General features: G+C 74.0%; 51 protein-coding genes (1 of these 51 cut by a window edge). 31 read left to right on the top strand and 20 right to left on the bottom strand.

Features of this window, described 5'->3' with window-relative positions; all coding sequences use genetic code 11:
* The first annotated feature begins 73 nt into the window (after positions 1 to 73).
* A complete protein-coding gene (locus E1287_RS00530; protein ID WP_131962353.1) occupies positions 74 to 565 on the top strand; it encodes a metallophosphoesterase family protein in 492 nt (163 codons plus the stop codon).
* Between the two features lie 65 nt (positions 566 to 630).
* Here the strand turns inward: E1287_RS00530 and E1287_RS00525 are convergent, their stop codons facing one another.
* The 3 genes from E1287_RS00525 to E1287_RS43435 all read right to left on the bottom strand — a co-directional run bounded on the left by E1287_RS00525 (position 631) and on the right by E1287_RS43435 (position 2835).
* Positions 631 to 1116, bottom strand: a complete 486-nt coding sequence (locus tag E1287_RS00525) for a DUF2752 domain-containing protein (RefSeq protein ID WP_243718432.1) — start codon at positions 1114 to 1116, stop codon at positions 631 to 633.
* A 3-nt stretch (positions 1117 to 1119) separates the two neighbouring features.
* A complete protein-coding gene (locus E1287_RS00520; protein ID WP_131962351.1) occupies positions 1120 to 1404 on the bottom strand; it encodes a CD225/dispanin family protein in 285 nt (94 codons plus the stop codon).
* Positions 1405 to 2022: 618 nt separating this feature from the next.
* The gene (locus tag E1287_RS43435) at positions 2023 to 2835 is read right to left on the bottom strand and encodes a hypothetical protein (RefSeq protein ID WP_165968826.1); all 813 of its coding nucleotides are present in this window, start codon (positions 2833 to 2835) and stop codon (positions 2023 to 2025) included.
* Between the two features lie 6 nt (positions 2836 to 2841).
* Between E1287_RS43435 and E1287_RS00515 the strand changes: the two genes are divergently transcribed.
* A complete protein-coding gene (locus E1287_RS00515) occupies positions 2842 to 3636 on the top strand; it encodes a hypothetical protein (protein WP_243718469.1) in 795 nt (264 codons plus the stop codon).
* Between the two features lie 7 nt (positions 3637 to 3643).
* Here E1287_RS00515 and E1287_RS00510 read toward each other — a convergent pair whose 3' ends face one another.
* On the bottom strand, positions 3644 to 4582 hold the full coding sequence (locus E1287_RS00510; RefSeq protein ID WP_131962349.1) for an MBL fold metallo-hydrolase: 939 nt from the start codon (positions 4580 to 4582) through the stop codon (positions 3644 to 3646).
* Between the two features lie 44 nt (positions 4583 to 4626).
* Positions 4627 to 5964 carry a DUF1015 domain-containing protein gene (locus E1287_RS00505; RefSeq protein WP_347813940.1) on the bottom strand — a complete coding sequence of 446 codons (1338 nt, stop codon included), beginning with the start codon at positions 5962 to 5964 and terminating at the stop codon, positions 4627 to 4629.
* Between the two features lie 72 nt (positions 5965 to 6036).
* On the opposite strand from E1287_RS00505, the gene E1287_RS00500 reads away from it, so the two are divergent.
* Positions 6037 to 6480 (top strand): tetratricopeptide repeat protein, encoded by a 444-nt coding sequence (locus E1287_RS00500; protein ID WP_131962345.1) that lies wholly within the window; start codon positions 6037 to 6039, stop codon positions 6478 to 6480.
* 21 nt (positions 6481 to 6501) lie between these two features.
* On the top strand, positions 6502 to 7503 hold the full coding sequence (locus tag E1287_RS00495; protein ID WP_131962343.1) for an HAD-IIA family hydrolase: 1002 nt from the start codon (positions 6502 to 6504) through the stop codon (positions 7501 to 7503).
* Between the two features lie 40 nt (positions 7504 to 7543).
* On the opposite strand, the gene E1287_RS00490 is transcribed toward E1287_RS00495, so the two are convergent.
* The gene (locus E1287_RS00490) at positions 7544 to 7885 is read right to left on the bottom strand and encodes an SCP2 sterol-binding domain-containing protein (RefSeq protein ID WP_131962341.1); all 342 of its coding nucleotides are present in this window, start codon (positions 7883 to 7885) and stop codon (positions 7544 to 7546) included.
* A 115-nt stretch (positions 7886 to 8000) separates the two neighbouring features.
* Here E1287_RS00490 and E1287_RS00485 point away from each other — a divergent pair, with 115 nt between their 5' ends.
* The 11 genes from E1287_RS00485 (at position 8001) to E1287_RS00435 (ending at position 21736) form a co-directional block, all read left to right on the top strand.
* Entirely contained in the window at positions 8001 to 8375 is a 375-nt protein-coding gene (locus E1287_RS00485) for a hypothetical protein (protein WP_207933938.1), read from the top strand.
* 9 nt (positions 8376 to 8384) lie between these two features.
* Positions 8385 to 9188 carry a TlyA family RNA methyltransferase gene (locus E1287_RS00480; protein WP_131962339.1) on the top strand — a complete coding sequence of 268 codons (804 nt, stop codon included), beginning with the start codon at positions 8385 to 8387 and terminating at the stop codon, positions 9186 to 9188.
* 130 nt (positions 9189 to 9318) lie between these two features.
* Positions 9319 to 10299 (top strand): NAD kinase, encoded by a 981-nt coding sequence (locus tag E1287_RS00475; protein ID WP_131962337.1) that lies wholly within the window; start codon positions 9319 to 9321, stop codon positions 10297 to 10299.
* A gap of 109 nt (positions 10300 to 10408) precedes the next feature.
* The gene (gene recN, locus E1287_RS00470; protein WP_131962335.1) at positions 10409 to 12115 is read left to right on the top strand and encodes a DNA repair protein RecN; all 1707 of its coding nucleotides are present in this window, start codon (positions 10409 to 10411) and stop codon (positions 12113 to 12115) included.
* Between the two features lie 103 nt (positions 12116 to 12218).
* Positions 12219 to 13469 (top strand): putative cytokinetic ring protein SteA, encoded by a 1251-nt coding sequence (steA, locus tag E1287_RS00465; RefSeq protein WP_131962333.1) that lies wholly within the window; start codon positions 12219 to 12221, stop codon positions 13467 to 13469.
* On the top strand, positions 13466 to 14422 hold the full coding sequence (locus tag E1287_RS00460) for a copper transporter (protein ID WP_131962331.1): 957 nt from the start codon (positions 13466 to 13468) through the stop codon (positions 14420 to 14422). The genes steA and E1287_RS00460 overlap by 4 nt, the downstream gene beginning before the upstream one ends.
* 4 nt (positions 14423 to 14426) lie before the next feature.
* Positions 14427 to 15392, top strand: coding sequence for a hypothetical protein (locus E1287_RS00455; RefSeq protein WP_131962329.1), 966 nt, complete (start codon positions 14427 to 14429; stop codon positions 15390 to 15392).
* A 42-nt stretch (positions 15393 to 15434) separates the two neighbouring features.
* Complete coding sequence (locus E1287_RS00450) at positions 15435 to 17063, top strand: lipid II flippase MurJ (protein WP_131962327.1); 1629 nt, start codon at positions 15435 to 15437, stop codon at positions 17061 to 17063.
* Complete coding sequence (locus E1287_RS00445; RefSeq protein ID WP_207933937.1) at positions 17056 to 18267, top strand: glycosyltransferase; 1212 nt, start codon at positions 17056 to 17058, stop codon at positions 18265 to 18267. The genes E1287_RS00450 and E1287_RS00445 overlap by 8 nt, the downstream gene beginning before the upstream one ends.
* A 201-nt stretch (positions 18268 to 18468) precedes the next feature.
* The gene (locus tag E1287_RS00440) at positions 18469 to 19473 is read left to right on the top strand and encodes a TerC family protein (RefSeq protein WP_131962325.1); all 1005 of its coding nucleotides are present in this window, start codon (positions 18469 to 18471) and stop codon (positions 19471 to 19473) included.
* Between the two features lie 76 nt (positions 19474 to 19549).
* Positions 19550 to 21736, top strand: a complete 2187-nt coding sequence (locus E1287_RS00435) for an acyl-CoA dehydrogenase (RefSeq protein WP_131962323.1) — start codon at positions 19550 to 19552, stop codon at positions 21734 to 21736.
* A gap of 4 nt (positions 21737 to 21740) precedes the next feature.
* Here the strand turns inward: E1287_RS00435 and E1287_RS00430 are convergent, their stop codons facing one another.
* Positions 21741 to 22088, bottom strand: coding sequence for a hypothetical protein (locus tag E1287_RS00430; protein ID WP_131962321.1), 348 nt, complete (start codon positions 22086 to 22088; stop codon positions 21741 to 21743).
* 89 nt (positions 22089 to 22177) lie between these two features.
* Between E1287_RS00430 and E1287_RS00425 the strand changes: the two genes are divergently transcribed.
* Complete coding sequence (locus E1287_RS00425; protein WP_131962319.1) at positions 22178 to 23044, top strand: MoxR family ATPase; 867 nt, start codon at positions 22178 to 22180, stop codon at positions 23042 to 23044.
* Entirely contained in the window at positions 23044 to 24441 is a 1398-nt protein-coding gene (locus E1287_RS00420; protein ID WP_131962317.1) for a VWA domain-containing protein, read from the top strand. Before E1287_RS00425 ends, E1287_RS00420 begins: the two co-directional genes overlap by 1 nt.
* On the opposite strand, the gene E1287_RS00415 is transcribed toward E1287_RS00420, so the two are convergent.
* Entirely contained in the window at positions 24438 to 25814 is a 1377-nt protein-coding gene (locus tag E1287_RS00415; protein ID WP_131962315.1) for an MFS transporter, read from the bottom strand. The genes E1287_RS00420 and E1287_RS00415 overlap by 4 nt on opposite strands.
* Before the next feature lie 93 nt (positions 25815 to 25907).
* On the opposite strand from E1287_RS00415, the gene E1287_RS00410 reads away from it, so the two are divergent.
* Positions 25908 to 26402 (top strand): helix-turn-helix domain-containing protein, encoded by a 495-nt coding sequence (locus E1287_RS00410; protein WP_131962313.1) that lies wholly within the window; start codon positions 25908 to 25910, stop codon positions 26400 to 26402.
* Positions 26403 to 26424: 22 nt separating this feature from the next.
* Here the strand turns inward: E1287_RS00410 and E1287_RS00405 are convergent, their stop codons facing one another.
* Positions 26425 to 27003 (bottom strand): TetR/AcrR family transcriptional regulator, encoded by a 579-nt coding sequence (locus tag E1287_RS00405; RefSeq protein WP_131962311.1) that lies wholly within the window; start codon positions 27001 to 27003, stop codon positions 26425 to 26427.
* Between the two features lie 70 nt (positions 27004 to 27073).
* Positions 27074 to 27409: an SPW repeat protein gene (locus E1287_RS00400; RefSeq protein ID WP_131962309.1), complete on the bottom strand. Its 336-nt coding sequence runs from the start codon at positions 27407 to 27409 to the stop codon at positions 27074 to 27076.
* Positions 27410 to 27563: 154 nt separating this feature from the next.
* Here E1287_RS00400 and E1287_RS00395 point away from each other — a divergent pair, with 154 nt between their 5' ends.
* Positions 27564 to 29174, top strand: coding sequence for an adenylate/guanylate cyclase domain-containing protein (locus tag E1287_RS00395; protein WP_131962307.1), 1611 nt, complete (start codon positions 27564 to 27566; stop codon positions 29172 to 29174).
* A gap of 1 nt (position 29175) precedes the next feature.
* On the opposite strand, the gene E1287_RS00390 is transcribed toward E1287_RS00395, so the two are convergent.
* From E1287_RS00390 to E1287_RS00375, 4 genes are all read right to left on the bottom strand, one after another.
* Positions 29176 to 29808: an MBL fold metallo-hydrolase gene (locus E1287_RS00390; RefSeq protein ID WP_243718468.1), complete on the bottom strand. Its 633-nt coding sequence runs from the start codon at positions 29806 to 29808 to the stop codon at positions 29176 to 29178.
* Positions 29805 to 30890 (bottom strand): S-(hydroxymethyl)mycothiol dehydrogenase, encoded by a 1086-nt coding sequence (locus tag E1287_RS00385; RefSeq protein WP_131962303.1) that lies wholly within the window; start codon positions 30888 to 30890, stop codon positions 29805 to 29807. Before E1287_RS00385 ends, E1287_RS00390 begins: the two co-directional genes overlap by 4 nt.
* A 91-nt stretch (positions 30891 to 30981) precedes the next feature.
* Entirely contained in the window at positions 30982 to 31557 is a 576-nt protein-coding gene (locus E1287_RS00380) for an AAA family ATPase (protein WP_165968827.1), read from the bottom strand.
* 146 nt (positions 31558 to 31703) lie between these two features.
* A complete protein-coding gene (locus tag E1287_RS00375; protein ID WP_131962301.1) occupies positions 31704 to 32369 on the bottom strand; it encodes an MBL fold metallo-hydrolase in 666 nt (221 codons plus the stop codon).
* A 202-nt stretch (positions 32370 to 32571) separates the two neighbouring features.
* Here E1287_RS00375 and E1287_RS00370 point away from each other — a divergent pair, with 202 nt between their 5' ends.
* The 3 genes from E1287_RS00370 to E1287_RS00360 all read left to right on the top strand — a co-directional run bounded on the left by E1287_RS00370 (position 32572) and on the right by E1287_RS00360 (position 37755).
* Positions 32572 to 33066, top strand: coding sequence for a hypothetical protein (locus E1287_RS00370; protein WP_131962299.1), 495 nt, complete (start codon positions 32572 to 32574; stop codon positions 33064 to 33066).
* A 4-nt stretch (positions 33067 to 33070) separates the two neighbouring features.
* Positions 33071 to 36934 carry a tetratricopeptide repeat protein gene (locus E1287_RS00365; RefSeq protein ID WP_131962297.1) on the top strand — a complete coding sequence of 1288 codons (3864 nt, stop codon included), beginning with the start codon at positions 33071 to 33073 and terminating at the stop codon, positions 36932 to 36934.
* Between the two features lie 80 nt (positions 36935 to 37014).
* Entirely contained in the window at positions 37015 to 37755 is a 741-nt protein-coding gene (locus tag E1287_RS00360; RefSeq protein ID WP_131962295.1) for a Crp/Fnr family transcriptional regulator, read from the top strand.
* Positions 37756 to 37767: 12 nt separating this feature from the next.
* On the opposite strand, the gene E1287_RS00355 is transcribed toward E1287_RS00360, so the two are convergent.
* Complete coding sequence (locus E1287_RS00355) at positions 37768 to 38514, bottom strand: maleylpyruvate isomerase family mycothiol-dependent enzyme (protein WP_131962293.1); 747 nt, start codon at positions 38512 to 38514, stop codon at positions 37768 to 37770.
* Between the two features lie 74 nt (positions 38515 to 38588).
* Between E1287_RS00355 and E1287_RS00350 the strand changes: the two genes are divergently transcribed.
* From E1287_RS00350 to E1287_RS00335, 4 genes are all read left to right on the top strand, one after another.
* On the top strand, positions 38589 to 39380 hold the full coding sequence (locus tag E1287_RS00350; protein WP_243718430.1) for an MBL fold metallo-hydrolase: 792 nt from the start codon (positions 38589 to 38591) through the stop codon (positions 39378 to 39380).
* 231 nt (positions 39381 to 39611) lie between these two features.
* Positions 39612 to 42449: an excinuclease ABC subunit UvrA gene (gene uvrA / locus E1287_RS00345; protein WP_131962289.1), complete on the top strand. Its 2838-nt coding sequence runs from the start codon at positions 39612 to 39614 to the stop codon at positions 42447 to 42449.
* 387 nt (positions 42450 to 42836) lie between these two features.
* Positions 42837 to 43241, top strand: a complete 405-nt coding sequence (locus E1287_RS00340; RefSeq protein WP_207933935.1) for a Rieske (2Fe-2S) protein — start codon at positions 42837 to 42839, stop codon at positions 43239 to 43241.
* Between the two features lie 147 nt (positions 43242 to 43388).
* Entirely contained in the window at positions 43389 to 43904 is a 516-nt protein-coding gene (locus E1287_RS00335; RefSeq protein ID WP_131962285.1) for a Rieske (2Fe-2S) protein, read from the top strand.
* Here the strand turns inward: E1287_RS00335 and E1287_RS00330 are convergent.
* The gene (locus E1287_RS00330) at positions 43891 to 45168 is read right to left on the bottom strand and encodes a mechanosensitive ion channel domain-containing protein (protein ID WP_243718427.1); all 1278 of its coding nucleotides are present in this window, start codon (positions 45166 to 45168) and stop codon (positions 43891 to 43893) included. The genes E1287_RS00335 and E1287_RS00330 overlap by 14 nt on opposite strands.
* Positions 45169 to 45339: 171 nt before the next feature.
* Here E1287_RS00330 and uvrC point away from each other — a divergent pair, with 171 nt between their 5' ends.
* The 4 genes from uvrC (at position 45340) to whiA (ending at position 50398) form a co-directional block, all read left to right on the top strand.
* Positions 45340 to 47415 (top strand): excinuclease ABC subunit UvrC, encoded by a 2076-nt coding sequence (uvrC, locus tag E1287_RS00325; protein WP_131962283.1) that lies wholly within the window; start codon positions 45340 to 45342, stop codon positions 47413 to 47415.
* Positions 47412 to 48290: an RNase adapter RapZ gene (rapZ, locus tag E1287_RS00320; protein WP_131962281.1), complete on the top strand. Its 879-nt coding sequence runs from the start codon at positions 47412 to 47414 to the stop codon at positions 48288 to 48290. Before uvrC ends, rapZ begins: the two co-directional genes overlap by 4 nt.
* A gap of 99 nt (positions 48291 to 48389) precedes the next feature.
* Positions 48390 to 49355: a uridine diphosphate-N-acetylglucosamine-binding protein YvcK gene (gene yvcK, locus E1287_RS00315; protein ID WP_131962279.1), complete on the top strand. Its 966-nt coding sequence runs from the start codon at positions 48390 to 48392 to the stop codon at positions 49353 to 49355.
* A gap of 62 nt (positions 49356 to 49417) precedes the next feature.
* Complete coding sequence (gene whiA, locus E1287_RS00310) at positions 49418 to 50398, top strand: DNA-binding protein WhiA (RefSeq protein WP_131962277.1); 981 nt, start codon at positions 49418 to 49420, stop codon at positions 50396 to 50398.
* A 2-nt stretch (positions 50399 to 50400) separates the two neighbouring features.
* Here the strand turns inward: whiA and E1287_RS00305 are convergent, their stop codons facing one another.
* The 4 genes from E1287_RS00305 to E1287_RS00290 form a co-directional block, all read right to left on the bottom strand.
* The gene (locus E1287_RS00305) at positions 50401 to 52260 is read right to left on the bottom strand and encodes a heparinase II/III family protein (protein WP_131962275.1); all 1860 of its coding nucleotides are present in this window, start codon (positions 52258 to 52260) and stop codon (positions 50401 to 50403) included.
* Between the two features lie 111 nt (positions 52261 to 52371).
* Complete coding sequence (locus tag E1287_RS00300; RefSeq protein WP_131962273.1) at positions 52372 to 53598, bottom strand: hypothetical protein; 1227 nt, start codon at positions 53596 to 53598, stop codon at positions 52372 to 52374.
* 4 nt (positions 53599 to 53602) lie between these two features.
* Positions 53603 to 54859: a hypothetical protein gene (locus E1287_RS00295; protein ID WP_131962271.1), complete on the bottom strand. Its 1257-nt coding sequence runs from the start codon at positions 54857 to 54859 to the stop codon at positions 53603 to 53605.
* Positions 54856 to 55590, bottom strand: coding sequence for a hypothetical protein (locus E1287_RS00290; protein ID WP_131962269.1), 735 nt, complete (start codon positions 55588 to 55590; stop codon positions 54856 to 54858). Before E1287_RS00290 ends, E1287_RS00295 begins: the two co-directional genes overlap by 4 nt.
* Before the next feature lie 199 nt (positions 55591 to 55789).
* Here E1287_RS00290 and gap point away from each other — a divergent pair, with 199 nt between their 5' ends.
* Positions 55790 to 56038, top strand: partial view of a type I glyceraldehyde-3-phosphate dehydrogenase gene (gene gap / locus E1287_RS00285; RefSeq protein WP_131962267.1) — the beginning only. It continues 756 nt past the right edge of the window; the window shows 249 of its 1005 coding nt (coding positions 1-249); the start codon lies at positions 55790 to 55792; the stop codon falls past the right edge of the window.

Genomic DNA, 56038 nt, shown 5'->3' with positions numbered 1-56038 from the left:
CCGTGGCAAAATCACCCGCCGGGAATCGACTCCGATGACCGCGGCTACCGGAGCCCGGACCACAATGGGACACATGAGAGCGGTGGCCGTCTCCGACACACACGCGCCCCGGCGCTGGAAGTCGTGCCCGCCGCGGGTGGCCGAGCACCTGCGCGGCGCCGACGTGATCCTGCACGCGGGCGACGTGTGCACGGCGTCCGTCCTGGACGAGCTCGCGGAGTACGCGCCCGTCCACGCCGTCCTCGGCAACAACGACGGGCCGGACGTCGCCGCGTGGGGCGCGCCCGAGCGCCTCGAACTCGACCTGGACGGCCTCGCGGTCGCGATGGTCCACGACAGCGGCCAGGCCCGCGGCAGGACCGCCCGGATGCGCCGCTGGTTCCCCGGCGCCGACCTCGTCGTCTTCGGGCACTCGCACATCCCGCTGGACGAGACCGGCGACGGCGTCCGCATCTTCAACCCCGGATCGCCCACCGACCGCCGCCGCCAGCCCCACGGCACCATCGGCCTCCTCGACATCCACGCGGGCCGTCTCATCAGCGCGAAGATCGTCCCCGTCACCTGACGGCGGCCACCGCCGCCCGGCGTGCCTAGTCTCCGCGCGTTGCAGGGGGCTGGGGAGGCGTCGGGCTAGGCGGCGAGGAACGAGCCGAACGGCAGGTTGCGCACCAGCCAGAAGAGCATGATCGTCCCGAAGAGCGCCCAGATCAGCGCGGGATGGGACGCCTTCGTCCGGACCGGACGGTCCAGGGCGCGTGCTCGCGCCCACCGGAGCCAGAAGAACGCCATCAGGGGGATCGCCGCCACGGCGAGGACGTTCAGCCCGACGGCGTCGTCGATCCGGCCGTGGGCGAGGGCGTGGACGGTCCGCATCGAGCCGCAGCCCGGGCACTGCAGCCCGGTCACCGAGAGGAACGGGCAGGTCGGGTAGTGGCCGTCCTCGTTCGGGTCGACCGCGGCGACATAGGACACGGCCGCGACGGCGGCGGCCAGGACGGCGCCCGGCCGGAGCAGGCGGAGCGCCCCCGCGACCGCGGCGCGGTCGCGGGGCTCCCCCTGGTGTCCGGATGGCCGCCCGCCCGGCCCGGGCGGGGCGGCCCGGCGGCCGGGCGCCATCGATCAGCTGCCGCTCGACAGGGTGTAGATGAAGGACAGGACGCCGACGATCAGGCCCACGACCGCGGACACGATCGCCCACGTCTTGGCGTTGTTGGACGCCTTGTACGCGCCCGCCTGGTCTCCGGCCGCCCACTTGGAGTTGACCTGCGCGGCGAAGACGATCGACACGACCCCGGCGGGAAGGCAGCACAGGATCGTCGTCAGGATCGACCAGATCAGGTAGTTCGGGGGCGGGCTGCCGGCGCCGTACTGGGGGCCGGCGGGCGGCGGCGGTGGGTAGGACATCGGGGTACCTCCGTGCGTGGGCTGGTTGAGATCCAAGTAGGTAGATGGTCGCCGCGCACGTCAAGTTCCCTTCGAGCCGCAGGAATCCGTCCGGGCGGGCCGGGCCGGACATCGATTTGACGTGGCCGCCGGGAGAGCGTAGCTTGACCGGCCGCGTCCGATCACGTCGCCGTGGCAGGGAAATCCCCGGTTTTGACAATCGGGCCGGATCTGATGGTATGGCCGGTCGGCTGCATTCGGCGGGAATGGCCGCTGAAAGCATCGCGGCGGAAGCCTTCCGCGCATGATTTTTCTCACCCTTTTGCAAATCGCTGGAACGACGGGTCGCGCCGTTTTTCGGTCGGCCGTCGACGCATGTCGTGGGGCCGCGAAGTAGGCTGCAGGGGTTGCAGGGTCCACGAACCATCTTCGAGAACAGTGACGGACGTGATGAGCGCGGAAGACGACGCCCGCGGCGGTGAAGACCGTGAGCGGCGGGGCGATAACGGGGGGCGGAAACCGCCTTACCGTCGTGGGGGCGACGCCCGTGGCGGGCCCGGCGGCTCCGGCTCAGGCAAAGGCGGCGGTCCTCGGGGAGGCGCACCCCGCTCAGGCGGGCCACGCTCGGGCGCACCCCGCTCAGGCGGGCCCCGTGCCGGTGGACCGAAGGGCGGCGGCCCTAGGGCGGGCGCCCCGAAATCGGGTGGGCCGAAGGCGGGCGGCTTCCGTGCCGGCGGGCCGAAGGGCGATCGCGGACGTCCGGCCGCCGGCGGCTGGAAGGACCGGAAGGACCGGGAGGCGCGCGGCAATCGCGACGACCGCGCGCCCGGCCGTCCGTTCAAACGCTCCGACGACCGGCGCGGCGATTCGCGTGGAGGACGCTCCGACGACCGTCGTGAGAGCCGTCCCGGCGGTCCGCGCGGTGAACGGCGCGAAGGACGTCCTGCCGGGCCCCGAGGCCCTCGCACCGGCCAGGGCCAAGGACAGGGCCAGGGCCGGTGGACGGCCGGAGGCGGTCAGCGTGCGGGCGGCGGTCAGCGTCCCGGCGGCGGCCCGCGTCGCGAAGGGCGTCCGAGCGGGCCCAGGACGGGCGGCGGCCAGGGCGAGCGCCGGTACGAGGGACGCCCCCAGGGACGCCGCTTCCAAGACCGTGACGAGCGCGGAGGCCGGGACGAACGGCGTCCCGGCAGCGGCGGCGGCGGACGCCGGTTCGACGGCAAGCGCGACGGGCGTCCCGGAGACCGCGACCACCGCGGCGGCGGACGCCCCTCCGGCCCGCCCCGCGACCGGCGCGACGACCGGCGGACGCGCTCCGACGAGCGTGAACGTCCCGCGCCGAAGCACGACGACCCGCTCCTGCCGGACGACGTCACCGGCGAGGAACTGGACGCCGACGCCCGCACCGAGCTGCGCACCCTGCCGAAGGACCTGGCCACGAAGGTCGCCCGCCACCTGGTGATGGCCGGAAGGCTCGCCGAGGACGAGCCCGAGCGCGCCTACAAGCACGCGCGGGCCGCGCGGCGGCTCGCCTCGCGGGTCGGGGTCGTCCGGGAGGCGGCGGGCATCGCGGCCTACCACGCGGGCGAATGGGCGGAGGCGCTCGCGGAGCTGCGGGCCGCGCGGCGGCTGAGCACGGGCGACGACGCGTACCTGCCGCTGATGGCCGACTGCGAGCGCGGCCTCGGCCGTCCCGAACGCGCCCTGGACCTGATCAAGTCGCCGGAGGCGAAGAAGCTCGACCCGATGGGACGCATCGAGCTGCGCATCGTGGAGTCGGGCGTCCGCCGCGACCTCGGGCAGCACGACGCGGCCGTCGTGACGCTGCAGATCCCCGAACTCCGCGACCGCCGGCTCCGGCCGTGGTCCGTCCGGCTGTTCTACGCCTACGCGGACGCGCTGGCGGAGGCCGGACGCGAAGGCGAGGCGGCCGACTGGTTCGCGCGCGCCGCCGCGGCCGACCGGGACGGCGAGACCGACGCCGCCGAGCGCTACGCCGAACTCGACGGCCTTCACATCGTCGACACCGACGAGCCCGAATCCGCCGAGCCCGACGCCGAAGGAGCCGTAACCGAAGAGGCCGTTGCCGACGAGGCCGTGACCGAAGAGGCCGAGGACGTGTCGCCGGTCGACTTCGTGTTCAGGCCGCCCGAGCCCGAGACCGTCGAGACCCCGGACGAGGAGGCCCCGGAGGCGCCCGCGCTGTTCCTGGAGCCGAGACCGGACGGCGAGGAGCCCCCTCCGCGGCAGGAGTGACGCGCCGTCAGGCGTGCCTGTTCAGGGCGTGCATGATGCCCGCGACGTTGCTCTCGGCGCTGTTGAGCACCTCGTACTTGGCGGCCAGTTCCGGGTCGGCGTCGTCGGCCGTGATGGCGTAGCGGTCCTTCGTGCGGTCGACGACCATCGCGACCGCGTGGTCGAGGTCGAGGCCCCGGTCCCTGGCGTCCCGGACGGTGTCGACCCAGATCCGCAGCTCCTCCGCCGACCGCTCCAGCGTCCCGCCGACGTCCGTCACCGGCCCGTAGTGCGCGAACAGCAGCCGCTGCGGGCCCAGCGACTGGAACCGGCCGAGCGACTTCAGCGCGGTGTCGAGGTCGAAGTCCGGCGGCGGCGTCGCGGGCCGCACGTCCGCGGTCTCGGGGATGTAGATGCCGGCGGCGTCGCCGACGTACAGGTCGCCGGTCTGCGAGTCCATCAGGCCGACGTGGTGCTTGGCGTGGCCGGGGGAGTAGTGCGACTCCAGCCGCCGCCCGCCGCCGAGGTCGACGGCGCCGGTGTCCTCGACGGCCCGGATCCGCGCCGCGTCCGTCGGCTTCAGCTCGCCGAACAGCGTGTCGAGGCTGTCGCCGTACACCATCCGGGCGCTGCGCATGAGCCGCTCCGGGTCCACCAGGTGCCGGGCGCCCTTCTCGTGGACGACGACCTCCGCCCGCGGGTACATGCGCGCGATGTCCCCGACGCCGCCCGCGTGGTCGAGGTGGATGTGCGTCACCACGACGGACGCCAGATCGTCAGGCCCGACGCCCAATTCCCGAAGCGCCTGCCGCACGACGGGCGCGGAACCGGACGTGCCGGGCTCCACCAGGCACGGCCGGTCGGACAGGATCAGGTAGCCGGCGGTGATCCCGGTGTAGCCGGCCATCCTCGTGTCGATCTCGTAGACGTCCCCGCCGAGCGGCGTGATCGTGGTCGTGGTGTCCATCGTCCGATGATCGCCTCCGTCCGGCCCGGCGGGCCACCTGCCGGTCACGGTTCGAGGAGGCGCAGGACGAGGCCGGTGCGCGGCTTGGGGCCGAACGAGGTGGACTTGCGCGGCACCCGCTCGCCCTCGCCCGCGACGGCCAGGACGTCCTCGACCTTGAGCGGGTTCAGGATGACGGCAGTCCCGCCGGTGCGCCGCGCGCGGGCGATGGCGGCGGGCGCGTCGTGGTGCACGATGTCGATGGCGTCCTCGTTCTCCGGGACGTTCCACACGTTCCCGATGAGGAGATGGTCGAGAACGGCCGTGTCGAGCCCGCGCCAGCGCGGCGAGTGCTGGGACGGCATGGAGCGCCTCAGCGCGTCGGGGTCGGGCTCGGTGAGCAGGTGCACGCCGTCGCCGCCGCCGAGCAGGAACGCGGGACGCGGCGCCGCGGCCAGCGCCTCCAGAGCGGCGGTCTCGTCCTGGAAGCCGGTGACGCGGAAGACCTTGCGTGCGCGTTCCACGGCCCGGTCGGGACGGAGGCCCGGCAGGACGCGGTGGATCGCGTCCAGATTCGGCGGATAGCGCGTGGAGTCGACGAGCATGGCCAGGCCCGCGTCCCAGGGGCCGTGTCCGTCGCCCGCGGAGTGGCGGCGGGCCTGCAGGGCGCGGTAGGTGGCGTACCTGTGGTGGCCGTCGGCGATGAGCGCCCGCTTGCCGCGCAGATCGGCGGCGACGCGCTCGTGCTGGGCGGGGTCGTCGATGCGCCACAGCCGATGGGTGAGCCCGTCGTCCGCGACGAACTCCATCAGCGGCGTCCCGGCGGTCGCGCCGTCCACGATCCGCGCCGCGTCGCCGCCGCCCTCGTACACCAGGAAGATCGGCTCCAGGTTGGCGTTCGCGGCGGTCATCAGCGCGAGCCGGTCGCGGACGGGCCCCGGGAACACGTTCTCGTGCGGCAGGACGACCCCGTCCGACTCCGCGCGCAGCCCGAGCGCGCCGATCAGGCCGCGCTGCAGGACCGTCCCGCCGTCGGCCGCCTCGTAGACGTACAGGGCCGGGTCGGCGTCGATGGTGAGCGCGCCCTCGTCCAGCCACCGGCGCAGCCGCCGTCCCGCCGCGTCGTAGCTCTCCCCGGCCGTGTGCGGCAGGTTCAGCCGGACGATGTTGTGCCCGCCGCCCGCCAGCAGCCGCGTCGCCGCCGCCTGGTCGATCAGGTCGTACGGCGGCATGGTCACCGACGCCAGGTCGCCGGCGACCTCGGGGACGAAGCGGACGCCGCGGAACGGCGCCAGCTCCAGGCCGCCGCCCGTCCGCGGCCCGGACGTCCCGAAGACGCGGGCGCTGAACTCCTCCGGGGAGAGCCCGTCGAGGTCGAATCCGGAGGAGAGGTCGTCGTCCATCCTGGGCATGCTAATGGTCGGAGGGCGCCCGGAGGCTTGGCGGGTACGGTCGAATTCCGAGGGGAGGTCCACATGAATCATCAAGGGCGGGAAAGGCCGGAGGATTCCCCGCGGGACGACCTCGGCGAGCATGCCGACCCGCCCGCCGGCGGGGTCTACGAGTGGTACACGCGGGGGCTGGAACTGCTCCGGTCGGGCAGCGCGGGAGCGGCGCTGCAGCTGCTGACCAGGGCCGCGGACGCCGAGCCCCGCTCGCACAGCATCCGGGAGGCGCTCGCCCGCGCCCAGTTCGGGGTGCGGCAGTTCGACGCGGCGGCGGAGAGCTTCCGGGGGATCGTCGAGGAGGAGCCCGCCGAGGACTACGCCCGGTTCGGGCTCGGGCTGTCCCTCAGCCGGATCGGCGACTTCGAGGGCGCGGTGGAGCATCTCGCGCTCGCCGCCGCGATGCGCCCCGACAACCCCGATTACGCGAAGGCGCTCCGCCACGCCAGGGCCACCCTCAAATTCCGGCGCTGACCGGCGCGGAAAAGGAGCTTCATGAAAGGCAGCGACCGGCCCTTGTGCGAGGCCTACGACGTCGCCCTGCTCGACCTCGACGGCGTCGTCTACATCGGCCGCAGGGCCGTCCCGGCGGCGGCCGAGTCGCTCGCCAAGGCCCGCGCGGCGGGGCAGCGGCTGGCGTTCGTGACCAACAACGCCTCGCGGACCCCGTCCGCCGTCGCCGAACTCCTCACCCACGTCGGCGTCCCCGCGGCCGCGGAGGACGTGGTGACCTCGGCCCAGGCCGCCGCCCGCCTCCTCGCCGAGCGGCTGCCCGCCGGGTCCGAGGTGCTCGTGGTCGGCGGCATGGGCCTGCGGCACGCCCTCTACGCACACGGCCTGCGCCCCGTGTCGACCGCGGCCGGACGTCCCGCCGCCGTCGTCCAGGGCTTCCACCCGGACGTCGGGTACGGGCTGCTTTCCGAAGGCGCGCAGGCGGTCAGCAGGGGCGCGCTGTTCGTCGGCTCCAACGGCGACCTGACCATCCCCGGCGGCGACGGGCCCCCGCATCCCGGCAACGGCTCCCTGCTCCGCGTGATCAGCTCCGCGACCGGCGTCGAGCCGATCGTCACCGGCAAGCCCGAGCGCCCGCTGCACCAGGAGTCGGTCCTGCGCACCGGCGCCCGCCGCCCGCTCGTGGTCGGCGACCGCCTCGACACCGACATCGAGGGCGCCCGCAACGGCGGCGCCGACAGCCTCCTCGTGCTCACCGGCGTCACCGACCCGGTGCAGGCCCTCACCGCCCCGCCGAACCGGCGCCCCACGTACCTGGCCCCCGACCTGACGGGCCTGCTCGTCCCGCACCCGGAGATCGCCCGTGACGGAGGCGGCCACCACTGCCGCACCTGGACGGCTCGCCGCGACGGCGAAGCGTTCACGATCGACGGCTCAGGCGACCCCTACGACGGCCTCCGCGCCCTCGCCTCCGCCGCCTGGGAAACCGAAACGCCCCCACCCGCCGAGGCCCTCACAGACGCCTTGGAGCGTCTGAGCGTGTGACGACCTGAGCCACGCTTGATCGCGTAGGAGGAGAAAGCAATCAGAGCAGCTTGCGGAGGCGGAGCAGGTCGAAGATGCTCGCCTCGATCTTGAGCCTGCCCTCGGCCCACGCCTTGGTGGGGTTCAGCTCCTCGGCGGCCAGGGCGACGAGGTCGTCGCTGTCCACCGTGAGGCGGACCTCGGCGTCCTTCGGGTCGCCGTCGAGCTTGAACGGGTCGAGGCCGCCAGCGTGGAGCCGGGTGCGGTAGGCCAGCCCGAGGTCCGGGACGCGGCAGCTGATCGTCCGCTCGACCACGTGCTCGGCGAGCCGGTCGGCGTCCACCTCCGCCAGGCGGGCCGCGATGCGGCCGAGCGCCGCGCGGCACTCCTCCTCGTTCGCCATGGTCAGGCCGTTCCCCGTTCCCTCGACAACGATGTCGTTCAGGGACGGTAGCGTTCAGGATGACGCGGAAGCGACTCGCACGCGGGCGCGGAGGGTCTACTGGGAGGTAAACGTGATGTCCGACGAGGCCGCTGAGGAGCCGGTGTCCCCGGCCGCCCCGGAGCGCGCGCCGGAGACGCGGGCCGCCCCGGAGGAACCGGAGTTCCCGGCCGTCCCGCCGCCCGACCCGACCGGCGATCCGCGCGTGGACGCCGCCGTCGCGCGCCTCGGCGAGCTCGGCGCGCGGGCCGTGCCCGAGCACGTGGAGGTCTACGAGGACGTCCACCAGCGGCTGCAGGAACTCCTCGCCTCCGCCGACCAGGACGAGCCGCAGCCGCCGCACGTGCCGCGCCCGGCCCAGCCGCCGCAGCCCGGCCACCCGCCGCGGCCCGGCCAGGCGCCGGAGCCCGCGCGGCCCGCCTTTCCCGACGCGCTCCGTCCCCGTCCATGAGCCGGGGCGATGAGCACTAGGCGCCGCCTCGACGCGGAGCTGGTCCGGCGCGGCCTGGCGCGGTCGCGGGAGCACGCCGGGCGGCTGATCGGCGACGGCCGGGTCCGGGTCGGCGGGCGGGCGGCGGAGAAGGCCGCCACGCAGGTGGAGACCGGCGCCGCGATCGTCGTGGCGGACGCCGCCGAAGGCCCCGACTACGTCTCGCGCGGCGGCCACAAGCTCGCCGGCGCCTTCCAGGCTTTCGAGGGCCTGGACGCCAAAGCCCGCGTCTGCCTGGACGCGGGCGCGTCCACCGGCGGGTTCACCGACGTCCTGCTCCGGGCCGGAGCCGCGCGCGTGTACGCCGTGGACGTCGGTTACGGGCAGATCGCCTGGTCCCTCCGCACGGACGAGCGCGTCACCGTCCTGGAGCGGACGAACATCCGCGACCTGCGTCCGGACATGCTTGGCGACACGCCTCCGGACCTCGTCGTCGGCGATCTGTCGTTCATCTCGCTGAAACTCGTCCTCGGGCCGGTGCGCGCGTGCGCGGCGCCCGGAGCCGACTTCGCGATGATGGTGAAGCCGCAGTTCGAGGTCGGCAAGGACCGCGTCGGCGCGGGCGGCGTCGTCCGCGACCCGGAGCTGCGCGCCGACGCGGTGCGGGGCGTGGCCGCGCACGCGCAGACGCTCGGCCTCGGCGTCCGCGGGGTGACGGCGAGCCCGCTGCCGGGCCCGTCCGGCAACGTGGAGTATTTCCTGTGGCTGCGCGCGGAGGCCCCGCCGCTGGACGAGGCCGACCTCGCCAAGGCCATCGCGGACGGCCCGCAATGATCGGCTTCGGGCCGCGGCGCGTACAGGAGGCGTCCGAACCGGGAACGTCCCTCCAAGGGATGTTCGTCCAGACGGCTGTACGCGCGAGCGCGGCGGCACGCGCGAGCGCGGCGGGGAGTGGGGCGAGAGCATGAGCAAGAGGTCGGTGCTGGTCGTGACGCACACCGGGCGGCCGGAGGCGGTCCGCAGCGCGCAGCTGGTCATCGAGCGGCTCAGCGAGGCCGGGATCTGCGTCCGGGTCCTGGACGGCGAGGCCGCGGCGATCGGCGCCGCGGGCGTGGACGTCATGCCGAGCAGCGCGGCGGCCGCCGAGGACGCCGAGGTCGTCATGGTCCTCGGCGGGGACGGGACGCTGCTGCGCGCCGCCGACCTGACCCGCTCCGCCGGGACCCCGCTGCTCGGCGTCAACCTCGGCCACGTCGGGTTCCTCGCCGAGGCCGAGCGCGACGACCTCGCCGCCACCGTCGACCGGGTCGTGACCCGCCGCTACGACGTCGAGGAGCGGATGACCGTCGACGTCACCGCCCGCCTCAACGGCGCCGTCATGGGCACGACGTGGGCGCTGAACGAGGCGAGCATCGAGAAGGCCGAGCGGGAGCGGATGCTGGAGGTCGTCGCCGAGATCGACGGGCGCCCGCTGTCGAACTGGGGCTGCGACGGGGTGGTGTGCGCGACGCCGACCGGGTCGACCGCGTACGCGTTCTCCGCCGGCGGCCCGGTGGTGTGGCCGGAGGTCGAGGCGATGCTGGTCGTGCCGATCAGCGCGCACTCGCTGTTCGCGCGCCCGCTGGTGGTGTCGCCGCGGTCGCTGGTCGCCGTGGAGGTGTTGCCGGGCACGCCGCGCGCCGTCCTGTGGTGCGACGGGCGCCGCACGCTCGACCTGCAGCCCGGCGTGCGGGTGGAGGTGCGGCGGGGCGCCGAGCCGGTGCGGCTTGCGCGGCTGCACCTCACCCCGTTCACCGACCGGCTCGTGACGAAGTTCGGGCTGCCCGTGACCGGCTGGCGCGGCCGGGTGAGGCAGCCGGCCTTCCCGTCCCCTCCGCTGGAGGACTCGCAGGTCGCGGACAGGCCCCCGATCGGCGGGGAGGCGTCCGGCGATCAGAGGGGATAATCTCCACAGGCACTGATCCGACGAAGTCGCCCGGGGGTGCGGGGTCCGGCCCCCGGAGGACACCGATCCGGGAACTGTTTTGCGGAGGGTTGTGACGCTGGTGCGTCCGATGGTCGATGAGGTCCGGATCGAGGGCCTCGGCGTGATCGATGAGGCCGTGCTCGACCTGTCCCCGGGATTCAACGTCGTGACCGGCGAGACCGGGGCGGGCAAGACCATGGTGGTCACCAGCCTCGGCCTGATGTTCGGCGGGCGCGCCGACCCGCAGCGGGTCAGGCCCGGCGCGGACCGCGCCACCGTCGAGGGCCGGATCATCGTCGACCCCGGCGGGCGCGTGGTCGAGCGCGTTGAGGAGTCCGGCGGCGAGCTGGACGACGGCGCGCTGATCGTGACCCGGTCGGTGTCGGCGGAGGGCCGCTCCCGCGCGTTCCTCGGCGGCCGCTCCGTCCCGGTCAACGTGCTGATCAATCTCGCGGACGACCTGGTCGCCGTGCACGGGCAGTCCGACCAGCAGCGGCTGCTGCAGGCGTCCCGGCAGCGCGGCGCGCTCGACCGGTACGCGGGCGCCGCGCTGACCAAGCCGATGCGCGCGTACACGGCGGCGTACCAGCGGCACCGGCAGGTCACCGCGCTGCTGGACGAGCTGACCACCCGCGCCCGCGAGCGCGCCCAGGAGGCGGAGATGCTCCGCTTCGGCCTGGAGGAGATCGAGAAGGTCGACCCGAAGGACGGCGAGGAGGCCGACCTCGCCGCCGAGGAGGAGCGGCTCGGGCACGCCGACGCGCTGCGCGGCGCCGCCGACACCGCGCACGAGGCGCTGCTCGGCGACCCGTCCGCGGCGATCGAGGCCGCGAACGTGACGGGCCTGCTCGGCCAGGCCCGCAACGCGCTGGACGCCGTCCGCGACCACGACCCTGAGCTGGCCGGGCTCGCCGACCGGCTCGCCGAGGCCGGGTACCTCGTCAACGACGTCGGCACCGACCTCGCCGCCTACGCCGAGTCCGTGGACGCCGACCCGGCGCGGCTCGCGGTCGTCCAGGAGCGGCGGGCCGACGTGACCGCGCTGATCCGCAAGTACGGCGGGACGGACGCCACCGCCGCCGAGGTCCTGGAGTGGGCGCGGCGGTCGGCGGCGCGGCTCACCGAGCTGGAGGGCGACGACGACCGCATCGAGGAGCTGCGGGCCGAGCACGCCGAGCTGACCGGGCGGCTCGCCGCCGAGGCGGGGGAGCTGACCGAGGTCCGCACCCGCGCCGCCGAGCGGTTCTCCGACGCCGTCACCGAGGAGCTGACCGCGCTGGCGATGCCGCACGCCCGCGTCAGCGTCACCGTCACCCCGACCGGCGAGTACGGCCCGCACGGCGTGGACGAGGTCGAGGTGCGGCTCGCGCCGCATCCCGGGTCGAAGCCGCTGCCGCTGCACAAGGGCGCGTCCGGTGGCGAGCTGTCGCGCGTGATGCTCGCCATCGAGGTCGTGTTCGCCGGCGCCGACCCGGTCCCGACGTTCGTGTTCGACGAGGTCGACGCGGGCGTCGGCGGCAAGGCCGCGGTGGAGATCGGGCGGCGGCTTGCGCGGCTCGCCCGCAACGCGCAAGTGATCGTCGTCACGCACCTTCCGCAGGTCGCGGCGTTCGCCGACCGGCACCTGCTGGTGGAGAAGTCCGACGACGGGACGGTCACCAGCAGCGGCGTCACCGCCCTCGACCAGGAGGGCCGCGTCCGGGAGCTGTCGCGGATGCTCGCCGGCCTGGAGGACTCCGAGCTCGGACGCGCCCACGCCGAGGAACTCCTCGACATGGCGTCCGCCGAACGGTAACCGGTAACCGCACCCCAAAAATTACAGAGAGTGTCTGAACGGACACGCCTGGACGCTCGCCGTTTCCAGTGCCGGGTCCCGTGCTCTGGCAGGATGGCAGGTGATGAACGAGCCGTCACCCACCACAGAGCGGCGCGTCCGGCTCTCGCAACGGCTGCCGCGGCGCGTGCTCACGCTCGGCCTGGCGCGCGACGACGGCCTGCCCGGCGTCAGCGCCACGGTGCGGCTCGACCGCCGCACCAAGGACCTCACCAAGCGGCTGCAGCCCGGCGAGGTCGCGGTGATCGACCACGTCGACCTGGACCGTGTCAGCGCCGAGGCGCTGGTGTCGTGCGAGGTCGGCGCGGTGGTGAACGTCGCGCCGAGCATCTCGGGCCGCTATCCGAACCTCGGGCCGCAGATCCTGCTGGACGCGGGCATCCCGCTGGTGGACGACGTCGGCCCCGAGATCTTCACCAAGCTGCACGAGGGCGACCAGGTCCGCGTCGAGGGCCCCGTCGTGCACCGTGTCGCGCCGAAGGGCGAAGAGGTCGTCGCCAAGGGCACCGAGCAGTCGCCCGAGAGCGTCCTGACGGCGCTGACGGAGGCGAAGGCGGGCCTCGCGACGCAGCTGGAGGCGTTCGTCGCCAACACGATGGAGTACGTCAAGCGCGAGCGCGACCTGCTCATCGACGGCGTCGGCGTCCCCGAGGTCACCACGAAGCTCGCCGGGCGGCACGCGCTGATCGTCGTCCGCGGCTACCACTACCGCGAGGACATCGCGACCCTGCGGCCCTACATCCGCGAGTACCGTCCCGTCCTGATCGGCGTGGACGGCGGCGCGGACGCGCTGCTGGAGGCCGGGTACCGCCCCGACATGATCGTCGGCGACATGGACTCGGTGTCCGACGACGCGCTGACCTGCGGCGCCGAGATCGTCGTGCACGCCTACCGGGACGGCCGGGCGCCCGGGCTGAAGCGCGTGCACGAGCTCGGCCAGGAGGCGGTGACGTTCCCCGCCACCGCCACCAGCGAGGACATCGCGATGCTGCTCGCCGACGACAAGGGCGCCACGCTCATCGTCGCGGTCGGCACGCACGCCAACATGGTCGAGTTCCTCGACAAGGGCCGCGCCGGCATGGCCAGCACGTTCCTCACCCGCCTGCGGGTCGGCAGCAAGCTGGTGGACGCCAAGGGCGTCTCCCGGCTCTACCGCAGCCGGATCTCCACCTGGTCGCTGCTGTTCCTCGTCCTCGGCGCGTTCATCGCCATCGTCACCGCCGTCGCCATGTCCCCGGCGGGGGACGTCATCAGTCCCCTGCTCGCCGACCGCTGGCACGCCTTCGTCTTCTGGCTGACCGGACTCTTCACGTGATCGATTTCCGCTACCACCTCGTCTCCATCGTCGCGATCTTCCTCGCGCTGGCGCTCGGCATCGTGCTCGGCTCCACCACGCTGTCGGACTCGGTCAGCGAGACGCTGCGCCAGCAGGCCAACGCGGCGGCCAAGACCGCCCAGCAGGCCCGCAACCAGCAGCGCCACCTGCAGGACCAGGTGAACGGGCAGGAGCAGTTCGCCCAGGCGCTGTCGCCGCAGATCGTCACCGACCGGCTCAAGGGCCAGTCGCTGGTGCTCGTCGAGACGCCCGGCGCGGGCGACGACAGCATCGAGCGGGTCGGGGAGCTCGCCAAGGACGCGGGCGCCGCCGTCACCGGGCGCGTCACCGTCCAGAAGAAGTTCCTGGACGACGACCAGCGCACCACGGTCGACGAGCTCGCCGCGCAGCTGAAGCCCGACGGGGTCGAGTTCCCCGGCAACGCGTCCGCCTACGACAAGGCGGGCGCGGTGCTGGCGGCCGCCATCGTCACCAAGGACCCGGCGAAGTCGGGCCGGGAGGACGCGTCCGGCGGCGCCGTCCTGAACGCCTTCAAGCAGGCCGGGTACATCACCGAGAGCGGCAAGCCCGGGCAGCACGCCACGCTCGCCGTCATGATCGGGCCCGCCACCCCGTACGCCTACGACGGCGGCGGCGACGACAACAAGGCGCTGATCTCGCTGGCCGCCGCACTCGACGGCGCCGGGCGCGGTACCGTCGTCGGTGGCCCGCCGACCTCCGCGCAGGAGGGCGGGCTGATCGCGGCGCTGCGTGACTCCGACGCCGAGGACGCGGTCTCCGCCGTCGACGTGGTGGACACCGCCTCCGGGCAGGTCGTGACGATCCTGGCGCTGCAGAACGAGATGAGCGGCAAGTCCGGGCAGTACGGCACGGGCGCCGGCGCGAGCGGCTACCTGCCGTCGCCCGCGCCCACGGCGGGGAAGAACGGGTGACGTGATGAAGCGACGCAGCACCTCGGGCGCGGCGGGAACGGCGCGGTTGCTGGCCGGGGCGGGCCTCGGCGCCGTCGCCGCGCGCGCCGCCTACGTCGCGCTGACGCGGCGCCCACCCGGGATGAACGGGCTCCCCGGCGAGGAGGTCTGGGGGCGCACCAACCACCGGGGCGAGCCGGTCACGCTGCTGGAGGGGCCCGCCGTCGTCGCGGGCGCCGCGGCCGCCGGGCTCCTCGCGCCGGGCGTCGAGGGCCGCATGCGCGCCGCCGCGCTGCTCGCGGGCGCCGGGTCCGCGCTGCTCGGCGGGTACGACGACATCGCGGGGTCGTCCTCGTCCCGCGGCTTCAAGGGGCATCTGGCCGCGCTCGCGCGCGGTGAGGTCACCAGCGGAGCGGTCAAGATCCTCGGCATCGGCGCGACCGGCCTCGCCGCCGCCGCGGTCGCCGGGTCGCCCGCCCCGTCCCGGACGGGACGCGCGTTCGACGCCCTCCTCAACGGCGCGATCATCGCCGGGGCCGCGAACCTCATGAACCTGTTCGACCTGCGTCCCGGACGCGCCATCAAGGTCGGCCTGATCACCGGCGCGCCGCTGGCGCTGACCAAGTCCGGGTCGGCTGTCGTGGCCGCGCCGCTCGGCGCCGCCGCCGCGCTGCTGCCCGAGGACCTCGGCGAGCGCGCGATGCTCGGCGACACCGGCGCGAACGCGCTCGGGGCGCTGCTCGGCCTGTCCGCCACCCGGCTCGGGCGCGGGCCCCGCCTCGCCGTCCTGGCCGGGCTCGCCGGGCTGAACGCCGCCAGCGAGTTCGTCAGCTTCACCAAGGTCATCGCGGGCAACCCGGCGCTGAACCGCATCGACATGCTCGGCCGCCGTCCCGCCGCGGTGCACGTCCCGCCCCCCGCGGACGAGCCCGAGAAGCCGGACGACGCGTTCTCCTCGGCGGGCGACGGCGCCGCCGCGGACCCCGCCTAGCCGCGCCGCCCCCCGACCCCGACCAGTGAGCCGCCGACGACCGTGTCCCCTGTGCTGCGCCGCCTGACCGGCGGCCTCGCCGGCGCGGCCGTGGTCATCGCGGTCATCACCGTCCTGGCGCGGCTCGCCGGGTTCGGGCGCACCTACGCCTTCTCGCAGACGGTCACCACGTCGTGCCTCAGCCAGGCGTACTTCACCTCGACGCAGTTCCCCAGCATCGTCTACGAGATCGTCGCGGGCGGCGCGCTCGCCAGCATGGTCGTGCCGGTGCTGGCGGGCCCGGCCGAGCGCGGCGACCGCGAGCAGGTCCGGCGGATCGGGTCGGCGCTGCTGACCTGGATCGTCGTGCTGATGGTGCCGCTGTCGGCGCTGATGGCGCTCGGCTCCCGCCCGATCATGGAGCTGCTCGTCGGCGGCGACCTGAGGGGCTGCTCGCGGAACCAGATCGTGGACGTCGGCGCCACCATGCTCGCGATCATGTCGGCGCAGATGGTGATGTACGGGATGGCGGTCGTCCTGTACGGGCTGCTGCAGTCGCACCGCAGGTTCGTCGCGCCCGCGCTGGCGCCGCTGATGTCGAGCCTCGTGGTGATCGCCGCGTACGTCGCGTACGCGCCGCTCGGCCGCGGCCACGAGAACGACCTGGCGGGCCTTCCGCTGGACGCGGAGCTGACCCTGTCGATCGGGACGGCGCTCGGCGGCGTCGCGATGGCCGTCACCGCCGGGATCGCGGCGTGGCGGCTGAAGCTCAGGCTGCGCCCGACGCTGCGGTTCCCGGACGGCGTCGCGCGGCGCGTGCGGCGGCTCGCGCTCGCCGGGCTCGCGACCGTCGCGGCGCAGCAGCTGTCGGCGCTGCTCGTCGTCCGGCTCAGCTACGAGGGGACGGGCGGCGCGCTCGCCAACTACCAGTACGCGTGGGCGATCTACCTGCTGCCGTGGGCGATCCTGGCCGTGCCGATCGCGACCAGCGCGTTCCCGATGCTGTCGGCGCGGATGAGCGCCGGGGAGCAGGAGCGGTTCGACCAGGTCACCGCGTCCACCACCCGCGCGGTGATCCTGGTGTCGTGCGCGGGGGCGGCGGCGCTGGCGGCCGTCGCGGTGCCGATCGGGGCGGTGTTCAACCCCGGCCACCCCGACCAGCAGGACGTGCTGTCCCGCGCGGTGCTCGCGTTCGCGCCCGGCTTGCTCGGCTACGGGCTCGTCGCGCACCTCGGGCGCGTCCTGTTCGCGTGCCATCGGGGGCGGATGGGCGCGGCGGCGGTCGTCACGGGCTGGCTGGTCGTGATGGTCGCCGATGTCGCGCTCGTCCTGTCGGCCGACCGGCAGTGGGTGGTGGCCGCCCTCGGTGTCGGCAACGCGGCCGGGATGACCGTCGCGGGCGCGCTGCTGCTGGGAACGCTCCTGCGCGCCCGAGGCGCCGCGGCCGTGGCGGGGCTGCCGCGCGCGCTCGCGGCCGGGCTGGCGGGCGGTGCCGCGGGAGGCGCGGCCGGGTACGCGGTCGCCGCGCTGCTCGGGGCGGGCACGGCCGGCGCGAGCGGCGAACTCCGCAACGCCGGGACCGGTATGCTCGCCGCGCTCGCCGCCGCCGCCGTCTTCCTGATCGTCGCATTCGTGATCGACGGCCGCGATCTGCGGGCCGTCCTGAGCCGGAGGATCACCCGTCATGTCTGACACCAGGGAGCTGGACGGGCTGCGCGTCGCGCTCGTCCTCGGGACCGTCGCGGGCGGCGTCGGGAAGCACGTCCGGTCCGTGGCGCGGCTCCTGGCCGGGCGCGGCGCCCGCGTGCTGGTGTGCGGGCCCGCGTCGACCGAGGAGCTGTTCGGGTTCGCGGGCGTCGGCGTCCGCTTCGCCGAGATCGACATCGCGGACCGGCCGCGCCCGCTGAGCGACGCCAGGGCCGTGGCGCGGCTGCGGTCGCTGCTGCGCGGCGCGGGCGTCGTCCACGCGCACGGGCTCCGCGCTGGCGCCCTCGCGGTCACGGCGTGCGCGCGGATCGCGCCCGGCCCGCTGCGGTTCTCGCGCGGCGGCCCGCCGCTGGTCGTGACGCTGCACAACGCCGTCATCGCGGGCGGGCGGACGGCCGCCGTGTACGGGGCGCTGGAGCGCGTCGTCGCGCGCGGCGCGACCCGCGTCCTCGGGGTGTCGCCCGACCTGGAGGAGCGGATGCGGACGCTCGGCGCCCGCTCGGTGGGGCACGCGATCGTCCCGGCGCCCGCGCCGCAGGCGCCGCCCGGCCCGGCCGTCCGCGCCGACCTGCGCGCGGAGCTGGACGTGGGGGATCGGCCGCTGATCGTCACGGTGGGCCGGCTCGCCGAGCAGAAGGGCCTGCCGACGCTGCTGGACGCGTCGCGCGCCTGGGCCGGGCGCACCCCGCCGCCGCTCGTCGCGATCGTCGGGGACGGCCCGCTGGAAGGCGAGCTGCGCGCCCGGATCGAGGCCGAGGACCTGCCCGTCCGGCTGCTCGGCCGCCGCCCGGACGTCCCCGGCCTGCTCGCCGCGTCAGACGTGGCGGTCGTGCCGAGCGTGTGGGAGGGGCAGCCGCTGGTCGTCCAGGAGATCCTGCGGGCGGGACGGCCCCTCGTCGCGACCCGCGTCGGCGGCATCCCCGGCATGGTCGGCGCGGGCGAGCGTCCCGCGGACGGCGCTGCGGGCGGCCCGCTGCTGCACGGCCCCGAGAGCGAGGCGGCGCTGCTGGTCCCGCCGGGCGACGCCGACGCGCTGGAACGCGCGGTGAGCCGCGTCCTGGACGACCCCGCCCTCGCCGCCCGGCTCGCCTCCGCCGCCGCGCAGCGCTCGGCCCTGCTGCCCGGCGAGGACGACGCCGTCGACCAGCTCGCCGCCCTCTATCTGGAGCTCGCGGACGCCCGTTTCTGACGAATCCGCCAGGTCGGGAACTCCGGCGAAGAAGATCGCGTTGTAGGGGGCAGTGGAGGGGAGTATCCCCGCGCACGGTTCCCGTCAATACGGTCGGTCCATACCGGCCCGGGTTCCGCGGCCCGGTGGACGGCCAGGGTGCTCGTCCAGGGCGGGAGAGACCTCCAGCGCTCGTTCATGTCCGCTGGAGGTGTTCGTCTCTTGTCCGTCTCACCCTTGGTGTGGGGTCTCACCATCGCGGGGATCCTCGTCATCATCGCCGCCGACCTGTTCCTGATCCACCGCAACGACACGCGGGAATTCACCACCCGGCGCGCCGCGTTCTGGTCGGCCGTCTACATCGGCCTCGCCGTGCTGTTCGGCGTCGGCGTCTGGCTGTTCTCCGGCGGGCAGTATGCGGCGGAGTACTTCGGCGGGTTCGTCACCGAGAAGAGCCTCAGCGTCGACAACCTCTTCGTGTTCATGGTGATCCTCGCCCGGTTCGCGGTGCCGAAGCACGCCCAGCACACCGTGCTGATGGCGGGCATCGTGATCGCGCTGGTGCTGCGCGGGATCTTCATCGCCGTCGGCGCCGCGGCGATCTCCACGTTCACCTGGGTCTTCTTCATCTTCGGCGCGTTCCTCATCTGGACCGCGATCGGGCTCGTCCGCGGCGACGACGACGAGTTCGAGGAGAACCGGCTGCTGCGGTGGGCGAAGCGGGTCATCCCGACGTCCGACGAGTACGACGGCTCCCGGTTCACCACCCGGCGGAACGGCCGCCGCTACCTGACCCCGATGGCCATCGTCATGATCGCGATCGGCTCCACCGACGTGCTGTTCGCGCTGGACTCCATCCCCGCGATCTTCGGGCTGACGACCGAGCCGTACCTGGTGTTCACCGCCAACGCGTTCGCGCTGATGGGGCTCGTCCAGCTGTACTTCCTGCTCGGCGGGCTCACCGACCGGCTCGTCTACCTCGCGCACGGGCTGGCGTTCATCCTCGGCTTCATCGGCGTGAAGCTGATCTTCCACGCGATGCACGAGTACGGCGTGTCCTGGGCGCCGGAGATCCCGATCTGGCTGTCCCTCTCGGTGATCGCCGGGACGCTCGTCGCCACCACCGTCGCCAGCCTCGCCGTCGGAGGCAAGCCGTCCGGGAAAACGCCGGAGAAGGCGCCGATCGCGGCGGACGACGCGGACGCCGCCGCGACACGCGACGCCTAGGCCCGGCGCACACCCCACTCGACCGAACCCTGTTCTAGAATAAGAATCAACAGTGGCCGGAGAGAGGGTTCGAGGCATGGGCATCGGGCTGACCGAGGAGCACGAGGCGCTCGCCGATTCGGTGCGCGGCCTCGCCGAGCGCGACATTCCGGCGGCGGCGGTCCGGGCCGCGCTGGACGCCGACGAGGAGACCAGGCCCGGGTTCTGGCGGTCCCTGGCCGGCCAGGGCCTGCTCGGCCTGCATCTCGACGAGGAGCACGGCGGCCAGGGCTACGGGCTCCTGGAGCTGGCGGTCGTCCTGGAGGAGTTGGGCCGCGCCGCCGCGCCCGGGCCGTTTCTGCCGACCGTCCTGGCGAGCGCGGTGATCGACGCGTCCAGCAACGCGAAGGTGCGCGCCGAGCTGCTGCCCGCCCTCGCCGACGGGTCCAGGACCGGCGCCGTCGCGCTGGACGGCGCCCTGACCGCCCGCCGCGACGGCGACTCGCTCGTGGTGACCGGGACGTTCGGAACGGTGCTGGGCGCCGGGCTCGCCGACGTGCTCGTCCTGCCGGTGGACGGCGACCGGTGGGTGGCCGTCGACGCCGCCGACACGGCGGTCACGCCCGGCGCCAGCCTCGACCGCACCCGCCGTGTCGCCGCCGTCGAGGTCAACGGCCTCGCCGTCGCCGCCGACCGCGTGCTGGACGGCGTCACCACAGGCCGCGTCAGGGACCTCGCCGCCGCACTCTTCGGCGCCGAGGCCGCGGGCCTCGCGGGCTGGCTGGTGACCACCGCCGCCGAGTACGCGAAGGTCCGCGAGCAGTTCGGACGCCCGATCGGGCAGTTCCAGGGCGTCAAGCACAAGGCCGCCCGCAGCCTGATCGCGCTGGAGCAGGCCCGCGCAGCCGCCTGGGACGCCGCCCGCGCCCTGGACGAGGACGCCCCCGACGCCGGGTTCGCCGCCGCGGTCGCCGCCGTCATCGCCGCCGACGCGGGCGTCCGGACGGCCCGCGACGCCATCCAGATCCTCGGCGGCATCGGCTTCACCTGGGAGCACGACGCGCACGTCTACCTGCGCCGCGCGTCCACGCTGCGGGCGCTGCTCGGGCCGTCCAAGGAGTGGGCGGCCAAGGTCGCGGCGCTCGCGCTGGACGGCGGCCGCCGCGAGGTCGTCCTCGAACTCGACGAGGACGCCCGGCCGCTGCGCGAGCGCATCCGCGCCGAGATCGCGGAACTGGCGGCCGTCACCGACAAGGACGAGCTGCACCGGAGGCTGGGCGACGGCGGCTGGACCGCTCCGCACCTCCCGGAGCCGTGGGGCCGCGCGGCCGGGCCGGTCGAGCAGATCCTCATCCAGCAGGAGCTGAAGGCCGCCAAGGTCAAGGGCCCGAACATCGGGATCGGCGCGTGGCTGGTGCCGTCCATCGTCCGGTACGGGACGGACGAGCAGAAGGAGCGCTTCCTCCGCCCGACCCTGCACGGCCGGATCGTGTGGTGCCAGCTGTTCTCCGAGCCCGGCGCGGGCTCCGACCTGGCGTCGCTGTCGATGAAGGCCGAGCGCGTCGAGGGAGGCTGGCGGCTCACCGGCCAGAAGATCTGGACGTCGCTCGCCCAGCACGCCGATTGGGGCTTCTGCGTCGCCCGCACCGACCCCGAGGCGCCCAAGCACGACGGCATCACCTACTTCCTCGTCGACATGAAGTCCGAGGGCGTGGACGTCCGGCCGCTGCGCGAGCTGACCGGCGACGCGCTCTTCAACGAGGTGTTCCTCGACGGCGTGTTCGTCCCGGACGACCGCGTCGTCGGCGAGGTGAACCGGGGCTGGCAGGTCACGCGGAACACGCTGTCCAACGAGCGCGTGTCGCTGTCGACCGGCGGCGGCCTCGGCATGGGCGTCCCGGAGCTGCTGGCGTTCCTCCGCGGCCGGGACGTCGGCCCGGTCGCCGCCCCGGAGGTCGGCGCGCTCGTCGCGCAGGGCCAGTCGATCGACCTGCTCGGCCTGCGCACCACCCTCAAGCAGCTGAACGGGGTGGAGCCGGGCGCGGAGGCCAGCGTCCGCAAGCTCCTCGGCGTCCAGTTCAACCAGGACGTCGCCGACCACTGCTGGGCCGCGCAGGGCGCCGCCGCCGCCACGGAGGTCCCGCTGGCGGAGAGCGGCATCATGGCGCGCGCCATGCTGTTCAGCCGCGCGATGACGATCTACGGCGGGACCACCGAGGTCCAGCTCAACATCATCGGCGAGCGCCTCCTCGGCCTCCCAAGAGACCCCGAGCCGGGCCGATGAGCCGTCAGCGGCGAGGCCGGAAGTTGTAGGTGACGTTGACCAGGACGATCGCGGCCAGGGCGAAGAACAGGCCGGGGAGGTCGGCGTTGACGACCCCGATCGCGCTCAGCGGGATCGCGGCCAGCAGCGACACCACCGCGAGAGCCAGGCTGTGATCGTTGTCGGGGCGGGTCGCGGCCGGCGCCGGACGGAACCGGGCCCGGGGCTCGGGGGCGGCCGAGCGCGCGTCCAGGGTCTCCTGGATCCGGTCCACGACCGTCTCGATGAACGCGTCGTCGTAATCGGGGCCCAACTCGCGCCGGGCCGCCATCGCCGCCGTCAGATCCTCGCGGGGCAGTCGTGGGCTCGTCATGCTTCGGTTATAGCAAGGGCCGGGCGCGTGCCGCCTCACCCCGCGGTACAAATCGCTCGTACCCCGCAGGTAGCAAGAAAGGGCAAGGGATGACCGACGGAACGTTCGCCTCGCCCGCCGACGCGGGCCGCAGGCTGGCCGAGGTCCGCTACCTCGCGGACGAGGCGATCGCCACGACCGTGTACCTCGCGCAGGCGCTCGGCAAGCCGCTGCTCGTGGAGGGGCCCGCCGGGGTCGGCAAGACCGAGCTGGCCAAGGCCGTCGCGGCGGCGACGGGGTCGGAGCTGATCCGGCTGCAGTGCTACGAGGGCCTGGACGAGGCCCGCGCCCTCTACGAGTTCAACTACAAGAAACAGCTCCTGGCGATCCAGGCCGCGCCCGCCGACCGGGCCTGGCAGGAGACCCACGACGACATCTTCTCCGAAGAGTTCCTGCTGGAGCGGCCGCTGCTGGCCGCCATCCGCCGCACCGGCCCGACCGTCCTGCTGATCGACGAGGCGGACAAGGCCGACATCGAGGTGGAGGGCATGCTGCTGGAGGTCCTGTCGGACTTCCAGATCACGATCCCCGAGCTCGGGACGGTCGGCGCCGTCCGCCGCCCGTACGTGGTGATCACCTCGAACGCGGCGCGGGAGCTGTCGGAGGCGCTCAAGCGCCGCTGCCTCTACCTGCACCTGGGCTATCCGGCGCCGGACCGGGAGCGCGACATCGTCCTCGCGCAGGTGCCGGGGATCGAGGCGGAGCTCGCAGAGCGGCTCGTCCGGACCGTCGGCACGCTGCGCGACCTGGAGATCAAGAAGGCCCCGTCGATCGCCGAGACCGTCGACTGGGCGCGCACCCTCCTCGCGCTCGGCCTGGACGACCTGGACGAGGCCGCCGTCGCCCGGACGCTCGGCGTCGTCCTCAAGCACGTCTCCGACCAGGAACGCGCCGTCAAGGAACTGGGCCTGGCCTAATGGCGTCCCTGGTCGACAGGCACACCGGGTTCGTCGCGGAGCTGCGGCGGGCCGGGCTGCCGGTGTCGGTCGCCGAGGGGCTGGACGCCGTCCGCGCCATGCGGGCCGTCGATCTGCTCGACCGCGAGTCGCTGCGCGCCGCGTACGCCGCGACGGTGGTCAAGCGGCCGCAGCACCGTCCGGCGTTCGACGCGCTCTTCGACCTGTGGTTCCCGGCCGCGGTCGGCGACGGCGCGGGGACGGCGCCGGACCCGGAGCGTCCGGCCCGGACGCTGGACGACGCCGGACGCCCCGTCCCGCCGCCTCTCGACCCGCTGGTGCAGGCCCGCCGCGACGAGCTGGCGGACCTGCTCCTGTCCGGCGACGACGCCGGGCTGCGGCGGTTCGCGCGGCAGGCCGTGGCCGAGTACGGGCGGACGCCGGGGCAGGAGTCGTGGTTCTCGTCCGGCGTGCTGCGCGCCCTGTCGCCGGAGACCCTCATGGCGCGGCTGCTCGACGCCGTCCTCACCGGGCGGGAGCGGGGCGGCATGGCCGAGCGGGTCGCCCGCCGGACGTTCCGCGACCGCATCGCCCGGTTCGAGGACCTCGTCGCGGGCGAGGCGCGGCGCCGCATCGCCGAGGACACCGGCGTCGAGCGCACCGCGCGCCTCGCCGTCCGGCCGCCGCTGGAGCGGCTCGACTTCGCCGCCGCCCGCCGGGACGAGCTGGCCGCGCTGCGCCGCGAGGTGCACCCGCTGGCGCGCAGGCTCGCGGCGCGGCTCGTCCAGAAGCAGCGGCACGGCAGGCGCGGGCGGCTGGACTTCCGCCGGACGGTCCGCGCGTCCCTGGCCAGCGGGGGAGTGCCGCTCACCACGCACCACCGGCCGCGCCGCCCGCACCGGCCCGAGCTGGTGGTGCTGTGCGACGCCAGCGACTCGGTGTCGGCGTTCGCGCACTTCACGCTGCTGCTGACGTTCGCGCTGCGGGAGCAGTTCAGCAAGGTCCGCGCGTTCGCGTTCATCGACGCCACCGACGAGATCACCCGATTCTTCGCGCCGGGCGCGGACGTCGCGGACGCCATGACCCGCCTCGCCGCCGAGGCCGACCTCGTCTGGATCACCGGCCGGTCCAACTACGGCCACGCGTTCAAAGTGTTCGACGAGAAGTACCGCGACGCGATCACGCCCAAGACGTCCCTGCTGATCCTCGGCGACGCCCGCTCCAACTACGGCGACCTGGCGCTGCCGATCCTCCGTTCCATGGCCGGCCGCGCCCGGCACGCCTACTGGCTCAATCCCGAGCCGCGCGCCCAGTGGGACACCGGCGACTCCGCCGCGTCCCGCTACGGCGAACTCGTCCCGATGTACGAATGCCGCAACCTGACGCAGCTCGCCGCCTTCATCGAAGAACTCGCCTAGGCCCTGACCGCCATCGCGAGGGCCGCCCCTATGAGCGCGACCACGGCGGACACGAGCAGCGCGACGTTCGTTCCGTGGGCCAGGGCGGACGCACCGCCGCCCGACCCGGTCGCGATCGCGCCGACGATCGCCACGCCCACCGACGCGCCGACGTAGCGGGCGGTGTTGTTGGCGCCCGACCCCATGCTCGCGCGGTCGGCCGGGACGCTCTCCACGGCGAGCCGGGCGAGCATCGCGTTGGCGAGGCCGCTGCCGATCCCGGCCACGGCCAGGCCGGGGGCCAGCCGCCACCAGTGGCCGTCCGGGGCGAGGCCCAGCATCGCCAGCTCCCCGGCCGCGCTGAGCGCGAGCCCGGCGCCGAGCAGCCGCCCGGCGGGCCGCCGGGCCGGGAGCCGGCGGGCCTGCAGCGCCGCGACGAACGACAGGCCCGACCAGATCGCCAGCACCAGCGCCGCCGCGACCGGCGACAGCCCCAGCACCAGCGCCATGATCGTCGCGAGATAGCTCATCACCCCGATCACGGCGAGCCCGGTGACGAGCGCCCCGCCGACCGACAGCAGGAACGCGGGCCGCCGGAACAGCCCGAGGTCGAGCATCGGCTCCCGCCGCCGCGCCTCGATCGCGGTGAACGCCGCGAGCAGCACGGCCGCCGCCGCGAACAGCGCCAGGACGGCCGGACGCGTCCAGCCCGTCCGCCCCCACGTGATCGCCGCGACGAGGGCGCCCACGCCGAGGCTCATGGCGGCCAGCCCGGGCAGGTCGAGGCCGCGCGGGCGGGCGGCGCGGGACTCGTCCAGGACGAGGGCCGCCCCGCCGAGCGCGACCGACGCCAGCGCCGCCGTCCAGTACCAGAGCCGCCAGCCGCCCGCCTCGGTCAGCCCGGCGGAGGCGATCGGGCCGAGCGCGATGCCGAGCCCGAGCATGGCGCCCCAGATCCCGGTCGCGTGCGTTCTTCGCGGGCCCGGCGCGAACGACGTGGCGACGATGCCGAGCCCGGTCGCCAGCAGCGCCGCGCTCGCCGCGCCCTGGACGATCCGCCCGGCGACGAAGACGCCCGCGTTGGGCGCCACGGCGCAGGCGGCGCTGGAGGCGGCGAGCACCCCGGCGCCGATCAGGAACACCCGCTTGCGGCCGTGGTCGTCGGCCAGGCTGCCCACGGCCAGCAGCGCCGCCGCCAGGCCGAGGCTGATCGAGCTCATCAGCCAGATCTGGGCCGTCGCGCCCGCGTGGAGGCCGTGCGCCGTGTCCGCCAGGACGGCCATCGGCGCCGTGTAGTTCATCAGGGCCAGCAGCGTCGCGGCGGCGGGCACGGCCAGCGCGGCGGTGGAGCCGGGCGCGCGGTGCGCGGGCCGCGGCCTCGCCAGAGTCGTCATCCCGTCCCCTCAAGTTCAGTGAATGAACCAACTGGGCGACGGTAGCACGCTTTGGTTCGGTCAATGAACCGGGGGAGCGGTACTGTGGTGCGCATGGCACTCGGCAAGGACTACGCGGCGCAGGACTGCTCCCTCGCCCGCGCTCTTGAGGTCGTGGGCGAGCGCTGGACGCTGCTGATCGTCCGGGACGCCTTCTACGGCGTCCGCCGCTTCAGCGACTTCCTCGTCCATCTGGACATCCCGCGCGCCGTGCTGTCCGCGCGCCTGCAGTCACTCGTGGAGACCGGGCTGCTGGCCAAGGACGGCCACGACTACGTCCTGACGGAGATGGGCAAGGACCTGTGGCCCGTCGTCCACACGCTCGCGCGCTGGGCCGAGAACCACCTGTCGTCCGAGCCGACCCGGCTCTTCGTCCACATCGCGTGCGGCACCCCCATCGGCCCGGACGGGACGTGCGCGTCCTGCGAGCGCTACGTCCCGCCGGAAGACCTGGAGATCCACGCGGGCCCCGGCGTGCGGCGCCGCACCGACCCGGTCAGCGTGATCCTGCGCTCCCCGCACCGGCTCCTCGACCCGATCCGGACCTAGCCGGCCCGCCCCTCCCGGCGCGCTAGGTGCCGAGGGCGCGGACGATCAGCTCGGCGACGGCGTCGGGATCGATGTGCTGGCCGGTGAGCCCCGCGAGGTTCTCCTGGTAGATCAGGACGGCGGTGAACGTGGCCGCGGCCGCCTCCAGGCGTGCCTGGTCGCCGCGTGCGCCGGGATGGGCCAGCTCCAGCGCGCGGCGGGCCCGCAGGAACACCTCGGAGTTGAGCCGCCCGAGCCGCTCCCGGACGGACTTGTGCGTGTCGGCCTCGCGGAACAGGATGCGGCGCATCGCGGGGGAGGCGTGCAGGGGCAGGCGCCGGGCCAGCCGCGACAGCGTGCCCGCCGGGTCGCCCGGGACGGCCTCGACCAGCGCGCCGGGCGCGTCCGGGCCGTCGGGCAGTTCCTCGACGAACGTCCGCTCGTCGACCAGCGCCACCAGGACGTCGATCTTCTGCGGGAAGTAGTGGAACACCAGGCCCTTCGGGACGTTCGCGTGCCCGGCGATCCGCGCGGTCGAGCTGGCCTCGTAGCCGCGGTCGGCGAACAGGGCCTCGGCGGCGTCCAGGATGCGGGTCCGGGAATCGGCCGTCGGCTCGCTCATCGGCACCGTCCCCCCGCACGCCCGAGCGGTCCCGGGCGCGGGCGCGCCCGGGACCGTCCCGGAGTCTCGATCAGGCCGCGGCCTCGCCGCCGCGCGCCTGGGTGGCTCCCCACACGCCGACGATAGTAGCGACACCGCCCGTGATCCACGCCGTCCACGCGGCGGCGTCCGAGCCGTCGAAGCCGAACGCCCACGGCGAGACGAAGATCAGCAGTGCGAACGCGGTCGCCGTCCAGGCCGTGGGGCCCGCGCTGCCGAGCAGCGCGTAGAGGCCGGCCATGGCCAGCAGCGCGCCGAGCACCATGAGCGGCTGCTGACCGGCGTTGTCGCCCCACAGCTCCGGGGCCAGGAGGGCGACGAGGCCGGCCAGGAAGGCCACCCCGTCCTGCCACGCGAACTTCTGCATTCGGCCACCTCCGCGGGTCGGGATACTCTCGCCCCTGTTCGTTCCCTGACTGACCGACCGGTCAATCTTCCGTGGCGGCGTGACCAGGGCGTCCCCGAGGTGACGGCGTCGGGACCGGGAGATATACGGATATCACCGGCTAATCTGCACGCTCATGGAGACCGACACGGCGGAGCCGACGCCACCGCGGCCCAGGCGGACGCCCTTCGGCCCCCTCTGGCGGCTGATCGACGGCGGCCCCGGCGACTCGCGCGCGCGGATCGCGCGCCGCGCCCGGATCCTGGTGACGATCGCCACCGGGCTCGCCAACCTCGTCGGCGCCCTGGTCGTGCTGGCGTTCGCCGTCCTCGTCCCCGACCCCGTGGGCGACGTCTCCGACCGGCTCCGGCTCATCAACCTGGTCGTCTTCATCGCCTACGTCGCCGCCGCGATGCCCGTCGGGCTCCTGCTCGGCGAGCGCTTCTTCCGCCGCGTCCGCCGCCTCGTCGAACGGCACGAGGAACCCGACCGGCACGAGCGCTCGCTGCTGCTGTACGGGCCGCTGCGGCTGATGTCGGTCCACCTGACCTTGTGGGGCATCGGGACGGTCGGCTGGGTCGTCATCAACGCGCCGTTCTCCGGGCTCCTCGCCGTCAAGCTCGGCCTGACGAGCCTGCTCGGCGGCCTCACCACCTGCACGGTCGTCTACCTGCTGACCGAACGCCTGCTCCGCCGCGCGGTGACCACCGCGCTGCGCAACGAACCGCCGCGCCGCACCGGCCTGCCAGGCGTCGTGGCGCGCTCCGTGCTGGCCTGGGGGCTCGGCACGGCCGTCCCCATCCTCGGGCTGATCACGCTGGCGGTCGGGTCGTTCCTCATCGCCCGGGTCACCGTCCGGGACTTCGCGTTCGCCGTCCTCGCGCTCGGCGGCACCGCCCTGGTCGTCGGCCTCGGCGTCACCTACGGCGCCGCCCGCGCCATCGCCGACCCCGTCGAGTCCGTCCGGCTCGGCCTGGCCCGGGTGCGGAGCGGGGACCTGGACGTCGAGGTGCCCGTCTACGACGCCAGCGAGGTCGGCCTCCTGCAGGCCGGGTTCAACCACATGGCCGCCGGGCTGCGCGAGCACGAGCGCCTCCAGGACCTGTTCGGCCGCCAGGTCGGCGCCGACGTCGCCCGCGTCGCCGTCGAGCGCGGCATCGACCTCCGCGGCGAGCTGCGCGAGGTCGCGGTCGTGTTCGTGGACATCCTCGGCTCCACCCGGCTCGCCGCCGACCGCCCGCCGGGCGAGGTCGTCCGGCTGCTGAACGACTTCTTCGCCGTGGTCGTCGAGGTCATCGGCGCGCACGGCGGCTGGATCAACAAGTTCGAGGGCGACGCCGCGCTCGCGATCTTCGGGGCGCCGCTCGACCTGGACGGCGCGCACGGCCGCGCGCTCGCCGCGTCCCGCGAGCTGGCCCGCCGGCTCCGCGGCGACGTGCCCGCGCTGCGGGCCGCGATCGGCGTGTCCGCGGGCGAGGCCGTCGCCGGGCACATCGGCGCCGAGGAGCGCTTCGAGTACACCGTGATCGGCGACCCGGTGAACGAGGCCGCCCGCCTCACCGACCTCGCCAAGGGCACCGAGGAGCGGGTGCTGGCTGCCGGGTCGCTCGTCGACCGCGCCGGCCCGGACGAGGCCGCCCACTGGTCGCTCGGCGAGGAGGTCACCCTGCGGGGACGGACGCGGGCCACGCGGCTGGCGTCGCCTCGCCGGGCGTCGCCGCGTCCGGCCGAGCGCGCCGCGCCCTAGGTCAGTGGCCTCGGGCTATCCACTCGTCCAGGTGCGGGGCCTCGGCGCCGATGGTGGTGGAGTCGCCGTGGCCCGTCCGCACCTCGGTCTCTTCGGGCAGGGTCAGGAGCCGTTCCCGGATCGACGTGATGATCGTCGGGAAGTCGGAGAACGAGCGGCCCGTCGCGCCCGGGCCGCCGTTGAACAGCGTGTCGCCGGAGAAGACCGTGCCGAGCGCGGGCGCGTGCAGGCAGACCGCGCCGGGGCTGTGGCCGGGCGTGTGCAGGACGGTCAGGTCCGTCCCGGCGACCGTGATGACCTGGCCGTCGGACAGGTCGCCGTCGGGGGACGCGTCCGGATGCTTCTGCTTCCACAGCATCAGGTCGTCCGGGTGCAGCAGGACCGGCGCGCCCGTGAGATCCCTCAGCGCGGGCGCCGCGTCTATGTGATCGTCGTGCCCGTGCGTGGACACGATCGCCACGAGCCGCCGCCCGCCGAGCACCGCCGCGATCGCGCCGGCGTCGTGCGCGGCGTCGATCACGATCGCCTCGCTGTCGTCGCCGACGATCCAGACGTTGTTGTCGACGTCCCAGGTGCCGCCGTCCAGCGAGAACGTCCCGGACGTGACGAGGTGCTCGACGAGGGCCGGCATCAGAGCACCACCACCGAGCGCAGCACGTCGCCGTGGTGCATCTTCTCGAACGCGGCCTCGACGGCGTCGAGCGGGATCGTCTCGGACACGAACGCGTCCAGGTCGAGGCGTCCCTGCAGGTAGAGGTCGATGAGCATGGGGAAGTCGCGCGAGGGCAGGCAGTCGCCGTACCAGGACGACTTCAGCGAGCCGCCGCGCCCGAACACGTCCAGCAGCGGCAGGTCCAGCCGCATCTCCGGGGTCGGGACGCCGACGAGCACGACCGTCCCGGCCAGGTCGCGGGCGTAGAACGCCTGCTCGTAGGTCTCCGGACGGCCGACCGCGTCGATCACGACGTCCGCGCCGAACCCGCCGGTCAGCTCCCTGACGGTCTCGACGACGTCCTCGTCCTTGCCGTTGACGGTGTGCGTCGCGCCGAGCGAGGACGCGGTGGCGAGCTTCCGCGCGTCCAGGTCCACCGCGATGATGGTCGCCGCGCCCGCCAGCCGGGCGCCGAGCACGGCCGCCGAGCCGACGCCGCCGCATCCGATGACCGCGACCGAGTCGCCCCGCCCGACCCCGCCGGTGTTGATCGCCGCGCCGAGCCCCGCCATCACGCCGCAGCCGAGCAGCCCGGCCACCTGCGCCTTCGCCGCCGGGTCGACCTTCGTGCACTGCCCGGCGGCGAGGAGCGTCTTGTCGGCGAACGCGCCGATGCCGAGCGCGGGGGACAGCTCGGTGCCGTCCTCCAGCGTCATCTTCTGCGCCGCGTTGTGCGTGTTGAAGCAGTACCAGGGACGTCCGCGCAGGCAGGCGCGGCACTGGCCGCACACCGCCCGCCAGTTCAGCACCACGAAGTCGCCGGGCTCGACCTCGGTCACGCCGGCGCCGACGGACTCGACCACCCCGGCGGCCTCATGCCCGAGCAGGAACGGGAACTCGTCGTTGATCCCGCCCTCGCGGTAGTGCAGGTCGGTGTGGCAGACCCCGCACGCCTGGACCGCGACGACCGCTTCCCCGGGCTCGGGGTCCGGGACGTTGATCGTCTCGATCCGCACCGGCTGCCCCTTGCCCGGTGCGACGACCCCGCGTACCTGCTGCGCCATGCTCCCGCTCCCGTCGTCTCGGTGTCCCACGACCTTGTATATCCCGTCGCGGGGGCGGTCGCGTCGAGCGGGGCGGACCGCCGGGCCCGCGTCAGACGAAGTGGATGGTCTTGAGCCGGTCGGCGGCGTCGCGGTCGAGGACGGTGACGCCGGTCGCGGGCGGCAGCGGCTCGCCGCCTCGGGCGCGGTCGACCAAGGGGTACCAGCGGCGGCAGTGGCGGGCGAACGTGGCGGCGGTCACGACGCGGCCGCGGGCGACCTGCCCGGCGCGGGCCGTCTTCGGGTCGACGTCGAGGAGGATGAGGTGCAGCCGGTGGCCGCGCCGGCGGGCCAGCCACGCGAAGAGGTGCAGGATGTGCGGCCAGGTCCCGCGCGTGTGCGCGACGACGCCGTGGCCCGCGACGATGGCGCGCCCGATCCGCCACACGTGCGTGGAGTGGATCAGCGGGGTCCGCAGCCGGCCGGGCAGGGGGCGCAGGATCCGCGCCCACCAGTTGCGCGCCTGGCGGGAGTCGATCACGCGGACGTCGCCCGCGGGGACGGGGGCCGTCTCGTCGCCGCGCAGGCCGTAGAGGCGGTCGAGCAGGGTGGTCTTGCCGGCTCCGGGGAGCCCGGCGACGAGCACCAGGGATCCCGCCGGGTAGCACAGGACGGGTCCCGGATCCACCGCTTGGAGTTCGTGGATGGTCGTCTCCCGTATCGGCTTTCTCGGCCCGAGGTGTGGTTGGAGCAACGAACGCTCACGAGCGCTTGTTCCGTCCGGGACGCGGGGATCACCGGCCCTCGGGAACCGGTCCGATCATCGGCCTCCGATCACCAGCCGCGGGAGCGCCATTCCGGCAGCGAGGGACGTTCGCGGCCGAGCGTCGAGTCCTTGCCGTGGCCGGGATAGAACCAGGTGGCGTCCGGGAGCCGGTCGAAGACGCGCTCCTCGACGTCCGAGAGCAGCTGCTTGAAGCGTGTCGGGTCGCCCCAGGTGTTACCCACGCCGCCGGGAAACAGGCTATCGCCGGTGAACAGGTGCGGGCGCTCGGCCAGCTCGCCGCCGGCGTCGTACAGCAGCGCGATCGAGCCGGGCGTGTGGCCGCGCAGGTGGATGACGTCGAGCGTCGCGCGTCCCACCCGGACGGTGTCGCCCTGCTCGACGGGCTCGGCGACGGGCTCGGGCAGCGGCTCGGCGTCGCGGGGATGCGCGACGACGGGGGCGCTCGTGGCGCGCACCACCTCGCTCAGCGCCATCCAGTGGTCCTGGTGGCGGTGCGTGGTGACGATCCGCGCCAGGGGCCCGTCGCCGATCAGCTCCAGTAGCCGGGACGCCTCGTTGGCCGCGTCGATCAGCAGCTGCTCGCCGGTCGCGGTGCAGCGCAGGATGTAGGCGTTGTTGTCGTAGGGGCCGACCGCCACCTTCGTGACCGTGAGCCCGGGCAGCTCCCGCACGTCGGGCCGGCCGCCGACGTCGACGTTCCCGGTGTAGGTCATGGGGGTCCTTCCCGTCGGTGGTTGCGATGACCATCTTCCATCATCGGCCTTCCATCATCGGCCGTGGCGACCTCCCGGTCCCTCCAGGCCGCGAATGAGTCGCCAGACCCAGCCGAACCGTGCGCTCGCGGACGGACGTTTCCGTCTTGCCGCCGCAAGATGGTCAGTGGAAGATCGTGTCCACTGGTGAGGACGGTGAAGGTTGGTTACCGCGTTCCGTCCCGGACCGCCGGACAAGGAGACGCCGGAGGACCTCCTCCAGCACGCCTGTACGCTGGTCCGGCTCTGCGGCCGGGACTCCGCCGTCGCGGCGGTGTTCCTCGCCCTGGTCCTGGTGGGGACCGTGTCCCGGCTGGCGGCCGGACCGCCGGGTCCGGCGGCGCTCGCGCTGCTCCCGGTGGTGGCCGCGGCGTTCGCCGTCTCGGCCTCCTACGCGATCCGGTCGCGGCGGACGCTGGTGTCGGTGCTCGCCGGCGTCCGCGGCCGCACCGGCTCGCCGGTCGACCCGGGCGTACCGTGGACGCCGTTCGGGTCGGCGGCCGCGCTGGACGGCCGGGTCCGGGACGCGGAGCTGCGGCGGCTGCTGTCGGCGGCGCACCGCTGCGGCGAGCTGTCCTGGCAGGCCGTCGCGTGGGCGGCGGCGACCTCGGTGCTGTTCCTGTTCTGGACGATGGCGGCGGCGATGACGGGAGGGTGACCGGGTGACCGACGACGTTCCCGCCGGGGGGACTCCCCCCGCTCCCCGCTTCAGCCTGGACGTCCGTCCGGGCAGCTTCTGGGAGCGGCTGACCCCGACCGACCGGCAGGCCCTGCGCGCCATGGGCCGCCGCACCGACATCCCGCCCGGCGGGATGCTGTGCCACCAGGGGTCGGTCGCGCCCGCCGTGTACGTGGTGTTCAAGGCGTCGCCGCGCGCCGCCAGCAACGCCGTCGCCAAGGAGTTCGTGGACTCCAGCGACGGCGACGAGTCGATCATCGATCTGTTCGGGGCCGGGGACCTCGTCGGCGTCCTCGGCCCCTGGGGGCATCCGCAGCGCGGGACGGTCGCCGCGCTCGACCACGTCGCGGCGCTGCGGGTGGACCGCCGCAAGTTCCGCAGCCTGCTGGCCGCCAGCCCGCAGGTCGCCGAGGCGATGATGCACGCGATCTCCGAGAGCGTCACGTTCGGCGGGCGGCGGCACGCGGTGCGGGCGGCCGACCATCCGCAGCGGCTCGCCTACCACCTGCTGGAGCTGGCCCACCGGTTCGGCGAGCCCGCCCCCGGCGGCCAGGGGACGCGGATCCCGCTGAAGCTCAGCCAGGCGGAGCTGGCGAACTGGGCGGGGATCTCGCGCGAGACGCTGGTGCGGTGGTTCCGGCTGTGGCGGTCCAGGGGGATCCTCGACCGCAGGCCGCGGCCGCTGACCGTCCTCGACACCGAACGGCTGCGCCGGGCCGCGAGCCCATGGGGGGACGAGTGGCCCGCCGTGGAACGCGAGCCCGCGCGCGAGCCGGAGACCGAGGCCGCCGCCGGGATCGCGGCGCGCGAGCCGGTGCGCCTGGAGGGCGGCGGGTCGCCGCAGGTTCTGCTGCCCGCCGACAACCCGTACTTCGCGGGCCGCGCGATCAGCCTGGGGAAGCTCGACCTGCTGGTCGGCCAGTCGGAGTGGCCGCGCGCGGTGATCGTCCAGGGGATGGCCGGGGTCGGCAAGACCACGCTCGCGCTGCACTGGGCGCACCGCGTCGTCGACCGGTTCCCGGACGGCGTCCTGTTCGCCGACCTGCGCGGCACACGCCGCAGCCCCGTCACCCCCGCGGAGGCGATGGGGCAGGTGCTGCGCGCGGCGGGCGTGCCCGGCGACCAGCTCCCGCGGACGGAGGCCGAGCTGGCGGCGCAGTGCCGCTCGCTCCTGGCCGACCGGCGGATGCTGCTGATCCTCGACAACGCCTCGCGGCCCGAGCAGATCAGGCCGCTGCTGGCCGCGGCGACGTCCGGGCTGGTCGTCGTGACGAGCCGGCGGCGGCTGCCCGACCTGCTCGAAGGCGCCGACATCCGGACGCTGGAGCTGCGGGAGATGGCGACGCAGGAGGCCGTCGACCTGATCTCCAACGTCCTCGGGCCGGGGGACGCCCGCGTCCGGGACGAGCACAAGGCCGTCGTGCGGCTCGCCGGCGAATGCGGGCACCTGCCGCTGGCGCTCGGCGTCATGGCGGGACGGCTGGCCGAGAACCCCGGCGAGTCCATCGCCGCGACCGTCCGGCAGCTGGCCGAGCGGGACGCGAAGGACGCGCCCCCCTACGGGCCGGGCCTGACGGGGGGCGGGCTGAGCGAGGGCGCGTCGCACGGCTCGTCCGGGCCGGGGCTGCAGGCCGTCCTCAGCCCGACGTTCGACGTCGCCTACCGCAGCCTGCGCAGCGACCAGCGGGAGGCGTTCCGCAGGCTCGGCCTCATCACCGGCCCCGACTTCACCCCCGCCGCGCTCGCCGCCCTCCAGGACCGGACGGTCGATGAAGCCCGCGAATGCCTGGAGGGGCTCCGGCAGGCGTACCTCGTCCACGACGTCCGTCCGGGCCGCTACCGGATGCACGAACTGCTGCGCGACTTCGCCCGCCAGCGCGGCCTGCGGGAGGACTCCGACGGCGAGCTGATGGCGGCGCAGCGGCGGCTGCTCGCCGGCTACCTCGCCGAGGCGCGCGGGGCAGGGGCGGCGCTGGCGATGCGGCCACGTCCGGCGGTGCACCGGAGGGAGGCGCGGAGCCGTCCGGCCACCGCCGCCGACCGCGCGGCCGGGCTCGCCTGGTTCGAGTCCGAGCGGCGCAACCTCGTCGCCGCCGTCCACCAGGCCGCCCGGCTGGGCCTGCACCGGACGTGCTGGGAGCTCGCGGACGCCCTGTTCGACTTCCAGGAGTTCCGGCGCTACACGGAGGACAACATCGCCGTCCACCAGGCGGGCCTGCACGCGGCCCGCACCGAGGAGGACTGGGCGGCGGCGGCCGTCATGCTGCACAACCTGGCGATGGCGCAGTTCGAGCTGGGCGGGTCCGTCCAGGCCATCGGGTACGGGGAGGACGCGCGGCGCGGGTTCCGTGCCGTCGACCCGCCCGACCGGTACGGGGAGGCGGTCACCCTCGCGACCCTCGCCGACGTGCACGTGGCGCTCGGCCGCTACCTGACGGCGATCCAGCACGCGCGCCGCTCCCTGAACATCCACGAGAAGCTGCGGGACGAAGGCGGAGACCTCGGCGACGGCGGAGTCGCCAAGGGCCACGACACGCTCGCCCGCGCCCACCTGGGCCTCGGCGACTACGAGAAGGCCCTCGACCACGCGGGCAAGGCGCTGCGCGTGCGGCGCCGGGTGGACGACCAGCCGGGCGTGGCGGAGACGCTGCTCACCGTCGCGCAGGTCCATCGGCGGCAGGGGAACGTCCACGAGGCGGTGTCGCACGCGCTGGAGGCCCTCTACATCCGGCAGGAACTCGCCGACATGCACGGCGCCGCGCAGGCGCTGACGGAGCTGGCGCGCATGAACGCCGCGCTCGGCCTGCGCGACATGGCGCAGCAGGACGCCGAACAGGCCCTGCGCACCTACCGCGCCCTGGGCGCGCGCCACGGCGAGGCCCGCACGCTGACCACGCTCGGCATGCTCATGTGCGACGCCACCAGGTTCGCCGAGGCGTTCACCTACTGCGGGCAGGCGCTGCGCCTGCACCGCGACACCAGCGACCGGCACGGCGAGGCGGAGGCGCTCGCGCAGATCGGGATCGTCCACTGGCGGCTCGGCCGGTACCGGGAGGCGCGCGAGCACTTGCTGCGCGCGGTGGAGATCCGCCGCGAGATCGGCGATCAGCACGGCGAGGCCCACGACCTGGAGCACCTGTCGGTGGTCATGCGCCGCCTCAGCCGCCACCAGGAGGCGTTCGTCCTCGGCCTGGAGGCCCTGGACCTGTGGCACCAGCTCGGCGCCCAGGGCGGGCTGGCCGGGACGCTCGGCAGCCTCGCCCGCACCTACTCCCACCTCGGCCTGCCCGCGGACGCCGAGCGCGCCGCGCGGCAGGCGCTGAAGATCCGCGAGGACGGCGGCGACTGGTACGGCCTCGGCGTCGGCATGGACACCCTCGCCGCCGTGCTCCGCCGCGCCGGACGACCCGAGGAGGCCCTCGAACGGGAGCTGGAGGCGCTGCAGTACCTCCGCGAGGTCGGCGACCGGCACTCCGAGGGCACCGCGCTGGTCCACCTCGCCGTGATCCACCTCGACCTCGGCCACGCCGACGAGGCCCTGGAGACCGGGCGGCGCGCCCTCGACCTGGCGACCGAGCTCGGCGACACCCGCGAGCAGGCGTACGCGCTGCACACCATGGCCCGCGCGTCGCAGCTGCTCGGCAAGCACGCCCGCGCCGCCGAGCACGTCAACGCCGAGATCGTCATCCGCCGCGACATGGACGACCAGCGGGGCCTGCGGCGGGCGCTGGAACTGCTCCGCGACTGCCAGCTCGCGCTCGGCGACCAGGCCGCGGCGGCCGACTGCGTCCGCCGCGTCCGCGCCCTCGACAGCTGGCTCGAATCGGATCGATCACTCGACATGTGACATAAGACCTAGTCCATCGACGCAGCGCCGCGTTCACTGGACCGTGACGGACCGCGCGCGGGTTCGGCGGAGGAGGCGAGATGGAGACCACCCGGTTCTGGGACGTGCTGCCCGCGCGCGCCCGGGAGGCGCTGCTGCGGGCCGGCGCCCCGGTGGTGATCAGGCCGGGCGCGTTCCTCATGCGCGAGCACACCCGCGCGTCCCAGGTCTTCGTGCTGCGCGCCGGAGCCGTCAAGGTATGGGTGGACCGCGACGGCGACATGGCCATCCTGGACGTCCTCGGCCCCGGCGACCTCGTCGGGGAGATGGAGGCCGTGGACGGCGGCGTCCGGCACGCCAACGTCGAGGCGATGACCCGCGTGGAGGCGCTCGTGCTGCCCGCCGGGCGGTTCCGGACCGTCCTCGACGCGCATCCCGGCTCGGTGTGGGCGGTCGCCGCCGTCCTGTCCGAGCGGCTTCGCGACTCCAACGACATGCGCGTCGCCCACTTCCCCGACGACCCCGAGCGGCGCCTCGCGACGCGGCTGCTGCGCCTGGTGGCGCGCTTCGGCTCCCCGGTCAAGGAGGACCGCCCGGACGGCGCCGCCGCCCCCCTCGGCGCGGCCGGGGAGCCGGACGCCGTGGTGGACGGGGGCGGCGTCCAGGTCAAGGTCCCGGTCTCCCAGCAGGACCTCGGCCGCTGGGCGGGCATGGGCCGCCGGAAGGTCGCGCAGATCCTCGCGGCGGAGCCCGTCCGCGGCGGGCTCACCGTGGCCCGCAACTCGATCGTCGTCCGCTCCGTCGACGCCCTGCACCGCCTCGCGGGCCACGACACCGACTGAGGCCCGCCGGGGTCAGAAACCGGTGGTCTCGTGGGGCCACGGCGGCGGCGCCGGCAGCGGCCCGTCCGGACGGATCGTCACCCCGGCGCCGTCCGAGCGGCCGCTCAGCCAGCCGAGCAGCGCCCGCCCCGACCCCGACGCCTCCGGCCCGCCCGGCGCCCAGCCCAGGTCGGCGGACTCGCCGGAGTCGGTCGCGGTGAGCCGGTGCCCGGCGAGCTCGCCGCGCAGCTTCTCCGGCAGCGCGGCCATGTCCGTCAGCGTCCTGCCGAGCGCCCACCGGACGTAGGACTCGGGCCAGTCGGCGGGCCCGTACCCGGCGGCGAGGTCGACGTGGTGCGCCTCCACCTCGTGCCAGCGCCGGTACAGCGTGAACCAGGCCGGATGCGGCCAGCCCTGCATCGCGCTCACCCGCACGTTCCAGGCGTCCTCGGGCATCGTCCGCGCCTGCTCGGCGAACCGGGCCGCCGTCGCGCGGACGTCCTCGATCAGCTCGTCGCGGCCGCGCCCGGCGCCCGCCTCCAGGTCGGCGTTGCGGACGTCCATGCTCGGGTACTGCGGGATCTCCACGCCCGTCCGCGCCCATTCGAGCAGGTTCCACAGCGAGTCGGCGTTGCGGGCGATGTGGGTCGCCACATGGCCGCGGCTCCACCCCGGCAGCGCCGACGGGGCCCGCAGGTCCTGGTCGCTGAGCCCGGACAGCGTCCCGATGATCCGTTCCATGCCCGGATCCAGCTCGTCGATGACCTCGCGCCACGTCATGAGAACCCTCCCTAGCCCCGAAAAGGGCCTCCATCCTGTCGCACGCCTCCGCCCCGTGTCACACAATGGCGATCATGGAGCTTCCGATCTGCCTGACCTGCGGCGTCCAGTACGCCGGACCGCGCCCCGACTGCCCGATCTGCGAGGACGAGCGCCAGTACGTCGGCTGGGACGGCCAGCGCTGGACGACCCTGGAGGAGCTGCGCGCCGGCCACCGCGGAAGGGTCGCCGAGGAGGGCCCGGACGTCGTCGGGATCGGCTGCGAGCCGGCCACCGCCATCGGCCAGCGCGCCCTGCTGCTGCGCGCGCCGTCCGGCAACGTCCTGTGGGACGCGATCACCTACATCGACGACGACCTGATCCGCCAGGTCACCGAGCTCGGCGGCATCTCCGCCATCGCGATCAGCCACCCGCACTTCTACGGCAGCATGATCGAGTGGGCGCACGCGTTCGACGCGCCCGTCTACATCCACGAGGCCGACCGGCGCTGGGTGGCCCGCCCCGACGACGCCGTCGTCCACTGGACGGGCGACACCCACGAGCTGGCCGACGGGCTCACGCTCGTCAACGCGGGCGTGCACTTCGACGGCGGGCAGGTCCTGCACTGGCGCGAGGCCCGCGCGGTGTTCTCCGGCGACATCCTGCAGGTCGTCAACGACCGCGACTGGGTCAGCTTCATGTACTCGTACCCGAACTACATCCCGGAGCGTCCCCGCACCGTCCGCCGGGCCCTGCGGCTCCTGGAGCCTTACGACTTCGACCGCGTCTACGGCGCCTGGTGGAAGAAGATCGTCTACACGGACGGCAAGCAGGCCGTCCGCCGCTCCGCCGACCGCTACCTCGCCTACGCCCTCGACGACGAGTAGGTCGCACGGGCGACCCGCGCGGGCGTTCCGGTGGCGGGTGGTGTTCGAACACGTGTACGGTGCGAGAGTGCCGACCGCACGGGCGGGGAGCACGGTGAAATGCGGCGGCGGCCGCCGCTGTTATGGCCTCGGGGGATTCTGTCGCACCCCCTGGCTAGCCTTGAGACCGACGTGTCTCTCCCCATCGCCGAACCCAATCGCCGCGCCCAGAAGAGGAACCGGAAGAACGCCGTGCATGACCGACTCATCGTGCGTGGAGCACGCGAGCACAACCTGCAGGACGTCTCGCTCGACCTCCCGCGGGACTCCCTGATCGTGTTCACCGGTCTGTCGGGTTCCGGGAAGTCGAGCCTGGCGTTCGACACGATCTTCGCGGAGGGCCAGCGCCGGTACGTGGAGTCGCTGTCGGCCTACGCCCGCCAGTTCCTCGGCCAGATGGACAAGCCCGACGTCGACTTCATCGAGGGCCTGTCCCCGGCGGTGTCGATCGACCAGAAATCGACCAGCAAGAACCCCCGGTCGACGGTCGGCACGATCACCGAGGTGTACGACTACCTGCGGCTCCTCTACGCCCGGATCGGCCACCCCCACTGCCCCGAGTGCGGCCGCCCGATCAGCCGGCAGGCGCCGCAGCAGATCGTCGACCGGGTGCTGGAGCTGGAGTCCGGCACCCGCTTCCAGGTGCTCGCACCCGTGATCCGCGGGCGCAAGGGCGAATACCTGGAGCTGTTCCGCGAGCTGCAGTCCAAGGGCTACTCGCGGGCCCTGGTCGACGGCGAGATGATCCGCCTGGACGAGCCGCCCAAGCTGAAGAAGCAGGAGAAGCACGACATCTCCGTCGTGGTCGACCGGCTCTCGGTGAAGGACTCGGCCCGGCAGCGGCTCGCCGACTCGGTGGAGACCGCGCTCGGCCTCGCGGGCGGCACGATCGTCCTCGACTTCGTCGACCTGCCCGAAGGCGACGAGCACCGCACCCGGATGTACTCCGAGCACCTCTACTGCCCTTACGACGACCTGTCGTTCGAGGAGCTGGAGCCGCGGTCGTTCTCGTTCAACTCGCCCTACGGCGCCTGCCCCGACTGCACCGGGCTCGGTACCCGCATGGAGGTCGACCCCGAGCTCGTCGTCCCGGACGTGGAGATCAGCCTCGGCGAGGGCGCGATCCAGCCGTGGTCGAACGGGCACGTCAGCGACTACTTCCTGCGGCTGCTGTCCGCGCTCGGCGACGCGATGGGCTTCGACCTCAACACGCCGTGGGAGCGGCTGCCCGCCAAGGCCCGCAAGGCGATCCTGAACGGGCACGAGACGCAGGTCCACGTCCGCTACAAGAACCGCTACGGCCGGACGAGGTCGTACTACACGTCCTACGAGGGCGTGATCCCGTACATCCAGCGCCGCCACGCCGAGTCCGAGAGCGACGCCAGCCGGGAGAAGTTCGAGGGCTACATGCGCGAGATCCCGTGCCCGACGTGCGAGGGCGCCCGGCTCAAGCCGGTCGTGCTCGCCGTCACCATGGGCGGGATGTCGATCGCCGAGGTCGCCGCGATGCCGATCGGCGAGGCCGCGAAGTTCCTGCTGGCGATGGAGCTGAGCGAGCGCGAGACGCACATCGCCGAGCGCGTCCTCAAGGAGATCAACGCGCGGCTCGGGTTCCTGCTGGACGTCGGCCTCGACTACCTCACCCTCGACCGGGCGTCCGCGACGCTGGCGGGCGGCGAGGCGCAGCGCATCCGGCTGGCCACGCAGATCGGCTCCGGGCTGGTCGGCGTCCTGTACGTGCTGGACGAGCCGTCCATCGGCCTGCACCAGCGCGACAACCACCGCCTGCTGGAGACGCTGCTCCGGCTCCGCGACATGGGCAACACGCTGATCGTCGTCGAGCACGACGAGGACACCATCGCCGCCGCCGACTGGATCGTCGACATCGGCCCCCGCGCCGGGGAGCACGGCGGCGAGATCGTCGTGTCCGGCACGCTGGACGACCTGAAGAAGTCCGAGCGCTCGCTGACCGGCGCGTATCTGGACGGGCGCCGCGAGATCGCCGTCCCGGAGATCCGCCGCCCGCGGACGCGCGGGCGCGAGGTCACCGTCAAGGGCGCCCAGCAGAACAACCTGCGCGACGTCGACGTCTCGTTCCCGCTCGGCGTCCTCACCGCCGTGACGGGCGTGTCGGGCTCCGGCAAGTCGACGCTGGTCAACGACATCCTCTACAACGCGCTCGCCAAGAAGCTGAACGGCGCGAGGACCGTCCCCGGCAAGCACAAGCGCGTCAACGGCGTCGACCAGCTCGACAAGGTCGTCCACGTCGACCAGTCGCCGATCGGGCGCACCCCGCGCTCCAACCCGGCGACCTACACCGGCGTGTTCGACCACATCCGCAAGCTGTTCGCGCAGACCACCGAGGCGAAGGTGCGCGGCTACCAGCCGGGCCGGTTCTCCTTCAACGTCAAGGGCGGGCGCTGCGAGAACTGCTCCGGCGACGGCACCATCAAGATCGAGATGAACTTCCTGCCGGACGTCTACGTCCCCTGCGAGGTCTGCCACGGCGCCCGCTACAACCGGGAGACGCTCGAGGTCCACTACAAGGGCAAGACGATCTCCGAGGTGCTCGACATGCCGATCGAGCAGGCCACGACGTTCTTCGAGCCCGTCACGGCGATCCACCGGCATCTGAAGACGCTCAACGACGTGGGGCTCGGGTACGTCCGGCTCGGGCAGCCCGCCCCGACCCTGTCGGGCGGCGAGGCGCAGCGCGTCAAGCTGGCGTCCGAGCTGCAGAAGCGCTCCACCGGCCGCACCATCTACGTCCTGGACGAGCCGACCACGGGCCTGCACTTCGAGGACATCCGCAGGCTCCTCGGCGTCCTGAACGGCCTGGTCGACAAGGGCAACACGGTGATCGTCATCGAGCACAACCTGGACGTCATCAAGACCGCCGACTGGATCGTCGACATGGGCCCCGAGGGCGGCTCCCGCGGCGGCACCGTCGTCGCCACCGGAACCCCCGAGGACGTCGCCGCCGAGGAGGCCAGCTACACCGGCCAGTTCCTCGCCAAGATCCTTTCCTGACCGGTTCGGGCCACGGCGGAAATCCGTCCGCGTTCGCTGAACCGTCCGGGTGGGCGGGGCCGTGTTGTGGGGTGAGGCGCTGAAAGGCGCGTCCCGCAGGAGACGGCATCCACCTCGGCGCCGCGGGCGCGGGGAACCGCGGCGCGAGCTCCTCCGAACGCGGGACCGGCCGGGCCGGCGGCGTGCGGGGAGATCCCCGCGGGCAGGGACGCCGCGGGTCCGGTCCGCTGTTCCGGGACCCCTCCCGGTCAAGGGGGAGGGGCCTCCGGGACGCCTGGGCGGGATCGTCTGCGCCTGCCGCCGTCCGCCCGGACATCCGCCGCCCGAGTGCCGCCCGTGGGCGGGTCGCCGCAGGTCCCGGGGTCGCCGTCCAGGATCATGGACCCCATGACTGACGCAGAGGGGATCGGCCGCCGCACGGTGCTGTGCGGGGCCGGGGCCGTCGGCGCCGCCGCCCTGGTCGGGTGCGGCGGCGACGAGGAGAAGTCCGCGCAGGAGCTCAAGGGCAAGGAGGTCGCGAAGGCCGCCGACGTCCCGGTCGGCGGCGGGAAGGTCAACGCGGCGGAGAAGATCGTGGTGACGCAGCCGAGCCAGGGCGTCTTCAAGGCGTTCACGGCGGTCTGCACGCACCAGGGCTGCACCGTGGGCGGGGTGTCCAACGGGGTGATCACGTGCGACTGCCACGGCAGCGAGTTCAAGATCGCGGACGGGTCGGTGCGGCGCGGCCCGGCCGACAAGCCGCTGAAGGAGTATCCGGTGCAGGTCAAGGACGGCGGGATCGTCGTCAGCTGACCGTCCGGCGTCCGCCGAGCGTGCGGTCCGGCGTCCGCCGAGCGGCCGCCCCTCGCCCGCCGAACTGGTTCGGAATTGAACCATCCCGGCCGCGGATCCGTGCTCCCTGGTGACGTACGGGAATCGAGATGTCACCGGAGGGCGAGTATGCCAGAGGGGTCCGAGACGCGACTGGACGGGGCGGAGCAGGCGCCGGGGGGCACGGCGGCCGGGGGCGGCACCCGCAGAGGGCTGCTCGTCGGAGCGGGCCTCGCGGGCGTCGCCGGGCTGGCGGCGGCCTGCGGCGGCTCCGGCGACGACGACGCGGGCGGCTCGGCGGACACCGGCACGGGCGGCGGCTCCGGCGGCGGCCAGGAGACCGGCGGCGGTGGCGGGGGCACGGCCCTCGCGGCCGCCGCCGACATCCCGGTCGGCGGCGGCAAGGTCTTCAAGGACGCCAAGGTCGTGGTGTGCCAGCCGGCGCAGGGCGAGTTCAAGGCGTTCTCGTCCGCCTGCACGCACCGCGGCTGCGCCGTCGGGTCGGTGTCCGGCGGCACGATCAACTGCCACTGCCACGGCAGCAAGTTCAAGATCACGGACGGCTCGGTGGCGAACCCGCCCGCGGAGGAGCCCTTGGAGGAGAAGAAGATCAACGTTCAGGGCGGGCAGATCATGCTCGCCTGACCGTCGGCGCGTGCGCCGGGCCGTCCCCGCCGGGGCCGGCCCGGCCGCCGCCGGAGACCGCCCGGCCGTCCCCGGGCGCGTTCCGCGCCTCGCCGGGCATCGTGTGGGTATCGCCGGGCCTGGCGCGGGCGTCGCCGGGGGCGGTGCGGGCCGCTGCGGAGGCGGGGCCTTCCGCGGGGGCGGTCCCGCCGCCGTCGGGCGCGGCCCGGCCGCCGTCGCCGCGGCCGTCGAGGGCGGTCTCCAGGGGTTCGACGCGGAAGCGGGGGAGCGCCTCGGGGTAGCGGTCGCGGATGTGGGAGACGAGATGCTCGCGGACGTCGCAGCGCAGGTCCCAGGTGCTCGCCGAGTCCGCCGCGCTCATCATCGCGCGGATCGTGACCAGCCCGTTCGGCTGGACGCCCACCGCCTGCAGGATCCACTCGCGCCGGTCCCACAGCGGGTTGTCGCGGAGCGCCGCGTACAGCTCGGCGCGCAGCTCCTCGATCGGCACCGACCAGTCGACGTGCAGGTCCACCGAGCCGAGCAGCCGGGACGAGTGCCGGGTCCAGTTCTCGAACGGCTGCTCGGTGAAGTACGACACCGGGAAGATCATCCGCCGGTCGTCCCAGAGCCGCAGCGCCACGTAGGACAGGGTCAGCTCCTCGACCCGTCCCCACTCGCCCTGCACGACGACGACGTCGTCCAGCCGCAGCGCGTCGCTGAACGCCAGCTGCAGCCCGGCGAGCAGGTTGCCCAGCACCGGCCGCGCCGCGATCCCGACGACCAGCCCGGCGACGCCCGCCGACGCCAGCACCCCGGCGCCGACCGCGCGCACGCCCGGGAAGGTGAACAGCGCGGCGCCCAGCGCCAGGACCACGATCAGCACGGCCGCGATGCGGCGCAGCAGCAGCATCTGCGTGCGGGCCTTCCTGGCCCGCCGGTTGCGGTCGCCCTCGATCCGCATCAGCCGCTCCAGCGGCGGGTCGCTCAGCGCGTAGCCGATCCGCAGCACCAGCCACGTCGTCGCGCCGATCGCCGCGATCCGCACCCCCTGCCGGACCGCGTCCTCGGCCGGGTCGCCGAGCAGCCGGTACGGCATCGCCGTGCCGCAGCCCACGACCGCGGCGAACGCGAACGCGGGCGCGGCGACCCGCCGGGCGGCGAGCCCGGCCCCAGGCCAGCGGGTCGACAGCCGTCCCGCCAGCAGGCGCCGCCCCGCCTCGACGACGGTCACGGACGCGGCGACCACCGCCGCCAGGACTATCCAGGACCCGAACGCGGACACGCTCGAACCGACCTCCTCCCGCTGCGCGCGGAAACCTCGTCCGACCCTCCCTTTCCCGGAGTTTTGCGATCATGTGAACCTGGCGGAGAGATCTCCGTCACCCGCGGAGCCGTGCGTGGTGGGCACGCGCGGGAGCACGGCGTGTCGGTGCCGCCCACTAGGCTTTTGGACGTGGCAGACCCGGCGACCTACCGACCCGCATCCGGCTCCATCCCCGAGTCACCCGGGGTGTACCGGTTCCGAGACGAGCACGGCCGGGTCATCTACGTCGGCAAGGCCAAGAGCCTCCGCCAGCGCCTCAACTCCTACTTCGCCGACTTCTCCGCGCTGCATCCCCGCACGCAGACCATGGTCCGGACCGCCGCCAAGGTCGACTGGACGGTCGTCGCCACCGAGGTCGAGGCGCTCCAGCTCGAATACTCCTGGATCAAGGAGTTCGATCCGCGGTTCAACGTCCGTTACCGCGACGACAAGTCGTATCCCTACCTCGCCGTCACCCTGAACGAGGAGTTCCCGAGGGTGATGGTGATGCGCGGTGCCAAACGGAAGGGCGTGCGCTACTTCGGGCCGTACTCCCACGCGTGGGCGATCCGGGAGACGGTCGACCAGCTGCTGCGCGTGTTCCCCGTCCGGACGTGCAGCGCGGGCGTGTTCAAGCGGCAGCACCAGCTCGACCGGCCCTGCCTGCTCGGCTACATCGGCAAATGCTCGGCGCCGTGCGTCGGCCGCGTCACGCCCGACGAGCACCGCCTCCTCGCCGAGGACTTCTGCGACTTCATGGCGGGCCACACCACCCGGTTCATCAAGCGCCTCGAACGCGACATGCGCGAGGCCGCCGCGTCGCAGGAGTACGAGCGCGCGGCCCGGCTCCGCGACGACGTCCGCGCGCTGGAGCGGGCGCTGGAGAAGCAGGCCGTCGTCCTGCCCGACCGCACCGACTGCGACATGATCGCCTTCGCGGAGGACGAGCTGGAGGCGGCCGTCCAGGTGTTCTACGTGCGCGGCGGGCGGATCCGCGGGCAGCGCGGCTGGGTCGTCGACAAGGTCGAGGACGTCACCACCGCCGACCTGGTCGAGCACTTCCTCATCCAGATCTACAGCGAGAGCGAATCGGTGCCGCGGGAGGTGTTCGTCCCGGCCGTCCCGCCCGAGGAGGAGGCGATGACCGAGCTGCTGTCCGAGCAGCGCGGCGGGCCGGTCCGGCTCCGCGTGCCGCAGCGCGGCGACAAGAAGTCCCTGCTGGAGACGGTCGCCCGCAACGCGCACGAGGCGCTCAAGCAGCACAAGACGCGCCGCGCGTCCGACCTGACCACCCGCAGCCGCGCGCTCCAGGAGATCCAGGACGCGCTGGAGCTGGATGACGCGCCCCTGCGCATCGAGTGCTACGACGTGTCCAACCTGCAGGGCACCAACGTGGTCGCGTCGATGGTCGTGTTCGAGGACGGCCTGGCCCGCAAGAGCGAGTACCGCCGGTTCACGATCAAGGCCGTCGAGGGGCAGGACGACGTCCGCTCCATCCACGAGGTCATCACCCGCAGGTTCAAGCGGTACCTCGCCGAGAGCGAGAAGATGGGCGAGCTCGATCATTTGGGCGATCCCGACGAAGAGGGAGCGCATCAGCCGATCGATCCGGAGACGGGCAGGCCGCGCAAGTTCGCCTACCCGCCCAACCTCGTGGTCGTCGACGGCGGCCCGCCGCAGGTCGCCGCCGCGCAGCGGGCCCTGGACGAGCTCGGCGTCGATGACATCGCCGTCTGCGGCATCGCCAAGCGGCTGGAGGAGATCTGGCTGCCCGGCGAGGGCGACCCGGTGATCCTGCCGCGCAACAGCGAGGGCATGTTCCTCGTCCAGCGGGTCCGCGACGAGGCGCACCGGTTCGCCATCACCTTCCACCGGCAGCGGCGGTCCAAGTCCATGACGGTGAGCGAACTCGATAACGTTCCGGGTCTGGGCCCGGCGCGCCGCGCGGCGCTGCTGAAGCATTTCGGCTCGCTGAAGCGCTTGAAGGACGCGACGCCGGAGCAGGTCGCCGAGGTCCCGGGGATCGGCCTGCGCAGCGCCGAGGGCATCGTCGCGGCCCTGCACGGCACGAGCGGGCACGGGACGAGTGGGCACGGGACGAGTGGGCACGGCGCGAGCGGGCACGGCGCCGCGGTCCCGCGCGGGGGCGGCGGGACGGACGGCGCCGGAACGAACGGCGCCGCGACGGGTGGAAACGACGGGGAGCACACGGGGAGAGGGTCATGACCAGCGAGACGAAGATCCCGGACATCGTGATCGTCACCGGCATGTCCGGGGCGGGCCGCAGCACGGCGGCCAAGTCCCTGGAGGACCTCGACTGGTTCGTGGTCGACAACCTGCCGCCGGGCCTGCTGGCCACGATGGCCGACCTCGGCGGCCGGGTGAAGGACGCCGTGCCCCGCATCGCCGTCGTCGTGGACGTCCGCAGCCGCGCCTTCACCGAGGACCTGCACTCCTCCATCGCCGAGCTGGAGGCGCGCGGCGTCCACCCGCGCGTGGTGTTCCTGGAGGCCAACGACGCCGACCTGGTGCGCCGGTTCGAGAGCGTCCGCCGCCCGCATCCGCTGCAGGGCGACGGCCGCCTCGTCGACGGCATCGCCCGCGAGCGGGAGCTGGTCCGCGAGGTCCGCGCCGAGGCCGACCTGGTGATCGACACCAGCGGCCTCAACGTGCACGAGCTCCGCAACAAGATCATCGGGTTCTTCGGCAACGACACCGGCGAGTCCAGCCTCCGCGCGACCGTCGTGTCGTTCGGCTACAAGTACGGGCTGCCGGTCGACGCCGACCTCGTCGTCGACTGCCGGTTCCTGCCGAACCCGCACTGGGTGCCGGAGCTGCGGCCGAAGACGGGCCGCGACGCCGCCGTCCGCGACTACGTCCTCGGGCAGCGCGGCGCCAAGGAGTTCCTGTACGCGTACGCGGAGGTGCTGCGCCTCCTCGCCGACGGCTACGAGCGCGAGGGCAAGCACTACGTGACCCTGGCCGTGGGCTGCACCGGCGGCAAGCACCGTAGTGTGGCCATGGCGGAGCAGATCGCCGCCCGGCTGCGGGACGAGGGCATCGAGGTGCAGGTCGCGCATCGCGACCTCGGCCGCGAGTAGAATCCCCGTCCGGCCCCTGGTTGGGGACGACCCCCACACCCCCCGGGAAATACTGGCGCCCGGCGGGGTCCCGGACGAGGAGAGCAGGTCGACGGCACGGTGAAGCCCAACGGCCCGAAGGTCGTCGCGCTCGGCGGCGGCCACGGCCTCTACGCCTCGCTGTCGGCGCTGCGCCGCGTCACCGACCGGCTGACCGCGATCGTCACCGTCGCCGACGACGGCGGGTCCAGCGGGCGGCTGCGCCGCGAGCTCGGGGTCCTCCCGCCCGGCGACCTGCGCATGGCGCTCGCCGCGCTGTGCGGCGACGACGAGTGGGGCCAGACGTGGCGCGACGTCGTCCAGCACCGCTTCCGCAGCGAGGGCGACCTGCAGGGCCACGCCGTCGGGAACCTCCTCATCGTCGCGCTGTGGGAGCTGCTCGGGCAGGAGGCGGCCGTCGACGGGCTCGACTGGGTCGGGCGGCTGCTCGGCGCGCACGGACGGGTCCTGCCGATGGCGGCCGTCCCGATGGACATCGTCGCGGAGGTGCGCGGCGCCGACCCGTCGAGGCCCGACGAGATCACCCACGTCAAGGGGCAGGTCGCGTGCGCGAAGACGCCCGGCAGCGTGCTCGGCGTCTCGCTGGTCCCGGCCGACCCGCCCGCCTGCCCGGAGGCGCTCGCCGCCGTCGACGACGCCGACTGGATCGTGTTCGGGCCCGGCTCGTGGTTCACCAGCGTCCTGCCGCACCTGAAGGTCCCGGCGCTGGCCCGCGCCCTGGCCGGGTCCCGCGCCCGCCGCGCCGTCGCGCTGAACCTCGCGCCGCAGCCCGGCGAGACCGACGACTTCTCCCCGCAGACCCATCTGGAGGTCCTGCGCGCGCACGCACCCGACCTGAGCGTGGACGTCGTCCTCGCCGACCGCGGGGTGGTGGACGACCCGGCGGCGCTCGACAAGGCCGTCCAGGAGATCGGCGGGCGGCTCGTGCTCGCCGACGTCGCCGCCGACGAGGCCGCCGAAGACGGGTCCCCGCGCCATGAACCCGCCCGTCTGGCCCAAGCCTTCGTACAGATATTCAGTGAGTGACGCCCGGCGCCGCCGCGATCGGCGACACTGCTGGGAGTCCGATAGGGGGAGGGGTCCAACTCATGGCGATGACCGGTGTGGTCAAGGACGAGCTGAGCAGGCTGACGATCTTGAAGCCGTGCTGCCGCAAGGCCGAGGTCTCGACGCTGCTGCGCTTCGCGGGCGGGTTGCACCTGGTCAGCGGGCGCATCGTGATCGAGGCCGAGATCGACACCGGAGTCGCGGCCCGGCGGCTGATCAAGGACATCGCGGAGGTGTTCGGGCACACCTCCGAGGTCGTCGTGCTCGCGCCGAGCGGCCTGCGTAAAGGCAACCGCTACGTCGTCCGCGTGTTCCGGGACGGCGAGTCGCTCGCCCGGCAGACCGGTCTGATCGACAACAACGGGCGGCCCGTCCGGGGCCTGCCGCGGCATGTCGTCGCTGGCGCGGCCTGCGACGCGGAGTCGGCGTGGCGGGGCGCGTTCCTCGCGCACGGCTCGCTGACCGAGCCGGGCCGGTCCATGTCGCTGGAGGTGACGTGCCCGGGCCCGGAGGCGGCGCTCGCGCTGGTCGGCGCGGCCCGCCGCCTCAAGATCCACGCCAAGGCCCGCGAGGTCCGCGGCGTCGACCGGGTCGTCGTCCGCGACGGCGACGCGATCAGCGCGCTGCTCACCCGGCTCGGCGCGCACGACAGCGTGCTGGCCTGGGAGGAGCGCCGGATGCGCCGCGAGGTCCGCGCCACCGCCAACCGGCTCGCCAACTTCGACGACGCGAACCTGCGGCGCTCGGCCCGCGCCGCCGTCGCCGCCGGCGCCCGCGTCGCCCGCGCGCTGGAGATCCTCGGCGACGACGCGCCCGAGCACCTCGTCAAGGCCGGGCGGCTCCGGCTGGAGCACAAGCAGGCGTCCCTGGAGGAGCTCGGCCAGCTCGCCGACCCGCCGCTGACCAAGGACGCCATCGCGGGCCGCATCCGCCGCCTGCTCGCGATGGCCGACAAGCGCGCCGGCGACCAGGGCATCCCCGGCACGGAGGCGAACCTGACCGCGGAGATGCTCGCGCCCTGACCTCAGCGGACGCGGTGCAGGCCGCCGTCCGGCCCGGCGGCGAAGGCGAGCCGGCGGCCGGAGAACGCCGCGTCCACGCGGACGCCGCCGCCGGGCAGCGGGCGGGTGCGCACCTCCGGTGGTTCCGTACCGCGGACGGGGGCGATCAGCGTCAGCATCCGCACCCGCGATCCCCGCGCCGAGAGCGACACGACCGGCGCGGGCGTCTTCTTGCGGTGCCCCGCCGCGACCCACCCCTGCCGGGGGTTCAGCGACCCGCGGACGGTCCGGGCCGGTGACGGCGGCGTTCCGGGCAGCGGTATCCGCAGGAAGTGGACGCGGACCCGTCCGGCGGTGGCGACGGCGCCCGTCCCGCGCGGCACGGCCGTGAACGCGGGAGGCAGGTGCCAGAGCTGCTCCACGGGGTGCGGGACGGCAGAGCGCACGTCGTCCAGCACCACGAGCGCGTCGGGATCGGACGCGGCGAGCACCGACCGCGACCGGGTCGTCCCGGTGAAGGCCGCGTCGGTGAAGGAGAACGTGTCGGCGCCGGGCCGGAACCGGTGCCCGGTCAGCGCCGTCGCCGCGTCCGGCTGGAACGGGACGTCCCGGACCACGACCGTGTTGTGGGCGTCGGGGGAGCGCAGCCACTGCTGCCACGCCGGGTCGCTGTAGCCGATGTGGCCGCTCGGGACGAGGACGTCGCGGCCGAGCGCGTGGAACGTCAGCGCCATGTGGTCGTTCTGGCCGTGCGCGTACCGGCCGGGGCCGAAACGCGCCGTGTAGGCCGTCTCGTCGGTGTACGCCCGGCCGTCGCGGCCCCATCCGGAGCGTCCCATCACGTATCCGGCCTGGTACACGCGCGCCCGCCGCGCGGGCGGAGTGCCCATGCGCCCCTGGGAGGCCACGTACCTGATCGGCCCGTCTCCGGGTGAGCTGATCGCGGACGCCTCCGACGCCTCCGATTCGCCGATCTGGACGAGGTCCCCGGCGGGCGTCGTCTGGAACGCGATGAACTCGTCCATCAGCCGGTGCCGCCGGACGAGCTCGTCCGGTACGGGACGCCCGCACCGGCGCATCACCTGGAACGCGAGCCGCCACCGGCTCCGGTTGTAGACCGTGTAGTACGCCGACTGCTCGTTGTTGGCGCCCTCCGCGTCGATGGCGGGCCGCGCGCCGCCCGGCGGGTCGAGGATCGCCTCGCGCAGCCGCCGGTGGCCGATGTCGGCGAGGTCGTCGCGGCCGATGCCGCAGCCCGCCGTCATGAGGATCATCGACTCGTCGGTGCCGTGGTTCCAGGGGCCGGAGTAGTGCCCGGGTTCGGCGAGCCACCGCGCATGGGCGGCGATGGCGTCGTCCAGCCACCGGCCGCTGCGGTGCCGGCGCAGGCAGACCAGGGTGGCCAGCCGGAACTTGGTGCCCTCGGAGATCGCCTGCCGCCGGTGCCGGCCGAACCGCTCCGGGTCGTCGTTGTCGCGCAGCCAGTCGCGGACGATGCCGGTGGCCGTGTCGAGCGCCGCGCGGTCGCCCGTCCGCCCGTACTCCTTGATCGCGCCGCCGAGCCATTCGAGGGAGTGCAGCCACAGCTGCCAGGTCCGGTTGCCGTAGGGATCGAAGCCCCAGTCCACGTCGGTGCCGGTGGCGACGCGCACCGGCGGGACGCCGGGCACCCTGAACCGGCCCGCGCGGACCTCCGCGGCCGGGTTCAGCGCGTCCAGGCCGTTGTATCCGAGGCACACGGACCTGTCCGCCGCGACCTCCGCCGTCACCGGGACCACCGGCGGCGCGGCCGGAGCGGCGGCCCGCTCGCAGCCCGCCGACAGCGCCAGCACCAGCACGGCGCCCCCCGCCCGGCGGGCGCCCTTCCAAGATCGAGTGATCACGTAATCAAAGACCCGCCACGCGCCGTTCCGGCTGACCGTCCGCGATGACGGGACGGTGAACATTCGGCGACGGCCGGACGCTCGCGGGAGGGGTGCTCGAACGGCCGCCGGTCAGCGCGGGGCGGCGTCTCCACGCAGGACGCGGTGGACGAGGTCGTCGCGGAGCTGCCCGTAGCCGGTCTCCGCCCAGACGCTGTCCGCCGGGTCGGCCTCGTAGTAGGGGACGTCGCGGCCGTCGCGGCGGTCCATGAGGACGTCCGGTGTCTCCTTGCCGCGGACCGCGCGGGCGCACGGCCGGCAGCTCCTGACCCGCAGGCTCTTGCGCGACCCGACCGGACGCCAGATGATCTTGGCGGCGGCGTCCCCGTGCAGCGGGTTGAAGAAGCACAGCGGCACCGGCGGGATCTCCGGGTCGCCGTTCGCGACCGCCTGGGCGGAGGCGAAGGCGTCGCGGCCCTGGTCGAGCAGCACCAGGACGCCCGCCAGGTCGGGGACGCCCCGCGCGGCGTCGAGCGTCTTGCCGGCGGCCTGGTAGGCGTCCAGCGCGCCGGTCATCAGCGCGCGGGCCCGCTCGTCGGTGGTCGGGACCGCGGTCTCGTCGAGCAGCTCGCCGAACGCGATGACCTCGTGGGACGCCTGCTCGCGCAGCTGGTCCTCGTTCGCCCGCCGAGCGGTGGCGAACACCATGCGGGGCATCAGCAAGCCGCTGCCCTCGCGCCGGACGGACGCCATCCGGCGCCGCGGCCACAGCAGGAACCCGCCGACGCCCACGACCGCGAGCCCTGCCGCGCCCGCACCGAGCGGAAGGGCCAGGCCGCCATCGTCGCCGTCCGCCTCCACGGAACGGTGCTCGCCGACGCGGTTCGCCTCCCGCCGGGCCTTGGAGCGGCGGTCGATCTCGGCGGAGACCCGGTCGTACTCCTGCTTCCCGGTGCCCGAGATGATCAGGTCCGCGACGCGGGACAGCCGGGCCGCGAGCGGGGTGTCGTCCATGGCGCGGTCCAGCGAGACCGCCCAGGCGGCGTCGCGCGCCTGGTGGTCGCCGCCCCACTCGCGGGCGGTCAGGTCCTGGCTGTCCTCCCGCAGCGTGATGAAGATCCCGTCGCGGCCGAGGCGGTCGTGGACGACGGTGGCGAGCTGGTCGGCGTCCGTCCAGACGCCGCCCGTGACCAGCGGGACGAGGACCACGTAGATCGGCGCCGGCGCCTTCTCGAACTTCGCGATGAGCCTGCGCCGCTCCGCGCCCGGCAGCGCGGACGCGATCGACGGGTCGACGTGGATGGGGGAGCGGCGGAGCGCGGCGGCCAGCCGTTCGCCGGGGGACGGTTCACTCAACACCGGTTCACTCAACACCGAGGTACCTCATCACACGGGGAAGGAACTTCTTGCCGTCGGCGCCCCACGCCGTGTCGCGCCACACGCCGCGGACCGCGGTGTGCGGACGGCCCCCGATCTCCATGAGGTCATGCCTGCGCAGCCCGCTCCGGCGCGCCTGGCAGGCGCCGCAGAGCGGGCACGGTTTCGGCAGGACGCCGTCGCCGTCCAGCTTCGGGACGTACTTGCGCCCGGTCGACTCGCCGTGCAGCGGGTTCACCAGGCACGGGGCGGGCGGGGAGGCGACGTTCCGCGTCAGCGCGATCCGCCCCTGACGGGCCAGGACGATCGCGCCCACGAGATCGATGGCGCGCTCCTCGTCGTCCTTGGCGTCGTCGTAGAGGATCTGCGCGGCGTCGTAGGCCGACACGGCGAAGGGCCGCCCGCGCTCCGCCTCGGCCGTGGCGAGCAGGTCGCGGAGCCGTCCCACCTCCTTGGACGCGGTGCGCCGCAGCCAGCGCGTGCTCGGCCTCCTCGGCGCCCGCGGATGCTTCACGATCTCGTCCGGACCGGACGGCCGCCCCCTGCGGACCAGGGCGAGGACGCCGATGCCCGCCCAGTACAGCAGCGCGGCCGTGATCGGCCCGACGAGCAGGAGCCCGGTGAGGAGCGGGCTCTTGACCTCGGGGTCGCGCGGCGTCAGCTTGTTCTCCTCCCCGAACGGGTCGGGGCTGGAGTACAGGGTCGGCATGGACGGGGACGCCGCGGGCGCCGCGGCGTAGCCGTCCATCCGCTGGACGAGCCGCTCCGCGAGCCCTTCGAACGGGCGGTCGGAGTCGGCCGGACGCGAGGAGCCCGGCTCGTCCTCGTCGAGCGGCGAGTAGTCGTAGTCGCGCGGCACCCGGAACGCCTCGGACTCGAGGCCCCCGTGCGAATCGGCCATCAGGTAGAGCCCGTCCCGGCGCGACCGGTCGTGCAGGGCGAACAGGAACGCGTCGTCGCGTCCCTGCGACTCCGAGTCGGTCGGGTTCGGGATCACGACGACGTAGACGGGGGTGCCGATCCGCTTCGCCGTCAGCCGGGCGGCCTGGCGCACCCGTCCGCGCTCGGCCGCGTCGAGGGCGCCGCTGACGTCGGGGTCGACGAACAGCGGGTCCTTGGCGAGCGCGGCCGCGACCCGGTCGAGGCGCCGGTAGGCGTGCGGCGGGTCGTCCGCGGCCGCCGCGACCGGCCCCGCGGCCATGATCAGGACGGCGAGCAGCGCCGGAACCCCCGCCCGCCTCATTTCCGTCCCTTACCGCTGCTCTTGCCGCCGTGGCTCCGCCTCGCCCGGCGGACGCGGCGGGCGACCAGCAGGCCGAGGATCGGCAGCCCGCTGAGCGCCGCGCCGCCGCCGAACGCGGCCGTCTCGACGCGGTCGGCCCGCCGGTCGGCCCTGTCGTCGGCGTCCAGCGCCTTGCGGGTCGCCGACTTGGGTCTCGGCCGCGGATGATCGCGCCGCTCCCTGGCCTTGCCGGACAGGGCGATGTCCACGAACCGCCCGATCATGTCGGGGGCGCTCACGTCGTAGGGCAGCTCGAACTTCGCGGCCCACCACGCGTCGTCCACGGGAAGGCGCCGGGCGCCGCCGAACTGCCGGGCCTCGCCTGGCCCGCCGGACGGGTCGACCACGACGTACACCCCGTCCTCGCCCAGCCGGTCGCGGAGCAGCGCCACGAGCGAGTCGTCCGGATTCCGCTCGCCGAGGCCGGCGGTCGGCGTCACCGCCACGTAGGCGGGCACGCCGAGCCGGGCGACGGACGCCTTGATCCGCTCGGCGGCGTCCGGGGGCAGCGACCGCGGCGCGTGGTCGGTGACGTACACCGGGTCGCGGCGCAGCGCCGCCGCGAGGTGATCGGCGCGGGACAGCTCGTCGGCACGTTCCACCGGAGCCGCGGCCGCCGGACCGGCCACGACCGCGAACAGGCAGGTCAGGGCCCCGCTCAGGAAAAGGACGAACAACCGGCCGGGGCGCATGGAGCCGGATTCTACTGATGATCGGCAAAACGCCCGCACCCGCGGATCTCCCGCGCCACCGGTGTCGGGCTACCCGCCGGTCATTGGATAGGGTCGAGGCTGGGGGAGAACCCCGGATGGACCTGGGGGAGATCCCCGGACAGACGTAGTTAACAGTCCGGCTGACCACCGGGCGATTCGACGTGCGAGGAGCCGTTCCGTGACCATCCGAGTAGGCATCAACGGGTTCGGCCGGATCGGCCGGAACTTCTACCGGGCCGTGAAGGCGTCCGGGGCCGACATCGAGATCGTGGCGGTCAACGACCTGACCGACAACGCCACGCTCGCCCAGTTGCTCAAGTACGACAGCATCCTCGGCCGTTTCCCCGAGGACGTGCGCGCCACCGCCGACGAGATCGTCGTGGGCGGCAAGGCCATCAAGGCGTTCGCCGAGCGCGACCCCGCCAAC

Source organism: Actinomadura sp. KC06, assembly GCF_004348735.1.
Lineage (GTDB): Bacteria > Actinomycetota > Actinomycetes > Streptosporangiales > Streptosporangiaceae > Spirillospora.
The sequence above is the reverse complement of the archived record's forward strand: the minus strand, read 5'-3'. Positions and strand labels throughout refer to the sequence as shown.

Coding starts and splice junctions, on each gene's coding strand:
- E1287_RS00520 (WP_131962351.1), bottom strand. CDS start 1,404: ATGTCCTACCCACCGCCGCCGCCCGCCGGCCCCCAGTACGGCGCCGGC.
- E1287_RS00455 (WP_131962329.1), top strand. CDS start 14,427: ATGAAGCGACGCAGCACCTCGGGCGCGGCGGGAACGGCGCGGTTGCTG.
- E1287_RS00430 (WP_131962321.1), bottom strand. CDS start 22,088: ATGACGAGCCCACGACTGCCCCGCGAGGATCTGACGGCGGCGATGGCG.
- E1287_RS00500 (WP_131962345.1), top strand. CDS start 6,037: ATGAATCATCAAGGGCGGGAAAGGCCGGAGGATTCCCCGCGGGACGAC.
- E1287_RS00425 (WP_131962319.1), top strand. CDS start 22,178: ATGACCGACGGAACGTTCGCCTCGCCCGCCGACGCGGGCCGCAGGCTG.
- E1287_RS00360 (WP_131962295.1), top strand. CDS start 37,015: ATGGAGACCACCCGGTTCTGGGACGTGCTGCCCGCGCGCGCCCGGGAG.
- E1287_RS00375 (WP_131962301.1), bottom strand. CDS start 32,369: ATGACCTACACCGGGAACGTCGACGTCGGCGGCCGGCCCGACGTGCGG.
- E1287_RS00415 (WP_131962315.1), bottom strand. CDS start 25,814: ATGACGACTCTGGCGAGGCCGCGGCCCGCGCACCGCGCGCCCGGCTCC.
- E1287_RS00295 (WP_131962271.1), bottom strand. CDS start 54,859: ATGAGGCGGGCGGGGGTTCCGGCGCTGCTCGCCGTCCTGATCATGGCC.
- E1287_RS00385 (WP_131962303.1), bottom strand. CDS start 30,890: ATGGCGCAGCAGGTACGCGGGGTCGTCGCACCGGGCAAGGGGCAGCCG.
- E1287_RS00485 (WP_207933938.1), top strand. CDS start 8,001: ATGTCCGACGAGGCCGCTGAGGAGCCGGTGTCCCCGGCCGCCCCGGAG.
- E1287_RS00505 (WP_347813940.1), bottom strand. CDS start 5,964: ATGGACGACGACCTCTCCTCCGGATTCGACCTCGACGGGCTCTCCCCG.
- E1287_RS00420 (WP_131962317.1), top strand. CDS start 23,044: ATGGCGTCCCTGGTCGACAGGCACACCGGGTTCGTCGCGGAGCTGCGG.
- recN (WP_131962335.1), top strand. CDS start 10,409: ATGGTCGATGAGGTCCGGATCGAGGGCCTCGGCGTGATCGATGAGGCC.
- E1287_RS00495 (WP_131962343.1), top strand. CDS start 6,502: ATGAAAGGCAGCGACCGGCCCTTGTGCGAGGCCTACGACGTCGCCCTG.
- E1287_RS00525 (WP_243718432.1), bottom strand. CDS start 1,116: ATGGCGCCCGGCCGCCGGGCCGCCCCGCCCGGGCCGGGCGGGCGGCCA.
- E1287_RS00400 (WP_131962309.1), bottom strand. CDS start 27,409: ATGCAGAAGTTCGCGTGGCAGGACGGGGTGGCCTTCCTGGCCGGCCTC.
- E1287_RS00510 (WP_131962349.1), bottom strand. CDS start 4,582: ATGGACACCACGACCACGATCACGCCGCTCGGCGGGGACGTCTACGAG.
- whiA (WP_131962277.1), top strand. CDS start 49,418: ATGGCGATGACCGGTGTGGTCAAGGACGAGCTGAGCAGGCTGACGATC.
- E1287_RS00530 (WP_131962353.1), top strand. CDS start 74: ATGAGAGCGGTGGCCGTCTCCGACACACACGCGCCCCGGCGCTGGAAG.
- E1287_RS00410 (WP_131962313.1), top strand. CDS start 25,908: ATGGCACTCGGCAAGGACTACGCGGCGCAGGACTGCTCCCTCGCCCGC.
- E1287_RS00355 (WP_131962293.1), bottom strand. CDS start 38,514: ATGACGTGGCGCGAGGTCATCGACGAGCTGGATCCGGGCATGGAACGG.
- rapZ (WP_131962281.1), top strand. CDS start 47,412: ATGACCAGCGAGACGAAGATCCCGGACATCGTGATCGTCACCGGCATG.
- E1287_RS00395 (WP_131962307.1), top strand. CDS start 27,564: ATGGAGACCGACACGGCGGAGCCGACGCCACCGCGGCCCAGGCGGACG.
- E1287_RS00435 (WP_131962323.1), top strand. CDS start 19,550: ATGGGCATCGGGCTGACCGAGGAGCACGAGGCGCTCGCCGATTCGGTG.
- steA (WP_131962333.1), top strand. CDS start 12,219: ATGAACGAGCCGTCACCCACCACAGAGCGGCGCGTCCGGCTCTCGCAA.
- E1287_RS00340 (WP_207933935.1), top strand. CDS start 42,837: ATGACTGACGCAGAGGGGATCGGCCGCCGCACGGTGCTGTGCGGGGCC.
- E1287_RS00480 (WP_131962339.1), top strand. CDS start 8,385: ATGAGCACTAGGCGCCGCCTCGACGCGGAGCTGGTCCGGCGCGGCCTG.
- E1287_RS00290 (WP_131962269.1), bottom strand. CDS start 55,590: ATGCGCCCCGGCCGGTTGTTCGTCCTTTTCCTGAGCGGGGCCCTGACC.
- E1287_RS00515 (WP_243718469.1), top strand. CDS start 2,842: ATGGCCGGAAGGCTCGCCGAGGACGAGCCCGAGCGCGCCTACAAGCAC.
- E1287_RS00335 (WP_131962285.1), top strand. CDS start 43,389: ATGCCAGAGGGGTCCGAGACGCGACTGGACGGGGCGGAGCAGGCGCCG.
- E1287_RS00490 (WP_131962341.1), bottom strand. CDS start 7,885: ATGGCGAACGAGGAGGAGTGCCGCGCGGCGCTCGGCCGCATCGCGGCC.
- E1287_RS00350 (WP_243718430.1), top strand. CDS start 38,589: ATGGAGCTTCCGATCTGCCTGACCTGCGGCGTCCAGTACGCCGGACCG.
- E1287_RS00445 (WP_207933937.1), top strand. CDS start 17,056: ATGTCTGACACCAGGGAGCTGGACGGGCTGCGCGTCGCGCTCGTCCTC.
- E1287_RS00405 (WP_131962311.1), bottom strand. CDS start 27,003: ATGAGCGAGCCGACGGCCGATTCCCGGACCCGCATCCTGGACGCCGCC.
- E1287_RS00475 (WP_131962337.1), top strand. CDS start 9,319: ATGAGCAAGAGGTCGGTGCTGGTCGTGACGCACACCGGGCGGCCGGAG.